45 protein-coding genes and 2 pseudogenes (1 of these 47 running past the window's edge) are annotated in these 57,671 nt (G+C 63.2%); 18 read left to right on the forward strand and 29 right to left on the reverse strand.

All coding sequences use genetic code 11. The features are described from left to right. Window positions 1–133: pseudogene (gene prpB, locus MMB74_RS15355) on the reverse strand (methylisocitrate lyase); the annotation flags it as partial. A 183-nt stretch (window positions 134–316) separates the two neighbouring features. Between prpB and prpR the strand changes: the two are divergent. Continuing rightward, window positions 317–2,347, forward strand: coding sequence for a propionate catabolism operon regulatory protein PrpR (gene prpR, locus MMB74_RS15360; protein WP_277429513.1), 2,031 nt, complete (start codon window positions 317–319; stop codon window positions 2,345–2,347). A gap of 29 nt (window positions 2,348–2,376) precedes the next feature. Continuing rightward, window positions 2,377–2,808: a CopD family protein gene (locus tag MMB74_RS15365; protein WP_277429514.1), complete on the forward strand. Its 432-nt coding sequence runs from the start codon at window positions 2,377–2,379 to the stop codon at window positions 2,806–2,808. 145 nt (window positions 2,809–2,953) lie between these two features. On the opposite strand, the gene MMB74_RS15370 is transcribed toward MMB74_RS15365, so the two are convergent. The 3 genes from MMB74_RS15370 to MMB74_RS15380 all read right to left on the reverse strand — a co-directional run bounded on the left by MMB74_RS15370 (window position 2,954) and on the right by MMB74_RS15380 (window position 5,460). After that, window positions 2,954–3,658, reverse strand: a complete 705-nt coding sequence (locus tag MMB74_RS15370; protein ID WP_277429515.1) for a glutathione S-transferase N-terminal domain-containing protein — start codon at window positions 3,656–3,658, stop codon at window positions 2,954–2,956. Window positions 3,659–3,916: 258 nt separating this feature from the next. Beyond that, on the reverse strand, window positions 3,917–4,276 hold the full coding sequence (locus MMB74_RS15375; protein WP_277429516.1) for an antibiotic biosynthesis monooxygenase: 360 nt from the start codon (window positions 4,274–4,276) through the stop codon (window positions 3,917–3,919). Next, complete coding sequence (locus tag MMB74_RS15380; protein ID WP_277429517.1) at window positions 4,273–5,460, reverse strand: cytochrome P450; 1,188 nt, start codon at window positions 5,458–5,460, stop codon at window positions 4,273–4,275. The genes MMB74_RS15375 and MMB74_RS15380 overlap by 4 nt, the downstream gene beginning before the upstream one ends. A 73-nt stretch (window positions 5,461–5,533) precedes the next feature. Here MMB74_RS15380 and MMB74_RS15385 point away from each other — a divergent pair, with 73 nt between their 5' ends. The 4 genes from MMB74_RS15385 to MMB74_RS15400 all read left to right on the forward strand — a co-directional run bounded on the left by MMB74_RS15385 (window position 5,534) and on the right by MMB74_RS15400 (window position 14,915). After that, window positions 5,534–5,746: a hypothetical protein gene (locus MMB74_RS15385; protein WP_277429518.1), complete on the forward strand. Its 213-nt coding sequence runs from the start codon at window positions 5,534–5,536 to the stop codon at window positions 5,744–5,746. Between the two features lie 175 nt (window positions 5,747–5,921). Then, window positions 5,922–11,993, forward strand: a complete 6,072-nt coding sequence (locus MMB74_RS15390; protein ID WP_277429519.1) for an MG2 domain-containing protein — start codon at window positions 5,922–5,924, stop codon at window positions 11,991–11,993. A gap of 11 nt (window positions 11,994–12,004) precedes the next feature. Then, the gene (pbpC, locus tag MMB74_RS15395) at window positions 12,005–14,281 is read left to right on the forward strand and encodes a penicillin-binding protein 1C (RefSeq protein WP_277429520.1); all 2,277 of its coding nucleotides are present in this window, start codon (window positions 12,005–12,007) and stop codon (window positions 14,279–14,281) included. 205 nt (window positions 14,282–14,486) lie between these two features. Further along, complete coding sequence (locus MMB74_RS15400; protein WP_277429521.1) at window positions 14,487–14,915, forward strand: VOC family protein; 429 nt, start codon at window positions 14,487–14,489, stop codon at window positions 14,913–14,915. A 65-nt stretch (window positions 14,916–14,980) separates the two neighbouring features. Here MMB74_RS15400 and MMB74_RS15405 read toward each other — a convergent pair whose 3' ends face one another. The 4 genes from MMB74_RS15405 to MMB74_RS15420 form a co-directional block, all read right to left on the reverse strand. After that, the gene (locus MMB74_RS15405; RefSeq protein WP_277429522.1) at window positions 14,981–17,161 is read right to left on the reverse strand and encodes an ATP-binding cassette domain-containing protein; all 2,181 of its coding nucleotides are present in this window, start codon (window positions 17,159–17,161) and stop codon (window positions 14,981–14,983) included. Beyond that, complete coding sequence (locus tag MMB74_RS15410) at window positions 17,139–18,368, reverse strand: substrate-binding domain-containing protein (RefSeq protein WP_277429523.1); 1,230 nt, start codon at window positions 18,366–18,368, stop codon at window positions 17,139–17,141. Before MMB74_RS15410 ends, MMB74_RS15405 begins: the two co-directional genes overlap by 23 nt. A gap of 203 nt (window positions 18,369–18,571) precedes the next feature. Further along, window positions 18,572–19,756 (reverse strand): hypothetical protein, encoded by a 1,185-nt coding sequence (locus tag MMB74_RS15415; RefSeq protein ID WP_277429524.1) that lies wholly within the window; start codon window positions 19,754–19,756, stop codon window positions 18,572–18,574. Between the two features lie 421 nt (window positions 19,757–20,177). Continuing rightward, on the reverse strand, window positions 20,178–21,455 hold the full coding sequence (locus MMB74_RS15420; RefSeq protein WP_277429525.1) for a DUF445 domain-containing protein: 1,278 nt from the start codon (window positions 21,453–21,455) through the stop codon (window positions 20,178–20,180). Between the two features lie 300 nt (window positions 21,456–21,755). On the opposite strand from MMB74_RS15420, the gene MMB74_RS15425 reads away from it, so the two are divergent. Continuing rightward, window positions 21,756–23,315, forward strand: a complete 1,560-nt coding sequence (locus tag MMB74_RS15425; RefSeq protein ID WP_277429526.1) for a methyl-accepting chemotaxis protein — start codon at window positions 21,756–21,758, stop codon at window positions 23,313–23,315. Between the two features lie 39 nt (window positions 23,316–23,354). On the opposite strand, the gene mnmH is transcribed toward MMB74_RS15425, so the two are convergent. Further along, the gene (mnmH, locus tag MMB74_RS15430; RefSeq protein WP_277429527.1) at window positions 23,355–24,416 is read right to left on the reverse strand and encodes a tRNA 2-selenouridine(34) synthase MnmH; all 1,062 of its coding nucleotides are present in this window, start codon (window positions 24,414–24,416) and stop codon (window positions 23,355–23,357) included. A 149-nt stretch (window positions 24,417–24,565) separates the two neighbouring features. On the opposite strand from mnmH, the gene MMB74_RS15435 reads away from it, so the two are divergent. After that, a complete protein-coding gene (locus MMB74_RS15435; RefSeq protein WP_277429528.1) occupies window positions 24,566–24,985 on the forward strand; it encodes a secondary thiamine-phosphate synthase enzyme YjbQ in 420 nt (139 codons plus the stop codon). 76 nt (window positions 24,986–25,061) lie between these two features. On the opposite strand, the gene MMB74_RS15440 is transcribed toward MMB74_RS15435, so the two are convergent. Beyond that, complete coding sequence (locus MMB74_RS15440) at window positions 25,062–26,774, reverse strand: acid phosphatase (RefSeq protein WP_277429529.1); 1,713 nt, start codon at window positions 26,772–26,774, stop codon at window positions 25,062–25,064. 249 nt (window positions 26,775–27,023) lie between these two features. On the opposite strand from MMB74_RS15440, the gene MMB74_RS15445 reads away from it, so the two are divergent. Both MMB74_RS15445 and MMB74_RS15450 read left to right on the forward strand, forming a co-directional pair. Then, the gene (locus MMB74_RS15445) at window positions 27,024–27,611 is read left to right on the forward strand and encodes a DUF1697 domain-containing protein (protein WP_277429530.1); all 588 of its coding nucleotides are present in this window, start codon (window positions 27,024–27,026) and stop codon (window positions 27,609–27,611) included. A 192-nt stretch (window positions 27,612–27,803) separates the two neighbouring features. Next, on the forward strand, window positions 27,804–28,610 hold the full coding sequence (locus MMB74_RS15450) for a hypothetical protein (RefSeq protein ID WP_277429531.1): 807 nt from the start codon (window positions 27,804–27,806) through the stop codon (window positions 28,608–28,610). Between the two features lie 84 nt (window positions 28,611–28,694). On the opposite strand, the gene MMB74_RS15455 is transcribed toward MMB74_RS15450, so the two are convergent. Then, a complete protein-coding gene (locus MMB74_RS15455) occupies window positions 28,695–29,450 on the reverse strand; it encodes a cupin domain-containing protein (protein WP_277429532.1) in 756 nt (251 codons plus the stop codon). A 258-nt stretch (window positions 29,451–29,708) separates the two neighbouring features. Between MMB74_RS15455 and MMB74_RS15460 the strand changes: the two genes are divergently transcribed. Then, window positions 29,709–31,559, forward strand: a complete 1,851-nt coding sequence (locus MMB74_RS15460; RefSeq protein ID WP_277429533.1) for a M24 family metallopeptidase — start codon at window positions 29,709–29,711, stop codon at window positions 31,557–31,559. Between the two features lie 89 nt (window positions 31,560–31,648). Here MMB74_RS15460 and MMB74_RS15465 read toward each other — a convergent pair whose 3' ends face one another. Then, on the reverse strand, window positions 31,649–32,533 hold the full coding sequence (locus MMB74_RS15465; RefSeq protein WP_277429534.1) for an alpha/beta hydrolase: 885 nt from the start codon (window positions 32,531–32,533) through the stop codon (window positions 31,649–31,651). Window positions 32,534–32,542: 9 nt separating this feature from the next. Beyond that, window positions 32,543–33,772 (reverse strand): MFS transporter, encoded by a 1,230-nt coding sequence (locus MMB74_RS15470; RefSeq protein WP_277429535.1) that lies wholly within the window; start codon window positions 33,770–33,772, stop codon window positions 32,543–32,545. Between the two features lie 113 nt (window positions 33,773–33,885). Between MMB74_RS15470 and MMB74_RS15475 the strand changes: the two genes are divergently transcribed. The 5 genes from MMB74_RS15475 to MMB74_RS15495 all read left to right on the forward strand — a co-directional run bounded on the left by MMB74_RS15475 (window position 33,886) and on the right by MMB74_RS15495 (window position 38,832). Further along, the gene (locus MMB74_RS15475; RefSeq protein ID WP_277429536.1) at window positions 33,886–34,782 is read left to right on the forward strand and encodes a LysR family transcriptional regulator; all 897 of its coding nucleotides are present in this window, start codon (window positions 33,886–33,888) and stop codon (window positions 34,780–34,782) included. Between the two features lie 115 nt (window positions 34,783–34,897). Continuing rightward, on the forward strand, window positions 34,898–35,800 hold the full coding sequence (locus MMB74_RS15480) for an NAD-dependent protein deacetylase (protein ID WP_277429537.1): 903 nt from the start codon (window positions 34,898–34,900) through the stop codon (window positions 35,798–35,800). Window positions 35,801–35,861: 61 nt separating this feature from the next. Next, a complete protein-coding gene (gene gndA / locus MMB74_RS15485) occupies window positions 35,862–37,271 on the forward strand; it encodes an NADP-dependent phosphogluconate dehydrogenase (RefSeq protein WP_277429538.1) in 1,410 nt (469 codons plus the stop codon). Window positions 37,272–37,468: 197 nt separating this feature from the next. Continuing rightward, window positions 37,469–37,810: a DUF4148 domain-containing protein gene (locus tag MMB74_RS15490; protein ID WP_277429539.1), complete on the forward strand. Its 342-nt coding sequence runs from the start codon at window positions 37,469–37,471 to the stop codon at window positions 37,808–37,810. A 299-nt stretch (window positions 37,811–38,109) separates the two neighbouring features. Continuing rightward, window positions 38,110–38,832 (forward strand): peptidoglycan DD-metalloendopeptidase family protein, encoded by a 723-nt coding sequence (locus tag MMB74_RS15495; RefSeq protein ID WP_277429540.1) that lies wholly within the window; start codon window positions 38,110–38,112, stop codon window positions 38,830–38,832. A 49-nt stretch (window positions 38,833–38,881) separates the two neighbouring features. Here the strand turns inward: MMB74_RS15495 and MMB74_RS15500 are convergent, their stop codons facing one another. Next, the gene (locus tag MMB74_RS15500; RefSeq protein WP_277429541.1) at window positions 38,882–39,121 is read right to left on the reverse strand and encodes a hypothetical protein; all 240 of its coding nucleotides are present in this window, start codon (window positions 39,119–39,121) and stop codon (window positions 38,882–38,884) included. 225 nt (window positions 39,122–39,346) lie between these two features. Between MMB74_RS15500 and MMB74_RS15505 the strand changes: the two genes are divergently transcribed. Beyond that, a complete protein-coding gene (locus tag MMB74_RS15505) occupies window positions 39,347–41,824 on the forward strand; it encodes a glycogen/starch/alpha-glucan phosphorylase (RefSeq protein ID WP_277429542.1) in 2,478 nt (825 codons plus the stop codon). Window positions 41,825–41,852: 28 nt separating this feature from the next. Here the strand turns inward: MMB74_RS15505 and MMB74_RS15510 are convergent, their stop codons facing one another. The 15 genes and pseudogenes from MMB74_RS15510 to MMB74_RS15580 all read right to left on the reverse strand — a co-directional run bounded on the left by MMB74_RS15510 (window position 41,853) and on the right by MMB74_RS15580 (window position 56,562). Continuing rightward, window positions 41,853–42,254 carry a DUF6232 family protein gene (locus MMB74_RS15510; protein ID WP_277429543.1) on the reverse strand — a complete coding sequence of 134 codons (402 nt, stop codon included), beginning with the start codon at window positions 42,252–42,254 and terminating at the stop codon, window positions 41,853–41,855. Window positions 42,255–42,390: 136 nt separating this feature from the next. Continuing rightward, entirely contained in the window at window positions 42,391–42,645 is a 255-nt protein-coding gene (locus MMB74_RS15515; RefSeq protein WP_277429544.1) for a DUF2866 domain-containing protein, read from the reverse strand. Window positions 42,646–42,855: 210 nt separating this feature from the next. Beyond that, window positions 42,856–43,875, reverse strand: coding sequence for a tellurite resistance/C4-dicarboxylate transporter family protein (locus MMB74_RS15520; RefSeq protein WP_277429755.1), 1,020 nt, complete (start codon window positions 43,873–43,875; stop codon window positions 42,856–42,858). A gap of 380 nt (window positions 43,876–44,255) precedes the next feature. Continuing rightward, window positions 44,256–44,537 (reverse strand): DUF6566 family protein, encoded by a 282-nt coding sequence (locus MMB74_RS15525; RefSeq protein ID WP_277429545.1) that lies wholly within the window; start codon window positions 44,535–44,537, stop codon window positions 44,256–44,258. Between the two features lie 185 nt (window positions 44,538–44,722). Next, on the reverse strand, window positions 44,723–45,073 hold the full coding sequence (locus MMB74_RS15530; protein WP_277429756.1) for a DUF59 domain-containing protein: 351 nt from the start codon (window positions 45,071–45,073) through the stop codon (window positions 44,723–44,725). Between the two features lie 24 nt (window positions 45,074–45,097). Further along, a pseudogene (gene sufU / locus MMB74_RS15535) lies at window positions 45,098–45,541 on the reverse strand (Fe-S cluster assembly sulfur transfer protein SufU); the annotation flags it as partial. Beyond that, complete coding sequence (locus MMB74_RS15540) at window positions 45,538–46,800, reverse strand: cysteine desulfurase (protein ID WP_277429757.1); 1,263 nt, start codon at window positions 46,798–46,800, stop codon at window positions 45,538–45,540. The pseudogene sufU and the gene MMB74_RS15540, both read right to left, overlap by 4 nt. Before the next feature lie 17 nt (window positions 46,801–46,817). Then, entirely contained in the window at window positions 46,818–48,125 is a 1,308-nt protein-coding gene (gene sufD / locus MMB74_RS15545) for a Fe-S cluster assembly protein SufD (protein WP_277429546.1), read from the reverse strand. After that, window positions 48,122–48,904, reverse strand: coding sequence for a Fe-S cluster assembly ATPase SufC (gene sufC / locus MMB74_RS15550; RefSeq protein WP_277429547.1), 783 nt, complete (start codon window positions 48,902–48,904; stop codon window positions 48,122–48,124). The genes sufD and sufC overlap by 4 nt, the downstream gene beginning before the upstream one ends. Window positions 48,905–48,922: 18 nt before the next feature. Continuing rightward, complete coding sequence (sufB, locus tag MMB74_RS15555; protein ID WP_277429548.1) at window positions 48,923–50,371, reverse strand: Fe-S cluster assembly protein SufB; 1,449 nt, start codon at window positions 50,369–50,371, stop codon at window positions 48,923–48,925. A gap of 4 nt (window positions 50,372–50,375) precedes the next feature. Continuing rightward, a complete protein-coding gene (locus tag MMB74_RS15560) occupies window positions 50,376–50,840 on the reverse strand; it encodes an SUF system Fe-S cluster assembly regulator (protein WP_277429549.1) in 465 nt (154 codons plus the stop codon). Between the two features lie 466 nt (window positions 50,841–51,306). After that, window positions 51,307–52,422: a succinylglutamate desuccinylase/aspartoacylase family protein gene (locus tag MMB74_RS15565; RefSeq protein WP_277429550.1), complete on the reverse strand. Its 1,116-nt coding sequence runs from the start codon at window positions 52,420–52,422 to the stop codon at window positions 51,307–51,309. Window positions 52,423–52,625: 203 nt separating this feature from the next. After that, a complete protein-coding gene (locus MMB74_RS15570; protein ID WP_277429551.1) occupies window positions 52,626–53,396 on the reverse strand; it encodes an ABC transporter substrate-binding protein in 771 nt (256 codons plus the stop codon). Window positions 53,397–53,760: 364 nt separating this feature from the next. Further along, a complete protein-coding gene (locus MMB74_RS15575) occupies window positions 53,761–55,230 on the reverse strand; it encodes an NAD-dependent succinate-semialdehyde dehydrogenase (protein ID WP_277429552.1) in 1,470 nt (489 codons plus the stop codon). Window positions 55,231–55,278: 48 nt separating this feature from the next. Further along, window positions 55,279–56,562, reverse strand: coding sequence for a 4-aminobutyrate--2-oxoglutarate transaminase (locus MMB74_RS15580; RefSeq protein WP_277429553.1), 1,284 nt, complete (start codon window positions 56,560–56,562; stop codon window positions 55,279–55,281). Between the two features lie 407 nt (window positions 56,563–56,969). Here MMB74_RS15580 and MMB74_RS15585 point away from each other — a divergent pair, with 407 nt between their 5' ends. Continuing rightward, a protein-coding gene (locus tag MMB74_RS15585) for a M14 family zinc carboxypeptidase (protein WP_277429554.1) crosses the window boundary here: on the forward strand, window positions 56,970–57,671 show its 5' portion. 339 nt of this gene lie beyond the right edge of the window; only the first 702 of its 1,041 coding nucleotides appear in the window; the start codon lies at window positions 56,970–56,972; the stop codon falls past the right edge of the window.

Here is a 57,671-nt window from a genome sequence, read left to right on the forward strand (position 1 = left end):
CGCCGCCGGAGAGGTAGACGGCTTTGAAGCCGGTGGCCTGCGCCATCTTGGCCGCATAAGCGGTGATCGTGCCGACGACTTGCAAGGGCTGCTCTTGCGCTACGGCGGCGCGGAACGCCGCGCCGGCTCGCATGGGTTGCTGATGTTCGGTGTTCACGTTAGCTCCCAGAAAGGTGCTCCCTTAGAGCAAAGTGCGGGCCACCCTGTCTTGCGTGAGGTAACGCATTGATTCTTAACAAAGTCGGGAAAGGCGTATGGGACGGTGGATTTCACTAGTGAAATATTCGTTTTCGAAATTGGAACGAGTGCGCGCATAATGCGGACTCCGCCCGCCGTGCGGCGTTGTCCCCGAGGTTGCTCCGTGAGCCGTCTTTCTTCCGACCTATCGTTTCCCGTTCCCGCCCGCCCTCGCATCTGGGCGTTCGGCATCAGCCGATTGCGCGATCTGCTGTTCGACATCGCGGGCGAATACGAAGAGCGCGCCGATTTACGGGTGATCGCGCGCGCTTACGACGATGCGGTCCGCGAAATCGAGGCTGCGGGCGAGCGGCGTCCCGATGTCGTCGTCGCAGGCGGCTCCAATGCCGCCTATCTGAAGACGCGCTTGCCGGTGCCCGTGGTCCAGATCAATCCGACTGGCTTCGACGTGATGCATTCGCTCGCGCGTGCGCGGCGCCAAGGCCAGCGGCAGGTTGCGCTCGTCAGTCCCGGCGAGACGCCGCAAGAGGTGCGCGATTTCGTGGTGGCGTATGGGCTAGACATCGTCTTCGAGTCGTATCGCTCGGCCGAAGACGCTAGCGCGTGCGTGCAGGCGCTGCGCGAGCGCGGCGTGGGCGCCGTGGTGGGGCCTGGGCTGATCGCCGATTTGGCTGCCGCGGCTGGGATCGATGCCGTGTTCCTTTATTCGCATGCCTCGATTCGTCAGGGCTTCGAGACCGCACTCGAATTGGCGGAAGCGACGCGCGCCGAAGCCAAGCGTCGGCGCCACATCGACAACCTGCTTCAACATCTGCGCGATGGCGTCGTCGCGCTCGATGCCGCCGGTCGTGTCGAGGCGATCAATCGGCGTTTGGCGCAGGCGCTCGACATCGACGCGGCGCGTGCAGTGGGGCGCTCGCTCGCCGATCTCGCTCCCGACCTCGCACGCAAGCTGCCCGATGCCGATGGCGATGTGCTCGTCACGATTCGCGGCGTCAGCTATCTCGCGCATCGCGGACCGCTTGCGGGCGATAGCGGCGAGGACGGCGCCGTCTTGACGTTTCAGGAATCGCGCGCCGTGGAGCGGCTCGATCGCACGTTGCGCTCGAAACAACTGACGCATCAATTCGCCGCGCGCTACCGGCTCGACGATTTGATCGGCGACAGTGCGCCGATGCAGCGGGTCAAGACCCTCGTTCAGCGCTACGCCAAATCGGATGCGACGGTCCTCGTGCTAGGAGAGAGCGGCACCGGCAAGGAGATGGTGGCGCAAAGCATTCACCGGTTGAGCGCGCGGCACGAATTTCCCTTCGTCGCGATCAATTGCGGTGCGTTTCCCGAGGCGTTGCTCGAAAGCGAATTGTTCGGCTATGAAGAAGGGGCGTTCACCGGGGCGCGCAAGGGCGGCAAGTCCGGTTTGATCGAAGCGGCTCACCGCGGCACGCTGTTCCTCGATGAAATCGGCGAAATGCCGATGCCGCTGCAAAGCCGTCTTTTGCGTGTGCTTCAGGAGCGCGAGGTCGTGCGGCTCGGTTCGACCGAACCCATGCGTGTCGATATCCGCGTCATCGCCGCCACCCATGGCATGCTGACCGAGCGTATTGCGGGCGGGACCTTTCGGGCGGATCTGTACTATCGCCTCAACATTTTGAGCATGGCGCTGCCGCCTCTGCGCGAGCGAGCCGGCGACATCATGCCGCTCGCCGTGTCGCTATTCATGCAGGCGGTGCAACGCGAGTCGCGGCTCGTCTTTCACGTGCGCGACAGTGAGGCAGGGATGCGCTTGTTGACGGGCGTGGAGGGTGTGCTGTGCGCGTATGCGTGGCCGGGCAACGTACGCGAGCTGCAAAACGTCATCGAACGAATCGCGGTGGATATGGCCGACAGTGCGGGATCGGCGGGAGAGGTCGTGCCGCTCGATGTGGAGGCCATGCGTACGATCGCGCCTGAGTTGTTTGCGCGCCGGGCGCCGGAGCGCGATGAGGGCGCCGACGCCAAGACGACGTTGCGTGAACGGAGCCGGCACGTCGAAGCAGAAGAAGTGCGGGCAGTATTGGCCGCGTGCAACGGCGATCGCGATGCGGCCTGTCATACGCTCGGGATAAGCAAGACCACGTTGTGGCGCAAGCTCAACAGTAAACGCAGCTAAGTCGAACCCATTGAAACGAGAGGCGATCAATGCTTTATCTTTGGCTCAAAGCTTTGCATGTCGGCGCGGTGCTGGTGTTTATGGGCGGGATCCTAGCGATGTCCGTGGTGGCGGTCATTCTCACGCGGGCGACCGATAGTGCGAATCCACAGGAACGAAGCGATTTGATCGATGCGGTCATTCGCTGGGATCGCCGCCTGTCTTCGCCCGCGCTGGGGCTCGTATGGGTGTTGGGAATCGCGCTCGGCGCGATGGGCGGATGGTTCAGCTCGCCCTGGCTGATCGTCAAGCTTTGCTTTGCAGTGTTCTTGTCGGCGTTGCATGGCATGCTCTCGGGCACGCTGCGTCGAATGGCGCGCGATAAGGGGCGCGTGGCGCCGCGCAGGCTTCGCGTGTTTCCGGCTGCGATTGTGGTCAGTGCGATCGCGATCGCCATCCTAGTGGTGGTCAAGCCTTTCTAACGATGTCACGGATATGCCGCCGATCGGCGGCGGGAAATCCCAACCGGGGGTAATCGCACAAGTGCAGTGACGTCGCAGGCGCAGCGCTTGCGTGGCATCCATCGGTGGCGGGGAGCCTGCAAGCGCTGCGTGTCGCTGGCGGCGATCAGTCGCGGCTCGGAATATTCAGGCCTTTGATTACGGCCGGCCGCGCGAGAAAGACGTCGAGCGCGCGTTGCACGTGCGGGAAATCGGCGAAACCGACGAGTTCGCCCGCTTCGTAGAAGCCGATGAGATTGCGCACCCAAGGGAACGTGGCGATATCGGCGATCGTGTAGGTTTCGCCCATGATCCACTGACGCTCGCGCAACCGGTCGTTCAACACGTTGAGCAAACGGCGCGATTCGGCCACGTAGCGATCGCGCGGCCGCTTGTCTTCGTATTCTTTTCCGGCGAATTTGTTGAAGAAGCCAACCTGGCCGAACATTGGGCCGATGCCACCCATTTGGAACATCAGCCACTGAATGGTTTCATAGCGGCCTGCTTCGTCGGCGGGAATGAATTTGCCGCTCTTGTCGGCCAAGCAAATCAAAATCGCGCCCGATTCGAATAGCGCCAGCGGTTTTCCGCCCGGGCCGTTAGGATCGATGATCGCTGGAATCTTATTGTTCGGGTTCAACGAGAGGAATTCAGGCGACGTCTGCTCGTTTGCGTCGAAACGCACGAGATGCGGCTCGTAGGGCAGTCCCGTCTCTTCCAGCATGATCGATACCTTCACGCCATTCGGCGTTGGCAGCGAATAGAGCTGGATGCGGTCGGGATGCCGGGCCGGCCATTTGCGGGTAATGGGGAAATCGGAGAGAGCGGTCATTCAGTGTCCTCGAAAATGACGGCGACGTTCGATGGCGGTCTCGATGCGAGTGAGACCGCTCGGAGAAAAAGCTGAGCGCAGCAGGGATTCTAAACGCGCAGCGATGCGTTTGCTGAGCGACGTCTCGGGCGAGGGGCGAGCATTGTCGAGACGGCGCCATGGAATCGGCCGCCGCACGCGCCCTCCCTGCACACGCTCCTGATCGATCAGTGAGGATAGCCGCCCAGCAGACGGATGCGACCGCTCGGGCTTACCGGTTCACTGGGGCGCTGCTCGATCGTGAACGTGGCGGCTGTCGGCGGGCGCTTGCTCGCGCTCGGTCATGCCATAGTCGCGCACGACCCCTGCGATTCTGAGCCGATAGTCGGCGAACACCGACGCGCGTCCTTTCGCTTGGGCATGGCGATGCGCCTCGATGTTGCGCCACTGTGCCACGGCGTCCTCATCGGCCCAGAACGACAGCGAGAGCAGCTTGTCCGGATCGCTCAAGCTTTGGAAGCGCTCGATCGAGATGAAGCCGGGGATATCGGCGAGCAGCGGCTTTAGCTGCGCCGCAATCTCCAAATATTCGTCACGATGGCCAGGCTTGGGGATGACTTCGAAGATGACGGCAATCATGATGGGCTCCTGTCGAAGAAGTTGAAGCTCGGTATCCGGGCGTTGAGCGAAGGCCGGTAAGTCCAGCTCAGCGCAGGGTTGGCGTGATCGTATCCGCTCCGGAGTAGGGCCGACACGACGCCGGCCGCGATAGCTTTTGCGATTGCCTCGCCCGGGCAGGCGTGGCGTCCAGCCCCGAAACCCGGCAGCGGTGCGCGCTGACGGTCGGCGATGAAGCAGTCGGCGTTTTCGTAGGCGTCGTCGTCGCGGCTGGCGGCAGCCAATACGACCAGTACGGCATCGCCCGGTTCCAACCTCACGCCTTCGATCTCGACGGTATCGCGCACGAAGCGGCGCGTATTGTGAACCGCGGGATCGAAACGGGCCACTTCATGAACGAATGCGTGAATGTCGATCCGTCCGGCACGCAGTTGCGCGGCCACGTCGCGATATTGGACGAGGGTGACGACGCTATTGCCGATCAAGCCGGCCGTCGCGTCGAACGTTTGCGAGAACAGGCCGAGCAGATTGGAGACGAGTGCGTTGGGTAGATCGGCGCTTCTTGCGAGTCCCCCCGCTACGATGCGCTCGATCAACGGGGATGCGGCGATGCCGTCCAGCGTCAGTGCATGCAGTGCCGATTGCAACCGCAAAGCTGCGCCATGCGCTTCGCTCAATGCCTCCGTGCTCGATGCCGGAGAGAGACACGCTACGAAGCGACGTACCGTCGCTTCGAGTGCGTCGTCGGCCGGTAATCCCAGCAACTCGGCGACGATACGCACGGGCAGCGCAAACGCCAATGCGTCGAGCAGCGCCGCGCCGCCCGCATCGAAACTCCTGATCAGGGTTGCCGCTCGACCGCTGGCCGACTGAAAGACCGCACGCATATCGACCGAACCGAGTCCGTTGACGAGTGCCTGCCGGGCGAGGCGATGGTTGTCGCCCTCGTTCATGCGGGCAAGCCGCGCGAATACCTCGCCCGCCGGTTGTCCGGCGATGGCGCGCGGTACGGGCTCGCTCGCTGGGCGCACGGTCAATCGCTCGTCCCCGAGCACGCGGTTGACCGTCTGTGCGCTGGTGGCCACCCACAGGTTCGATGCTTCGTCGCGTACGAGCGGTGCGCGGTGGCGAAGCGCCGCGTAGTACGGATACGGGTTGGGGTGCGTGACGGCTTGCAGCGGATCGGTCGGGTGCGTCTGCGTCATGGGAGGCTCGGTGATAAATCGGTGAAAGCAGTGTATGTGGCGGGCCATCCTCCATGTTTCAGCGGGAGCCGAAATGTGCCGCGCCACGGCCGTCACGTTGCACGGACTCGTAATTGCCCATGCGCTGCGCGAGATCATCGACGCGACGACGCACGATATGGCCGAGCTGGACTCGAGCCTCTCGGCGAAGCTGGCCGAGATGAAGGCGGACTTGATTAAGTGGTACCTTGGCTGGACCTTCGCCATGACGGCCTTGATCTTCGGGCTCGTGAAGTTCATCCGCTAAGTTAATCCGTCAGTAAAAAAGTAGAAAAAGTCGAGACCGCGCTCGACGGCCGTTCGCATCGACGAACCGCATCCCACTATTCGCGACCCCTTGCCTGGTCGAACCGAAATCGCCATACAACTCAGTTAGAATCGCTCCCAATTCCGAAGAACGAACAAACCTGGGAGCGCGCTTCATGCGACGCGGCACGATAAAACGACAATGCAAATGGGTTGCCGCGGCGGTCGCGGCGTTGGGGGTGCTCTCGGCCACGACGTGGCAAGCCGAAGCGGCGCGCATCACACGGGTGTCGCCGCAAGGCACGGTGGCGAAGGTGCGTCAGGTGCTGGTCAAGTTCGACGAGTCGATGGTGGCGTTCGGCGCGGCGGATTTACCCGCGCCCGCTTCCATCAAGTGCAACGACGCCAAAGCGAGCGCGGGCCAATCGCGCTGGATCGACGATAAAACCTGGGCTTGGGATTTCACCGACGATCTGCCGCCCGGCGTCGCCTGCTCGGTCGAGTTGAAAGACGGCCTGAAGTCGGCGGCGGGCGCCGCATTGACTGGCCCGACGCATTACGCATTCCAAACCGGCGGCCCGTTCGTCCAAAGCATGCGGCCCTCGGGTGGGCAAATCGAGGAGAACCAGGCCTTTGTTCTCACGTTGAACGGGCCAAGCACGGACGCGTCCGTGAGAGAACACATTTGGTGCGAATCGAGCGCGCTGGGCAACCGCATCCCTGTCAAGAGCGTCGATCCTGCGACGCGCACGGCGCTACTCAAACGCTTCGACCTGCAAAAGCAAGCGTCGCGGGTGCTGACGCTGCAATGTCAGCAAGCCTTGCCGTCGGGTACGAAGGCGCAGCTCGTGTACGGCAAAGGCGTCGCGAGCCCGAGTGGCATTGCCAATGACGTCGAGCGCCGCTTCAATTTCAGCGTGCGCGATCCGTTCGCCGCGAGCTTTAGCTGCGAGCGCGAAAACGCCAAGGCGCCTTGCACGCCGTTGCGGCCGCTGCGGCTCTCGTTCAACGCGCCCATCGCGCGGGCCGACGCGGAAAAAATCCGCGTGAAGGGGCCGGACGGAGAAATCAAGCCCAAGTTCTCCGACGAAGACAACGATCCGCAAACCGAGGCGGTGGAGTTTGCCGCCCCGTTGCCCGAGCGCAGCGACCTGACCATCGTCCTGCCTCCGAATCTGAAGGACGTCAGCGGCCGGGCGCTATCGAACGCGGATTTGTTCCCGCTGAAGACCGCCACGGCGCCGCTGCCACCGCTGGCGAAATTTTCGTCGGGCGCATTCGGCATCATCGAACGCTTTGCGGAACCGGGCATGCCTGCGCTGGTCCCCGTTACGCTGCGCAACGTCGAAGCCGATCTGCATATTTCCGGTCTGAATGCGGGCACTGCGCAGTTCACGAAGCTTCGCGTCGATGCGGATTCCGATATTCGCCGATGGATGCGCAACGTCGACCGGTTCGACGGCTTCACGATGTCGCGTAGCGAGATCGACCGGCAGATGCCGCAATTGCTCGCGCACAACCCGCACCCCGTGATCGTGCGGCCGGATAGCCAATCGCCCGACAGCGCCCGCGAGGCCAAGGATCCGACCATCGACGTGCGTTCCTTGTCGCTGCTCGCCGGTGAGCACGGCGTCCAGCGGCTTACGTTGCCCAAGGCCGATCCGAAGACGCTGCGTCCGTTCGAAGTCGTGGGCGTGCCGGTCGACAAACCGGGCTTCTACGTGATCGAGCTTTCCTCTCCGGCGCTTGGCGCGTCGCTGCTAGGCAAGCAGGCGCCGATGTACGTGCGCACGGCGGTGCTGGTAACCAATCTCGGCGTCCATCTCAAGGTGGGACGCGAAAATAGCGTCGTCTGGGTCACTACGCTCGACAAAGGGCAAAGCGTGGCGAACGCCGAGGTCCACGTCAGCGATTGCAATGGCGACGAGCTTGCATCGGGTAAAACCGACGCGCAGGGCGTATTGACGATCTCCGGTCAACTGAGTCCGCGGGTAGCGTGCGAAGACGACAGCTTCGATGGGCTGTTCGTCTCGGCCCGGATCGACGATCCGAAGACCGGGCCCGACATGGCGTTCGTGCGCTCCGATTGGGATCGCGGCATCGAAGCATGGCGCTTCAACGTGCCGACCGATACGAGCCTCGAGCGCACGGTCCGTGCGCACACGGTATTCGACCGGACCCTGCTGCGCGCGGGGGAAACCGTGTCGATGAAACACTTCATTCGTGTGGAGACGATGCGCGGCCTGGGTTTGCCGAAGACTTATCCGACGCGCTTGACGATTCGCCATCTGGGCAGCGGCCAAACATGGCATTTCCCGCTGACATGGGGGGCCGATCACACGGCCGATTCGACGTTTGCGATTCCCGCGGCGGCAAAGCTGGGGGAGTACGACGTCTCGCTGGATGACGGCAATGCGAATGCGGCTTCGGGCGACGCCAACGATAAAAACGACGCCGACGCCGACACGGCAAACGAATCGCCGGACCATAGCTACGATTCGGGCAGCTTCCGTGTCGAGGAGTTTCGTTTGCCGGTGTTCAAAGGCTCGATTGGCGTGCGCGACGAGAAAGCGCATCCGCTCGTGGCCGCCAAGCAAGCACCGTTGACATTGCAGATCGAGTACACCTCCGGTGGCGGGGCCGCGGGCTTGCCGGTGCAAGTCTCGGCGTTGATGAGGACGACGTCCCCTTCGTTTGCCGACACGTTTCCCGACTTTAGCTTCACCCCCTACGTGAAGCCGAAGGAAGCTGCAGCCGGTTCGCCTGTGGACGACGCGCAAACGGAACAACAAGCCGACGATGACACCGCGAAGCTGATCGCCGACAAGGAGCCCGTCACGCTCGATCGCAACGGATCGGGAGCGTTCATGCTGAAGAATCTGCCGCAGGTCGATGCACCGAAGGCGCTGGCGCTCGAGGCGACCTTCGCCGATCCGAACGGCGAGGTGCAGACGATCAGCGGCAACGCGACGCTGTGGCCGTCCGCCGTCGTCGCGGGCGTGAAGTCTGGGCAATGGGTGTCGGTGGGCAACACGGTGCCGGTCAAAGCGCTCGCCGTCGATTTGCAAGGCAAGCCGCGCGCGGGTGTGCCGCTCGAGGTGCGCGGCATCGCACGCATCACGATCTCGACGCGCAAGCGGATGGTCGGCGGTTTCTATGCCTACGACAATCGCACGGAAACGAAGGACCTCGGCACGCTGTGCAGCGGAAAGAGCGACGACCACGGCCTCATGACCTGCGACGCCAAGCTGAAGGAAGCGGGCAACGTCGATCTCGTGGTGACGGCCAAGGACGGCGACGGCAACGCATCGACGGCGACCACCTCGGTCTGGGTCACGCGAGAAGAAGATCTTTGGTTCGGCAACGAAAACACCGACCGGATCGACGTGCTGCCGGAGAAAACGTCCTACGAACCCGGCGAGACGGCGCGCTTTCAGGTGCGCATGCCGTTCCGGTTCGCGACGGCGCTCGTTGCGGTCGAGCGCGAGGGCGTCATCGAGACGCATGTGGTCAAGCTCGACGGGAAGGACCCGACGGTTTCGCTCAAGGTGGGCGAGGGCTGGGGGCCGAACGTCTATGTATCGGTGCTGGCGTTGCGCGGCCGCATCCACGAAGTGCCGTGGTATTCGTTCTTCACCTGGGGCTGGAAAGCGCCGCTCGAATGGGTGCATGCGTTCTGGTATGAAGGCCGCCGGTACGAACCGCCGACGCCGCTCGTCGACCTGTCCAAGCCCGCGTACCGGTACGGCTTGGCCGAAATCAAGGTGGGTGCGGCGGCGCATAAGCTTGCCGTGACCGTCACCCCCGATGCCAAAACGTACACCGTGCGTGGCAAGGCGCATGTCAAAGTGCGGGTGCAAATGCCCGGGGGTAAGCCTGCGCCGGCGGGCACACAAGTGGCGATTGCCGCAGTCGACGAAGCGTTGCTCGAATTGATGCCAAACGATAGCTGGGATGTGCTCGATGCGATGCTGCAGCGGCGCGCGTACGGCGTGGAGACGGCCACGGCGCAAATGGAAATCGTCGGGCGCAGGCACTTCGGGCGCAAGGCAGTCCCTGCGGGCGGGGGCGGCGGACACGGCGCGACGCGGGAATTGTTCGATACGCTGTTGCTGTGGAATCCTCGCGTGACGCTGGATGCGAATGGTGAAGCGGCCGTCGATGTGCCGCTCAACGATGCGCTGACGAGTTTTCGCATCGTCGCGATCGCCGCGGTGGGCGATGGCGCGTTCGGCACCGGTAGTACGTCGATTCGCAGCACCCAGGATCTACAGTTGATCTCGGGATTGCCGCCGCTCGTGCGCGAAGGCGATCGATTCCGCGCGCAATTCACGGTCCGCAATACGACTGCGCGTGCGATGAAGGTCGTCGTCACGCCGCTTGTTCCCGGCTTGTCGTTGCAGCCCCAAACGGTGGATCTGGCGGCTGGATCGGCGCGCGAAGTCGCGTGGACGGTCACGCCGCCCGAGGGCCTGTCGGACGCCGCGCTGCCGGCATTGACCTGGAACGTCGGCGCGGCCGAGCAGGGCGGGCCGCACGCCGCCGATGCGCTGAAGGTGTCGCAGCGCGTGGCCGCGGCGATCCCGGTCACCGTGCAGCAGGCCACGCTCACGCAAGTGGACGGAAGCTTCACTTTGCCTGTCGCCGCGCCGGCAAACGCGACCGCCACCGCAGCGGGGGCGCTGCGCGGCGGCATTGCGGTCTCGCTGCAGCCGAAGCTTTCCGAGGGCTTGCCGGGCGTGCGCCGATGGTTCGAGCGCTATCCCTACGGCTGCTTGGAACAGCAAAGCTCGCGCGCGTTGGGGCTGGGCGATGTCGCACAGTGGCAGGCCGTCATCGCCAGGATGCCCGTGTATCTCGACCGCGACGGCTTGGCCAATTACTTCCCGCCGGGCGATGACAGCGGCGCGACCGGCAGCACGACGCTCAGTGCCTATCTGCTGGCGGTGACCGACGAAGCGGCCAAGCTCGACCGGCGCTTTGCTATGCCGGACGATTTGCGGGCCAAGCTCGAAGCCGGACTCGTCAATTTCGTCGAAGGCAAGATCACTCGCAACGTTTGGGCGCCGCGCAAGGATTTGGATCTGCGCAAGCTCGAAGCGATCGAGGCGCTGTCGCGTTTCGGCGATGCACAGGCAAGCATGCTGGATTCGCTCGAGATCGCGCCGAATCAGTGGCCGACATCGGCGGTCATCGACTACTACGCCATTCTCACGCGGGTAAAGGACATCGCTCAACGCGATGAAAAGCTCGCGCAAGCCGAGCAGATCATTCGCGCGCGGTTGACCTACCAAGGCACGCGCTTGACGTTCTCGACGGCCGACACCGACGAGCTTTGGTGGTTGATGACCGGTTCGGAAACGAACGCCGCGCGTACCGTGCTCACGTTCGTCAACGTGCCGGGGTGGAAGGAAGAAATGCCTCGCCTGGTGGCGGGCCTGCTGGCGCTGCAAAGTCACGGTGCGTGGTCGACGACGACTTCGAATCTTTGGGGCTCCTTGGCCGTGCAGGCGTTCTCGCGCGCATTCGAGAGCACGCCCGTGACGGGTCAGACGAAGCTGCAGTTGGGTGCCACGGCTAGAACGGTCGACTGGTCGCAAGCCGCGGCGCCCGCGGCATCGGCAGTGAACGCGGCATCGGCGACGGCCGTAACGAAGACGGCCAATACGCGCAGTCAGTGGCTGCCTTGGCCGGCCGATGCGCGTACCGCGCCTGCATCGCTGACGCTTACGCAGCAAGGCACGGGCAAGCCGTGGGCGACGATCGAAAGCCTCGCGGCAGTCGCATTGAAAGCGCCGTTCGCCGCTGGCTACCGAATCACGAAAACGGTGACCCCCGTCGATCCCGCCGTGAAGGGCGTGTACACGCGCGGCGATGTGTTGCGCGTGCATCTGGACATCGACGCGCAATCGGACATGACGTGGGTCGTCGTCAACGATCCCGTTCCGGCCGGTGCGACGATCCTCGGCTCTGGGCTCGGGCGCGACTCCGAGGCCGCGACCGCGGGCGAGAAATCGCAGGATGGCGTGTGGCCCGCGTTCGTCGAGCGCAGCTTCGACGGGTACCGCGCGTATTACGACTATCTTCCCAAAGGCAAATTGTCGATCGAGTACACCGTGCGGTTGAACAATGCGGGCACCTTCGGGTTGCCGCCGACGCGCGTCGAAGCGCTGTATGCGCCGTCGACCTATGGCGTGCTGCCCAATGCGAACGTCGCGGTCCGCATGCCCGCAGCGGCTCAGCCATAGTGAGGGAGCCGATGCATCCGATGCCAGGCGCACGGCCGCTGCGCGCCGTGCTTTGCCTCTTGCTGCTGGCGGCGGCGCCGTGCGCGCACGCGGTGCCGACATTCGATCAGGTGCGCAGCGGGTGGCGCAGCTCCGATTGGCTTTTGCTCGCGCACGACGGCACGCCGCTGCAACGAACGCGTGTCGATATGAAAGAGCGGCGAGGCGATTGGGTATCGCTGGCCGACGTTTCGCCGGCGCTGCGCGAGGCGATCGTCGTATCGGAGGACAAACGGTTCTACGAGCATAGCGGCGTCGATTGGCGCGGCGCGGCCGCGGCGGCGTGGGCGAATCTGTGGAATACGCGCACCCGCGGCGCGTCCACGGTCACGATGCAATTGACAGGGCTCCTAAGCGAGGACCCTCAGCACTCGGGGCAACGGTCGGTCGTCCAGAAGGCGGGGCAGGCAATCAGCGCCCTTTGGCTCGAACGGTCGTGGCGCAAGGATCAAATTCTCGAAGCCTATTTGAACCTCGTGCCGTTTCGCGGCGAAACGATCGGCTTGTCGGCGTTGTCGCTCACGCTGTTCGGCAAGGCCCCGTCGGGCCTCGACGAGCGGGAGGCCGCCGTCGCCGCTGCGTTGATCCGCGCGCCCAATGCGTCCTATACGGTGGTGAGCGCAAGGGCCTGCCGAATCCTGCGCGACATGAAAGCGCCGTCGCGGTGCGACAATCTCGTGAGTTACGTTCAGTTGGCCTTCGCGCGCCCGGCGCCTGCCGTGCTGTCGGTATCGGGCGAAGCGGACATGCTTGCACCGCATTTCGCGCGACGCATTGGGAGCGAGGCGCATCCCGCCGCGGGAGCGCGCATCGTCACCACGCTCGATGCGAAGTTGCAACGCTTCGCCACCGATACGCTGAAGCGAACGCTGGCCGAATTGAATGCACCGGCGCACGCGCGCAATGTGCATGACGGTGCGATCGTCGTGCTCGATAACGCGACGGGCGACGTGCTCGCGTGGGTCGGATCGTCGGGCGGGCTGTCCGGGGCGCGCGACGTCGATGCGGTACTGGCGAGCCGTCAGCCCGGATCGACGTTGAAACCCTTTCTCTATGCACAGGCGATCGACGAACATCGGCTGACGACGGCGTCATTGCTCGACGACGCACCGCTCGACTTGGCCGCGGGCGGCGGCCTATATATTCCGCAGAACTACGACAAGGATTTCAAGGGGTGGGTCAGCGCGCGCACGGCGCTCGGTTCTTCGTTGAACGTCCCGGCCGTGCGCACGCTCGTGATGGTGACGCCTCACCGCTTCGCCGTGACGTTGCGCTCGTTGGGCTTGCCGCTGACCGAAAGCGGCGACTACTACGGCTATTCGCTCGCGCTCGGCAGCGCGGACATTACTTTGCTGTCGTTGACCAACGCGTATCGCGCGCTGGCCAATGGCGGTGTTGCCAGCGCCACGCACGATATGCCCGGGGCCGCGCTGCGAAGGGCAGGGAGCGCTTCCGGCTCGAACCGGCCGCATCGGGTATTCAGCGCGGATGCCGCGTACATCATCACGACGGTGCTCTCCGACAACAACGCGAGAACGCGTACCTTCGGGTTCGATAGCCCTCTGGCGACGCGTTTCTTCTCGGCGGTGAAGACCGGTACGAGCAAGGACATGCGCGATAACTGGACGATCGGCTTCACGTCGCGTTACACGGTGGGCGTCTGGGTGGGCAATGCGGACGGCAGCGCGATGTGGGACGTATCGGGCGTGACCGGCGCGTCGCCTATATGGGCGGCCGTGGCGGGCTACTTGCATCGGCGCGTGCCTAGCACGCCGCCGGCGATGCCGGCCGGCGTCGTCAAAACGCGTATTGCATTCGAACGAAACATCGAGCCGTCGCGTGACGAGTGGTTTCTGAAAGGCTCGGAGATCAAGACGGTCGGGCTCGCCGCCGACGCCGGCAACACCGCGCCTCGCGGCTCGACGTTGGATGCGCAAAGCGGCGCCCCGCGCATCGGATCGCCGACGGACGGAACCTTGTTCGCGCTGGATCCCGACATCCCGGCGGCCAAACAGCGTATCGTGTTCGAGCGCGTGAGCGGTTCGTCCACGCGCAGCGTTTGGCGTTTGGACGGCAAGCCACTGGGCCATGGAGAGCGTGTGTTTTGGCCACCCTGGCCCGGCCGTCATGTGCTCGAGCTCGTGAATGCTCGAGGTGCGAGCGTCGATACGGTTCACTTCGAAGTGCGCGGCGCGACGGCGCGCGCCGCGACGAACGCCGCGGCCAAACCCGATGCGAAGCCACGATAGTGCGCCGATGACGGTCCCGATCGCCAGCCGCTGAGACAACGCGCCGTATGGGAGTGCGCCGCCGTGAAACACATCGACGGCCATCGCCGCAATCGAGATCGGGAAATCTAAGGTATCTTCGGATCGCGAGCCCTCGGCTGTGCCCGATGGCGATAATGTGCGGGGCCTTAGCGTCCAGCTCGGCCTTCAATCCAGGAGTATTCGAATGAGCCTTTCCCCGTTCCACTTGGCGATTCCTGTCTACGATCTGCCCGCCGCACGCGATTTCTATGGACGCGTGTTCGGTCTCGAGGAGGGGCGATCGAGCGCGAAATGGGTCGATTTCAATTTCTTCGGGCACCAGCTCGTGATTCACGAGCATCCGCGAACGGCGTCGCAGGAGCGGGCGCATACCAATCCCGTCGACGGTCACGATGTGCCCGTGCCGCACTTCGGCGTCGTGCTGGGCTGGGGCGACTGGGAGGCTTTGGCAGCGCGCCTGAAATCGTTCGGGGTTCGGTTCGTGATCGAGCCGTACGTCCGCTTCGAAGGGCAAGTGGGGGAGCAAGCGACGATGTTTTTTCTCGATCCGTGCGGCAACGCGCTCGAATTCAAGGCGTTCAAGGATATCGGGCAGCTGTTTGCGAAGGACTGAGTCGATGCGCTGACTTCGGCGCCGTTCGCCGTGCCGGCGCGCGGCGCCCGGCGCCATATGCAGCGTTACCGCGCCGTCTGCCCCCTGCGCCGAACCACGACGTCGACGAAAATCGAGGCGAGCAGGACGACCGCCGTTGCCATCAATTGGATTGCAGCGGGCAGTCCGAGCAACGCCATTCCATTCACGATCGCCGCGATCACGACGCCGCCGAGCACGGCATGCAGTGGCTTACCTCGCCCGCCGAATAGACTCGTGCCCCCGATGACGGCAGTCGCCACGACATACAGCACGATCGTTCCTCCATCGAAGCTCGTCGAAATCGAGCGCAGCCGCGACGCATAGACGATGCCGCCGACCCCCGCCGTCAGCGCGCCGAACACGAAGGCGAGCGTGCGCAGGCGCGCAAGATCGATTCCGGCTCGCCGGGCAGCCTCGGCGTTGCCGCCGATCGCATACACATAACGGCCGAAGCGCGTGCGCGCCAGCAGGAGCGACCAAGCGACGAGGACGGCGAAGACGATAGGAACGACCCAGGGCATACCGCGCAGCGGAAACGCGGGCACGCCCCGATCGACATTCGTGATCACACCGAGCACACCACCGGCCGCCGCTGCACCGGCAATCTTCAGCGCCGTGATGGCGCGCGGCGCGACGACGAGTCCCTCGCGCCGACATCGACGATCGCGTAGGAGGGTCACCGCGGCGTAGATCCCGACGGCGGCTGCGATCAACGACCAGCCGCCCGCGGGGCTCAACGTTCCGTTGGCGAGATCGTTGATGGTCTCGTCGGGAATGGGGATCGTGCCGCCTGTTCCGAGCAGTTGGATCATCACGCCCTGGAAGCCGAGCAGGCCGGCGAGGGTGACGACGAAGGAGGGCAGACGCAAGCGCGTAACGAGGGCGCCTTCAAATGCGCCTAGTGCTGCCGCAGCGAGTAGGGCGGCGGCGATCGCGGCCCACCAAGGCCATGCGAACGACGGTTGGACTAGCTGAGTGACGACCGTCGCGGCGATCCCGGCCACATAGCCCAGCGAAAGATCCATTTCCCCAAGGAGTAGGACGAACACAGCCCCCATACCGATCAGCATGAAGACGGCCCCCTGAACCAGCAGGTTGACGAGATTCCCGGCCGAAAGGAACCGATCGTTCTCGAATTGAAAAATGGCCGCAATCAGTGCGACGCCGAGCAGAACAGGCAGCACACCGCTCTCTCCGGCCAGCAAGCGCGATCGCCAGGCGCGCGCGTAATCGATCAGTTCTTGCGTTTCGCCTTCGGGCGTCTCGGCGGAGCCGCTTGCGTCATCGGCGCCGCTGCCCAGGAGTGCAGCCGGTGGTTCTGGCGCGATGCCGGGGACCGCTTTGCGCTCGGCGACGTCTTGCTCGCGAGCGGCTCCGATCGATTCCGCAACGCGCTGCTCGCTTACCTTGGGGGCTGATACCACATTGCCGAGCGTCATCAGTTCGACGACGCGCTGCGGGTCGAGCGTGGACGAATCGCCCACGCGCACGAGCTTGCCGAGCCGCAGGACCGCCAATCGATCGGCGACCTCGAAGACATTGCCGAGGTTGTGCGAAATCATGACGACGGCGAGGCCCTGATCGGCCAGACGCCGCACGAGCTCGAGCACTTGCCGCGTCTGCGCGACGCCGAGCGCGGCTGTCGGCTCGTCCAGAATGACCAGTTTGGAATTCCACATGACGGCTTTCGCGACGGCGACGGCCTGTCGTTGCCCGCCCGATAGGGAGCCGACCGCTTGACGCACCGAGCGCAACGTCGTCACGCGCAAGCTCGACAGCGTCTCGACTGCGGCTCGCTCCATGGCGTCTTCGTCCAGCAGGTGATGGCGCAGTCGTTCGCGCCCCAGGAACATGTTCTGGACAACGTCGAGGTTGTCGCATAGCGCGAGGTCTTGGTAGACCACTTCGATGCCGAGCTCTCCAGCATCGCGCGGGTTGCGGATATGAACCGGGCGCCCTTCCCACCGAATCTCGCCGGCGTCCGGCGTATGGATGCCGGCGATGCACTTGATCAGCACCGATTTGCCGGCTCCGTTGTCGCCGACGATCGCCGTCACTTGTCCGGCGGGGAGATCGAGATCGATACCGGCGACGGCTTGCACCGGGCCGAAGTGTTTTTCGATGCCTCGTAGCTGGAGCAGCGGGACGGAGCGTGGCGCGCCGAGGCTCGACTCGTCGATGACGGGCGCGTTCGCTTCGGCGTCAATGGGCGATGTTGGTTGCATCGCACGCTGCCGCCAAAGCGCCTGCGCATAGCTTTTTGGTATCGACGAACCGATCCTTCACGACGGTCGCGGCCATGTTGCGCGGCGTGACCCAAACGGGCGTGAGCAGCACCGACGGCACAGAGCTGTTTTGCGTGCTATCGGCTGTCGCGCCGTTGACGAGCGCGGCGGGTGGCTGCATGCCCGCACGCAGATAAATGGCGAGCGTCGCGGCCGCTTGCGCTTCCAGATAGATCGGCTTGTAGACGGTGCCGCACTGATAGTCGGCAAGGACATTCTGCAGTCCGGTCAACGTGGCGTCTTGCCCTGTCGTCGGGAACGTGTGCGGCGGTACGTGCAGCGTCTTCAGGTACGAGATGATGGCATTCGCGTTATCGTCGTTGGGCGTGACCACGGCATTGATGTTCGAATGCGCCGTGTACTGCTGCTCGAAAGTGGTGCGTGCTGTCGCCGGGTCCCACGTCCCCGCCGGTTCGCCCACCTTCACGTATCGCCCCGAGTCGAAGGAGGGTTGCAGGACTGCGTTGTATCCCTGGGCGAACAGCGTCGCGTTGTTGTCCGTGGGCGCGCCGCGCATGACGAGAATCTGCGGTTTCGACACATTCCACGACGACAGGCATGCGTTCATGCCTTCGCCGATCAGACGCCCAACTGCGACGTTGTCGAAGCTCACGTAATAGTTTCGCGCGCCGCCGAGCGTTAGCCGGTCGTAGTCGATGACGGGAACGCCGCGCGATTTAGCATACGATTCGATCGATGCGCCGACGCCGGAGGAGATCGGGTCGACGAGCAGCACCGTCGCGCCTTGTGCGATAGCCGACTGCGCTTGTGTGAGTTCGTTGGACTCGCTGCCTTGAGCGTTCATGACGACGTATTGATTCCGCGTCAAACCGGCGGCTTCGAAAGCGCGTTGCAGGTATGGCGCGTCGAACGACGTGTAGCGTGCGGAGGTGGTGGTTTCGGGTAGCAGCACGCCGATCTTGCCTTTGCCTTGGGCGACCAGACGCTTGAGCTGCGCCATCGCGGAGAAATCGGCGGTGAAGGAGCTTGCAGATAGCTCGGGCGTTTGCGCCGATGCGGGGGGCGTCGACACCGCGCCCGCGGCGCTGAGGAGGCAAAACAAGGCGCGCACCGCATTCTTTTGCTGAGCACGCACTATCGCACGCCCACTACTGCGCACGCGGTTGGGGTTCTGCATCGAGGTCATGTCTCGCTCCCATTTTCGATTCGTCGCACAGGCGCCCGACGTGTGCTGGGAATATCGTGCAACGAAGCGAAGACGGGAGGTTGACCTGCGTCAACGATGAGAGCGAGACACGCATCCTCGATACGTCGAAGCAATGAGTATGGTGCGTCGCACCATGCGCCGAGCATCTTCCGGCGAAGATGCTCGGTCGCGAGCGGCGCTATTTACTGCGGCTCATACCACGAGTAAGTCGCGAGCGTGCTCACGGCGGGCGTGCCGATCTGCAACGTGACGTCGCGATGCGAGGTCAACGTGATCGCGCGCAAATCGCCCATGTAGCGGCGTGCTTCGCCGTTGTCGTTGATGTAGGCAACGACATCGCCCGTGATGCCGGCAACGTTCGTGCTCGTCAACGGCTGGCCCCAAATGTCGAAGAAGGCGCCGAGCGTGAAGTTCTTCACGCTCGGCGCTTCGATATGGATGATGCCGGTCTGGTCGTGCGTATGCATCTCGTAGTCGCACGAGGACAGGATCCCGATGTTCTTGGGCAGCGCCAGCCACTTGCCGTTGTTGATGATCGCAAGATGCGCATGCACGTGGTAGTTGACCGACATGCCCGGTGCGCAGGTCAGCCCGTCGACATCAGCGCCGGTGCCGCCAGAGGACGTATTGCCGTCGGGCCAGAAAGCCGTCCCCACCACGCCGCCGTAGCTGAGCGTGATCGGGTTCGGGTCGAACGCAGGCGGGTCGCTCCACGTGTAGGTGGGAATTTGCGCGAGCGGCGTGCCGAGCACGATCGTCACTTCGCCGTGCGGCGGCAGCACCAGGCTAGAGAGGTCGCCCGTGTACTTGGTAAGCGTGCCGCCGTCGTTGACGTACACCGTGACCGAAGACGCCTGCAGCCCCGCCACGTTGGTGGTCGTGAGCGGCTCGCCCCAGACCGAGAAGAACTGCCCCAGCGTGTACGACGCGCCGCTCGTCGTATCCATGCGGATCTTGCCCGTTTCGTCTACCGTATTGAGCGGATACACGCAGCCTTTAGGCGCAGCGATCGTTGGCGTTACGGTGCCGATGTTCGCGGGCACGGCAACTTGCGTCCCGTTCATGAAGATCGACAGATGGGTGTAGCTATAGCTGTTGCCGGCCGTCGCGCAATTGAGCGTGCCGACGGCTTGGCCTTGTCCGCCCGTCGTCGTCGAGCCCGCTTGCCAGTTCTCTTTGCCAAGCGTGGCGCCGTCGACGACGGCGGTCGCGGCCGCCAGCGTCGGCGAAGAAGAACCGCCGGACGTGCTACTGCCCGCGCTGCTGCCCGCGCCCGGGGAGCCACCGTCACCGCCGCCTCCGCCGCAGCCTGCGAGCGCCAGCACGGCGCCCATCGCAATCAAACGTGAACTGAAGTTGTGCAACATGTCGCCTCTGCCTTTGATAGTCGATGTTGAATTGAATGCAGGCATGCCTTCGATGCAGACATTCTTCGCCGGCCGTGAAGACGCAAAGGCGCCACGGACCGAAGCCAATGAGTGTGTCTGCCTAGATGGCTGCGTTGCGCGGCATGTGAAGCCATGAGGTGCATGGCGGAACACGCCGGCGCTCGATGGCTCGCACGAATGCTCGCGCATGAGCCGCATTGCTTGCGTTCCCGGTCTTAGGCCGGGACGATTGGTCTCGCCGCACGAATACGCGGTAGATGAGGGTCGGAGCTTGTTTCTATCTATGCGAGACAAGCGTAGCCGCGTGGTTTTTATGCGGCAAGGAAAAAAAGTCGAGCGTGGGGCAGCCGCAAGCGAGGGTGGCTCGAGACGTGACGTTAAAAAAATCGAAAAAAATTCGTTAAAACATCAGGACGTCCATTGCATGGAGCACGAGCCCCACGATGCCGCCAATGAGCGTGCCGTTGATGCGAACGAATTGCAGATCGCGCCCGACTTCGATTTCTATCTTGTGCGTGACCGTTTCGGCATCCCAATGCCTGACCGTGTCCGAGATCAGGCGGGCAATCGCATGGCGCTGAGCGCCGACGATCGCGAGCGTCGTTTCGCGCAACCATGCGTTCAGGCGCTCGCGCATGGGGACGTCTTCCTCCAAACCGGCAGCGATGCCCGCGACGGCCTTTTCGATGCGGGTCCCAATGTGCGAACCGGGCGATGCGATGTCGTGCTCGATGCTCGCTTTGATGTCGCGCCAGATCGTTTTCAGATAGTCCTTCAGGGCCGGGTGATCGAGCATGCGCTCTTTCAGCGCCTCCCATTTCGCGAGGTAATCGGGCGAGGTCTTCAACTCGGTCACGAACTGACGGATTGCATCGTCGAAGCCCCGCCGCCACGCGTGATCGGGATTTTCGCTGAGGTTTTTCAGCGTCTCGTCGACGACCGCGATCAAGTTGTCGGAGACCTTTTCGTCGATCGACAGCTTCTTCCACAGCCATGCCGTGCTTTCGCGCACGCGCTGCCGAATCAGCGGCTTGTGCTCCTCGAACAGCAGCGTCAATTGCCGCAGCAGTTCTGTCACCACGGCCTGATGGCGATTGTCTTGCAGCAGCGTCTCCGCAATCGTGCCGACCACGAGCGGCGTGTCGACCTCGCGCACGCGCCGCGACAGGTTCGCGTGAATGAAGCGCCGAACCTCCTCGTCGTCGACCGTTGCGAGCAGGCGCGGAAGCACATCGAGCGTCCATTGGGCGATTTGGCGCTGACGCGCCGGCTCCGACAACCACCGGGCGAATTGCGCGGCGAAGTCGATCCGTTCGAGCTTGGCGGCGATGAGTTCGGGTGCGAGGAAGTTCGTCTCGACGAACTTCGCCAGGTTTTCGCCGATGCGATCCTTGTTGCGCGGGATGATGGCCGTATGCGGTAGCGGCAGCCGCAACGGATGCCGAAACAACGCCGTGACGGCGAACCAATCGGCGATGCCGCCTACCATGGCCGCTTCCGCCAGTGCCCGCACGTAGCCGAGCACGGGGTGGGCAGGCTCGTAGGCCCGGGCTAGCAGGTACACGCAGGCCATCGCGCCCAACAGGGCGGTAGCCAGGCGCTTCATGCGCGCATAAGCCTGGGTTTTATCGCTCGCATTCGTTGCGCCATACCCCGGCGACGGCGGTGTCTGTTCCATCGGCTGATCCTCGGCATTTCCTCTGAGCAAACGGCGCTCTCGCCCGAAACTGCAAGGCTACCCGATCTCGCGCGCCGGCCGCGCCGGGGCGCGGCTGCTCTGCGAGCAGTCACCCTTGCAACATTCTCAATCGTCAGATTTTTCAGGGTTATCCCCGCGCGGTCGACAAAAATACTGCATTAGGAGCAACCCCCCCTCCAGAACCGCGGCGTCGCGCCGTTAAACAATCGGGAACCATATCTGGTTGAGATGCTGGCCGCTCGCCCAACGAGCATGCGGCCGATTGCTTGAGAGGGAAGTGTGGATCGGTTAACGCTCGGTAAAAAATTGGGATTGGCTTTGCTCGTGATGTGGCTCGGCCTGTTGTTTTTCGCCGCGTTCGCGGCATTTCAAACGCGTGAAACGATGCTGGCCGGGCGCCAAGCGGCCGTGCGCAATATCGTGGAAGCCGGAGCCGGGGTGGTCGCGCAGTTTCAGCAAATGGCCGAACGCCACGAAATCTCGGAGGACGAAGCCAAGCACCGCGCGATGGCGCGGCTTGCCGGGATGCGCTACCCCGGTAATGGCTACCTCTTCATCACCGACGCAAACTGCGTCGTGATCATGCATCCGGTTCTGCCCGATCTCGTGAACAAGGACCAGAGCAAGTACAAGGACGTGAACGGCAAGTACCTGTTCGTCGAATTGGTGAAGGTTGCGCGGGAGAACGGACAGGGCTTTGTCGACTACATGGCGCGGCTGCCGGGCAAATCGACCGAAGTGCCGAAGATTTCCTATGTCAAGCGTTTCGAGCCATGGGATTGGTACATTGCTTCGGGTGTCTATATCGACGATATCAATGCCGCGTTTCGCGTTCGTTTGCTCGGATACCTGCTGACGACGCTCGTCATCGGCATTGTCAGCTCGTTCGCGCTCTTCATCATCATCCGCAACGTCCAACGCAGCCTGGGCGGTGAGCCGGCCTACGCAGCGGCGGTGGCCGAATCGATCGCGACCGGCGATCTGACGCATGAAGTCGAAGTGCGCGAAGGCGATCGCGGCAGCATGGTGCTCGCGATGCAGCGCATGCAGCATCGTTTGGCGGAAACCATGCAACGCATCCACGTGGGCGCGGAGACCATCAAGGACGCCGCGCAGCAAATCGCGGCCGGCAACATGGATCTGTCCTCGCGAACCGAGGAGCAGGCGTCGTCGCTTGGCGAAACGGCGGCGAGCATGGAACAGCTCACCGCGACGGTCAAGCAGAATGCGGACAACGCGCGCCAGGCCAATCAGATGGCGGCCGACACCTCGCGGATCGCGGGCGAGGGCGGCGAAGCCGTGCAGCAAGTGGTGACGACGATGCAAAGCATCGCTGCCAGCTCGGTGCGCGTGGTCGACATCATCTCCGTCATCGAAGGCATCGCGTTTCAAACCAACATTCTCGCGTTGAACGCGGCCGTGGAAGCGGCGCGCGCGGGCGAGCAGGGCCGGGGCTTTGCCGTCGTGGCTGGCGAAGTGCGCAATTTGGCGCGGCGCAGCTCGGATGCGGCCAAGGAAATCAAGGCGCTCATCGAGGAATCGGTCGGCAGCGTCGAGAACGGCAAGACACTGGTCGAAACCGCCGGTAGCAAGATGGATTCGCTCGTGCATTCGGTCAAGCGCGTGACCGACATCATCAGCGAAATCTCGGCGGCATCTGAAGAGCAAAGCCGCGGCATCGAGCAAGTGAACGTCGCGATCGCACAGATGGATCAAACCACGCAGCAGAACGCGGCGATGGTCGAGCAAGCCGCTGGCGCGGCGCAATCGATGCAGGAGCAAGCGAGCTTGCTTGCCGATGTCGTCAGCACCTTCCGCGTGCGCGGTACGGGGCACTGAGACGCGCGCAAGGCGCATGCGCTGCTTCGGGGCGCTTGGTCAAGCGTGGCGGGGCAGTCGTAGCAGATCGAGCAGCGCGCGCGCCTGTTCGTCGATGTCGGCGTCGTTGGGCCGCAGCACGAATTGCGTGGCCCGCGGCAGCTCGGAGAAATGCCCGGTGCTGCTGCGAGCATAAGCCGGGTCGTAATGAAGCTCGATCAGCTCGCCGAACAGGGGGGCGCGCTCGCCTTCGTCGACGAGACGGCACCAGCGCTCCACGCGCTCTCGGCTATGCAAGCCGATCAACTTTCTCAGCTGCCCCTTGAAGGCGTCGGGCGTGTCGAACAGATGCGCGTAATCGTCGAGCAAGAACGCGATGCGCTCGTCCCGATGCGCCTGCACGGCCACGCAGGGCGAACGGTGCATTGCCGCGAGCAAGGCGTCGGGCAGCTTCACGCGGCCGATCGCGCGGCTTTCCGCTTCGACGAAGACGGGCCGTTCGGGCGAGAAGCTGCGTAGCGCCGCGGCCAGCGCCGTGTCGAACGCTTTTTGCGAAGGTTGCGCTTCGCCTTTGAGCGCGCCGAGCAGCGAGCCCCGGTGCGCGGCCAATCGTTCTAGATCCAGCGCCTGTGCGCCCGCGCCTTCGAGCGCGCCGAGCAGGCGCGTCTTACCGCTGCCTGTCGCGCCCGTCAGCACGATGTATTGGAATTGCTGCGGCAACGTCGCCAATTCGTCGATCACGGCGCGACGATACGTCTTGTAGCCGCCGTCGAGCCGGCGTGCTTGCCAGCCCATCAGATTGAGCCAGACAGCCAACGACTCGGAGCGTTTTCCGCCGCGCCAACAATAGACGAGCGGCCGCCACCCGCGCGGACGATCGGCGAATGTCGTTTCCAGATGGCGTGCAATGTTGCGCGCGACCATAGCCGCGCCGATACGTGTGGCTTCGAATGCCGACGACTGGACGTAAAGCGTGCCGACCACGACGCGTTCTTCATTGGTCAGCACTGGCGCATTGATGGCGCCGGGGATGTGGTCTTCCGCAAATTCCAGCGGGGTGCGCACGTCGACGACTTCGGTGAAATCGGCCAGGCGATCGAGGGTGACGCTGAGGTCTTTCAAGGGCGGAAAAATCGAGAGAGAATCTGGCGCCGATTATGACATGCCGCGCTGGCGGGCCGGCGAACGCCCGAGCGCGCAGCTTGCATGGCCTATGCTTATCGCTTTCGGGGCCCCCAACCGGCGCCCCTCGTTCGAGAGAGGAAGACACGATGCGCCAGGCGTTGGAACATCTGCGAATCGACGTGCGCGGACGCGGGCTCGTCGAAATCACCGCACAAGTGCGCGACTACGTTGCGCGCCAATCGATCGAGACGGGCTTGCTGACGCTGTTTTGCCGCCATACGTCCGCCTCGCTACTGATTCAGGAAAACGCGGATCCTTCGGTGCGACGCGATCTGGAGCGCTACTTCGCGACGATCGCGCCCGAGGACCCGCAACGTTACGAACACGATACGGAGGGCCCGGACGATATGCCCGCGCACCTGCGCACGGCATTGACGCAAGTGCAGTTGTCGATCCCGATCGAGCACGCTGCGCTGGTACTGGGCACGTGGCAGGGCATCTATCTGTTCGAGCATCGTCATCAAGCCCACCGGCGCGACATCGTGATGCACGTGGTCGGCGAATAGGTCGCGCAAGCGTCTGGCGCGATCGCGCCTCCCGGGGGCGGGCCGCCGGCGCGCGTTGCGACGGCTCCGTTTGCGCTCAGCCCAGGTCTAGGGCTTGCGTCAGGTCGCCCGGCGGGTTATCGCCTCTTGCGGCGAAGGCCCGATTGCGGCTCGCCACGCCGTCGAGCGGCGCGAGGCCGTGGACGCGATCGATGAAGCGCAGGATCGAGTTCGTGTCGTAGAAGGTGTGGTCGACGACGCCCTTCTTCGCGAACGGCGCGATGACGAGCGCGGGAACGCGCGATCCGGGCCCCCAGCGATCGCCCTTGGGCGGCGCGACCGGGTCCCACCAGCCGCCATTCTCGTCGTGCGTCATGATGATGACCGTCTCGGCCCATTGCGGGCCCATGCGAATACGGTCGATAACGTGCGCGATGTGCCGGTCGCCCGATTCGATGTCCGCATAGCCCGCGTGCATGTTCAGATCGCCTTGGGGCTTATAGAACGTCACCGCGGGCAGCCGTCCAGCATCGATGTCGGCGATGAACCGGTTCGTCGCTGCGTCGTTGCCGATGCCGGCGTCGCGTAGATGCCGTTCGCGCTTGGCCGTGCCCGGCGCATAGTTTGCGAAGTAATTGAACGGTTGATGGTGGTATTGGAAGTCGGGCGACATGCCCGTATCGCGGTGCTCGAGCGCGTATTGCCAACCGCCGCTGTACCACGCCCAGTCGATGCCTTTCGCCGAGAGGCGGTCGCCGATCGTCGCGTACGTTTGCGGCGGCATCACGCGCGGGTTGGTGGGGTCGGCGAGCGCCGCATCCCCGCCGGGCGCCGGGGCGACGTAGCTCGGCTGATACGGCGGCGCCATGGTGTTGACGGCATAACCATCCGGCGTGAACGCGCCATCGCGCACGAACTTGGGCGGGCCGCCGAGCGCCGACGCTTCGCTCTCTGGCGCAAGCTTGAGCCGTGTGCCGAGCGCATCGTTCCCTTCGAGCACCGACACCAAATGCTTGGCGGGGCTCGCCGCGATGTTCGGATAGAACGGCGCCTGCGCGGAAATCAAGAAGATATGGTTCAGCCACGAGCCGCCGAATGCCGCCATGAAGAAGTTGTCGCATAGTGTGTATTGCTGTGCGAGATTCCAAAGCCGAAGCGACTGTGCCGAATTGCGGTAATGCCCCATGACGAGCGCGCCCGCATCGGCCCACGCAACGAATTGATCGTTGCGGCCGCCGTTGATTTGCATTTGGTTTTGATAGAAGCGGTGCCACAAGTCGCGCGTGATGACGCCGTTGGGCAGCGGGCGGCCGCGTGCGTCCGACACTAGGAAAGGCCGGTTCGGCAACCCCGTGATGTCGTCCTCGCCGATCAGATAACGGCTCGTGCCGACTTGTTGCGCCTGAGGCACGAGGCCACCCCAAATCTTCGGCAGGTAGGGCAGTGCGGTTTTGCCGTCGCGGTCCAACTGCACCGGCGCGCCGGTCGCCGCGGCGGCGAGCGGGTGTTGCACGCCCGGGAAGTCGCCGTAAAGGTTCGCGAAGCTACGGTTTTCCGCATAGATCACGACGATGTGACGCACGTGCGCGCGCAAGGCTTGGTCGAGTTGCGCATCGGCGGCGGGATGAGCGATCGCTCGGTCGTGCGGCGGCACGCCGCCGGTCGAGGTAGCGCAGGCGGGAAGCGCGAGCCCCATGCCCACGGCGGCTAGACCGCCGAGCACGCGGCGCCGTTCGGGGTTTTCCGGTTGATCCGAATTACGATCTTGCGGGGCTTCGGTTGAAGTGACGTTCGGCGTTTCGTTCTTCATCGGCAGATCTCCGTCGGGTGCCGTGAGTTGGCGCGCGAGCGGGTGCATTCGCGCAGGCGGTTTGCCGCCGAGCGGGCCAAGCGCGGCGGCTACGTCGATACGCGCGACATGGTACCCCGGCTTCGGCGTTGGGCGATGGCTTTCGATCCTATGCAGCTTGAGGGGCGGCGGCGGGAGGATCGGGCGCAACGGGCGGTCGCGATGCGACGCGTGGCGATCGTCGTTCGACGCGCAACGGCGCAGTGATCGATGCGTTTGCGCTATGCTGTGCCGCTTCCCAGTTTCCCTTCCTCAAAAGGACCTCGCACCGTGCGTCGATACGTAGCTTTTCTCCGCGGCGTCAGCCCCATGAACGCGAAGATGGCCGAATTGAAACTGGCGTTCGAAGGCGCGGGTTTCGATGCGGTGAGAACGGTGCTCTCGAGCGGCAACGTCGTGTTCCAGGCGCGCGCGGCTTCGATCGGGTCGATCGAACGCAAAGCGGAAGTGGCGATGCAGTCTCACTTGCCGCGCAGCTTTTTGACGATCGTACGCAGTACCGACGAGTTGCAAGCGATGCTCGATGCCGATCCTTACGCGCAGTTCGATGTGCCAGCCGGCGCAAAGCGCATCGTGACGTTCTTTCGCGACGCTGCGCGGCACGAGGTGTCGTTGCCGCTTTCGCTCAATGACGTCAACGTCTTTGCCGCGGGTGAATATCACGCGTTGGCCGCTTACGTGCCGAGTCCCACCTCGCCGACATCGCTCGGGCTGCTCGAGAAAACGTTCGGCAAGAACGTCACGACCCGCACGTGGGACACGATTCGCAAGTGCGTCGCAGCTTCGATGCGCGAGTGACCGCAGGCTGAGAAGACGCCATGCGCGCGAGCCCGTGCGTTTCGGGCCGAGGCGGGCTCCGGCGCGCGCGATGCTAGGGATCTAGGGATATCGGCAAGCTCGACAAGGTCGATAAGCATCCCTTAAGGCGATCCCGGGATAATGCGACGCATTCGCATATAGCCGCCCTCTACCGAGTTAGGAGAACATCGCATGACCGTCCGCACAGCAATTACCGGCCAGCAGGACAGCGCCGCGTGGCTCAGCAAAGTGCCAGAAGCGACCGCCGTGTTTTGGCTCGTGAAGATCTTGGCGACGACAGTTGGAGAAACCGGGGGTGATGCGCTTTCGATGTCCTTTCACCTCGGCTACGCCGTGGCGACACTCGTCTTTCTCGTGTACTTCGCCGTGACGCTGACCGTTCAGGTCCGGGCGCGCCGCTATCATCCGGCCGCTTATTGGGCGGTCGTGATTGCAACGACGACCGTGGGCACGACGACGTCGGACTTCCTCGATCGAACGGCGGGCCTGGGGTACGTGTTGTCCTCGGCGCTGCTCTTTGCCGCCGTGTTGATCGTGCTCGCGCTCTGGCGCGCCGTAGCAGGGCGCATCGAATACGACCGCATCGTGCGGCCGCGCGACGAGGTGTTCTATTGGGTCACGATCCTGGTGTCGAATACGCTCGGCACCGCGCTCGGCGATTTCGCCGCCGATAGCGCTGGACTTGGCTTCGAGCGCGGCTCGCTTGCATTCGCTGCGTTGCTGCTTGTCGTCGCGCTGGCGTGGCGCTTCGCCAAACGCGTGCCGGTAGGTGTGCTGTTTTGGGCCGCTTATGTGTTGACGCGGCCGCTCGGCGCGACGGTGGGCGACACGTTGACGAAGCCTCTCGCCGAAGGCGGGCTCAACCTGAATCGCGTCTCGGCATCGCTCACGATCTTGGCCGCCATGGCCGTCGTGGTCGCATTGCAGCACTGGAAGTCGGGCGAAAGGGGCCGCGCGGCGGCTCCGTCCGCCGATTGAGTCAGGCAGGCGGCAAGGCGCCAGGTCGAGGTCGAGCCAAACGTCGTGCGTGACCGCGGGGCCAACGCTGCGCATGCGGGAAGGTCAGCGTTTCTTCGTTACGGACTTCGTCGTTTGTTTCGGCGAAAGGGCTTTTGCTTTGGCCCGCGGCTCTGCTTTCGCTGCGAACTGCTTGTCCTGCGCGACTTTAGCGCTTGCGGCGCGTGGCGTGGCCGCCTTTTTCTTGGCCGCGTTCGTGCGCGGCGCGCTGCGTTCGCCGTCGCCAGGCGCGGGCTCCGACTGATCGTCATCGAAGAATGGCAGCGTGCCGACGACGATCATTTCCGCCGCCCCCTGTCCCACGTTGACCACGCGATGCCGCTCGTGCGCATCGAAATGCAGCGAATCGCCCGCCGACAACAGGTAGTCTTTCTTGCGCAGCGTATAACGCACTTGGCCCGCGAGCACGTAGACGAACTCGTCGCCGCCGTGCGCAACCCATTCTGAGCTATAGCCCTGCAGCATTTGCACCTTGACGGCATTCAATTGACTGCCGTCGAAAGTAGTGGACAGCCGCTCGTAGCGCTGGCGCATCGGGCCGACGCGATACGATTCGCGGCGCCCCTCGTGCGAGTCGGGTTGCGCTTGACGCGGCTGTTCGAGCAGCGCGCCAAGCGGCACGCCTAGCGCTTTTGCGACGTTCACGAGCGACGAGATCGAAATGCCCGTGAGATTGCGCTCGACTTGCGACAAGAAGCCCACGGATAGGCTCGAGGCCGTCGCGACTTCCAGCAACGTCATTTTCGAGTCGCGCCGTAGACGCCGAATGCGCTGGCCGATATGGTTGATATCCGAATCCATGAATCCTCTTGGAGGCGTTCGCGGGCGGCTGCACCGCCGACTTATCGCACCGGCGCAACACTGTGACGCCGCGGGCCGCGCCGCCGGAAGCGCGCATTGTACCGCGCTCCCCGTCCCCTCGCCGTTCGGCGCATTGGGCTCGTTTTTTTAGTGCCACCTAAATTTTAGCTTGACGTAAATTGGCGCCGACGGTAGTTTTTGCAATCGATATAAGGGGGCATTGCGAACATGCCGGTATGGACAGAACGAGCTGATGCGATGATCGATCGACTTCAATACAACTTTTCCGATCTTGCGGCCTACGAACCTTCGGTGGCCCAAACGCATGAGCGTCTGAGCGCGTGGCTCGATCGAATAGAACTTGACGCGCTCGTCGTCACGTCGCAAGACGAGTTCATCAGCGAATACGTACCGCGCCGCAATAGTCAGCGTTTCGCGCTGACCGGATTCGACGGGTCGGCGGGATCGGGCGTTTTCCTGAGCGCGGCGGCAGCGGCGAAGATAGGCAGCCCCCGTTTCATTTTGTTCGTCGACGGTCGCTACCATTTGCAAGCCGAGTCGCAGTGCGACCCAGCGCACGTGCGGCTGGAAAAGCTGGAGCTAGGCGTACCGATCTGGACGGCGCTGGTCGATTGGGTGTCCGAGCATGCCAGCGTATTGCGTTCGCTAGGGTACGACGCGCTGCGCGTGAGCGTCGCGCAGCGCGACCGGCTATACGAGGGGACGCGCGAGGCGGCGCAACGGTGGACGGCCCTTGCGGCGCGCGAAATCGATCGCGCCATCGCGCTGCCCGGATGGCAGGTCGAGCGGCCGATATTCGAGTTGCCCGAGTCCCTGACGGGCGTGAGCGTAACGGCCAACATCAAGACGTTGAACGATCGTTTGCGCGCCGAGTTGCGGGCGCCGAAAGAGCGCATTTGCTGGCTCACTTGCGCGGCGGACGACATCGGCTATCTGTTGAACACCCGCGGCCACCATATGCCGAATGCGTCGTCGCACTTGGGCTACCTGTTCGTCATCGGCGATCAAGCGGCGCTGTTTTTGCCCGAAGGCTGCGAGCGGTGCCCGGTCGAGCTCGAAGCTTATCCGAAGCTGCAGGTGTTCCGAAACGACCTGGCTGCGCTCGGCCGTTTCCTTGCCCTGTTCGACGTCGATCAGGTTTGCTATAGCGCCGACGCCGTCAATTGCGCGGTGCCCGATGCGTTGCGCCGGATCTGGCCCGTCGCGCGCCATACGAATTTCAGCCCGGTCGAGGCGATGCGCGCATCCAAGACGCCGCAGGCGCTCGATCGATTTCGCGACGCGTTTGCCCGCAGCAGCGCCGCGATTGCGCAGACGATGCGCTGGGCCAAATACGGCGAGCCGGGGGCGCGTCATTCGGAATACGATCTCGCGCGGCGGATCAACGACGCTTACGGCGCGCGCGGCGCAGTTGGCTTGACGTTTACGACGATCGCCGCGCATGGCCCGAACAGCGCGTTGGCGCACTACGCGGCCGCGAGTCCGGACGTCATGCTCGAGGACGGTCAACTCGTGCTGCTCGATAGCGGGGCTTACTACGAGAGCGGCTTCGCGACGGACTGCACACGGGTAGTGCTGCGCAAAACCGAATCTTCGACGACCGCGCAGCCGTGGCAGCGCGAAATCTATACGATCGCGCTCAAGGCTTGCATCAAGGGTCTCGTCACGCGCTTTCCCGCCAATTACAAAGGCGAAGACGTCGATAAAGCGGTGCGCGATGTCTGCCGCGCGCACGGCTACGATTTCAATCACGGCACGGGGCATGGGATCGGCATTCACGTCCATGAGGGCGGGGTGCGTTTTGCGCCCGGCTCGCGCTATGGCCTCGTGCCGAACGCCGTCGTTTCGGTGGAGCCGGGGATCTACGTGGCGGGCCAAGGCGGCGTGCGCATCGAAAACGTCGTGGTGATCCATCCCAGTTCGCGCGAGCGGGGCAAGGTGGAGTTCGAGAACCTTGTCACGGTGGGCTACGATTGGGACCTTATCGATATCGACATGCTCGATGAAGACGAGCGCGCGTACTTGCGCGAATACGAGCAGCGGTGCGCCGAACTTGGCAATAGCATCACCGCATGTCCGCTGCTGTAGGGCGTTAGCGATTGTGCGCGGCTAGGGCGAGGGCGCCGTGCAGCGCGTGCCGCGCGAGGGCCGATCCGCAAAGCCGCGGCGTTGTTTCTTCATTGCGCTGGGTCGTCGAGCGAAGCCAAGAAACGCCGCGTGTGCGCTGCCACTTCATCGCATGCTTCGTCGAGCGCGAAATGACCGGCTTCGAGCAAATGAACTTGCGCATCGCGCACGTCGCGCTGGTATGCGTGCGCCCCCGCCACCGTGAACGAAGGATCGTATTTGCCCCAGAGAACGAGCATGGGCGGTCGATATTCGCGCATGTAGTGTTGCCACTGCGGATAGCGCTCGACATTCGTCCGATAGTCGTAAAAAAGTTCGGTTTGGATGTCGATTTGCCCGGGGCTCGACAAGAACGCGAACTCGTCGTGCCATGCATCCGGATCGTAGCGTTCGGGATGTGGCGTGTGGCCGATATGCCGCTGCCGAGTCGCATCGAACGAAAGGAGATTGGCGCGCAATGCGGCTTCATGCCTTGCGCGGTCGGCCCAAAACGCTTTGCGCGTTTCCCAAAGGGGGCCGAGGCCCTCTTCGTGCGCGACGGCATTTTGCACGACGATTGCGCGAATCCGGTCAGGTTGCGCTTGCGCTAGGCGGAAGCCGACCGGCCCGCCATAGTCCTGCACGAACAAGGCGAAGCGATCGAGTCCTAGTCGATCGACGAAGCGTTGCATCGCTTCTGCCAGATGATCGAATGTGTAGACGAATTCGCTCGGCGGCAACGCGGTGCTATGGCCGAACCCCGGATAGTCGGGGGCGATGAGCCGGTACCGATCCGCAAGCGGCGGCAACAGCGTCTCGTACATCCGAGACGACGAGGGAAAGCCGTGCAGCAAGAGCAGGACCGGCGCATTCTCGGGGCCGGCTTCGCGGTAAAAAATCTCAAGGCCGTCGATGTCGACGGATCGATATCTGACGCTTGCACGAGTCCAATTCATTGGATTCTCCTATTCGAACCTGGGTTGGTTGGAACAACGTTCACTGCGATGCATCCGATGAATTGCGGCCGCCGCGGTGAATGCGGCGCATGCGACGGCTGCGATGCCGCGCCATCCCGCCTGAGCCAGCACCGGCCCGGAGAGCGCCGCGCCTAGCGCGCTCCCTACGAAGAATAGACCGGTGAAGAGACCGTTGACACGCCCGCGCGATTCGGCGGGTAGCAAATTGATCGCTCGCCGGCCCAGCGTTTGATCTGCGATGACGCCGGCGTCGAGCGTAAAGGCCGAGACGGCGGCGATCGTCAGCGCTGTCGTGCGTGGCAGGTTAGCCGTCAGCGCCCATGCGGCGGCGAGCACGGCAGCGATCGCAATCAAGTGCGCCGCATATCTCGCTTGCCTCGGATAGCCGCGGTCGGCGGCGAAGCCCGCGAGTGGCGCAGCTACGACGCCGCCCGCACCTGCAAACGCGAATGCGGAAATTTGCGCCGCGCTGCAATGGAACGGTGCACGCGAAAGCACAACGGCGATGCTAGTCCAAAACGCGTTGAAGCCGATCATCAAAAGCGCTTGATACAGCGCGTGGCGACGCAGTACTTGCGTCGTCACGACAAGCCGTCCGAGCGAGGCGATCAGCGAGCGGTAAGAGGGCCGTCCGAGGGGCGCGAGAACCGGCAGGCGTGGCGCCGCGCACGCGGTGGCCGCTGCGAGGATCGCCGCGTCTGCGAGAAAAAAGCCGCGCCATCCCAAGTATCGCGTAACGAGGCTCGCGAGCGGGCGGGATAAGAGGATGCCGAGCATGAGGCCGCTCATGACATTGCCCACGACAGCGCCGCGCGCTTGCGGCGGCGCCAAGGAGGCGGCGGCCGGGACCAGCATCTGAATCGCGCTCGCCGTGACGCCGATCGCGAACGATGCGGCGAGAAAGACGAGCGGCGCGGGCGCGCTGGCCGCGACGGCGAGACAAACAACCTGGGCCGCCAGCGTCGCGATGATCAGCGGGCGGTTCGGTAGCCGATCGACGAGCGGGACGAGCGCGACGAGGCCCGCCGCATAGCCGAGCATCGTCAGCGCGGTGACGAGGGCGGTCCATGCGTGCAAGTGCAGCGACGCATCGAGCGCTTCGAGCATGACTTGCGATGCGTACAGCGGAAGCACGGCGATACCGACGAGCGCGCCGAACAACAGCGTCGGGACGCCGCGCGCAGCAGCCTGAGTTGCCGCCTGCGGACAGGAATTCATGTCTATGCCTTGCATCGATGTTGGGAGATGAACGCTGCCGATGCTACTCTCCCGATCAATGCATGTAATTGGCCAAAGCATTGAGACATAATCCATAAAATCGGGAGAATTGGATGCAGTCGTTACGCGAACTCGAGACTTTCGTCGCCATTGCGGAGGAGGGCAGCTTGACGGCGGCGGCACGGCGGCTCGGCCGCTCGTTGCAAGCCGTGAGCCGCGGCTTGCAGACGCTAGAGAGCGCGGTGGGCGCAACCCTCGTCGTGCGTACGACGCGCACGTCGCAATTGAGCGAGGCGGGGCAGCGATTCTATGCACGCGTCAAGGCGGCGCTCGCGGATCTCGAGATCGCTCGAACGGAATTGGCCGAAGATGCGAAGCGGTTGGCGGGCAAGCTGCGCGTGAACGCGCCCACGTTGTTCGGCCCCGCTTACGTCGTGCCGCTGCTGGCCGAATTCCTGCAACGGCACCCGGGTTTGAGCGCCACGGTCGAGCTCGAAGACGGCTTCAGCGATCCCGCGACGAGCGGCGCCGACGTGACGCTGCGCATTGGCGCGACGCCCGATTCGCGACTGGTGGCGCGCAAGCTTGCCGAGGTCAGGCGCGTGGCCTTCGCGTCCACGCCCTATCTCGCCGCGCACGGTCATCCACAAGCGCCCGAGGACCTCGCGTCGCACGCGTGCGTGGTGCGCACCGGTGTGGCGCACCCCTACCGATGGGCGTTCAGCGCGCGCACGGGCGAGGAGCGAGTCGTCACGGTGTCAGGCCGCTTCGAAAGCGAACACGTGGCGGCCGTCAATGCGGCGGTGGCAGGCGGCCTCGGCATTGGGCTCGCTACGTTTTGGCAAATCCGCGATGCCGTCGAAGCGGACCGCGTGCGCATCGTGCTGCCCGAGTACGAACCGGCGCCGTTGCCGCTATTCGCACTCTGGCCGCGCACGCGTCGCATGCCCGCGCGCACACGCTTGCTGATCGACTTTCTCGCCGCGCGGCTGACGGGCGAAAGGCTGTAAGCTTGGGCTACCGGCGGCCCGTGCGCGTTGCAACGACGCGGCGGCGCCGAACGGCGTAAAATCCGCGTCGTTGTGCCCCGCGGGCCGTAAGCCGTGAAAGGAGTTGCCGCCCATCATGACCGAGTCGCCCCCGTCGATTCGACTGGCCGTGCCTTCGTCTTCCGAAGAGACGTCGAGCGCCGTCGCATTGGACGCGCTTCGCGCGTTCATGGCGCGGCACGAGCGCTTGTTCGTGCTGACCGGCGCGGGTGTCAGCGTCGCGTCCGGCATTCCGGGTTATCGCGACATGAACGGCGATTGGATGCGTGCGCAACCAATCCAATGGCAGGCGTTTCGCGATTCAGAGCACGCGCGGCGTCGTTATTGGGCGCGCAGCATGGTGGGTTGGCCGATGCTCGCCTGCGCCGAGCCCAACGCCGCGCATCGTGCGCTGGCGCAGTTGGGCGCCGCGGGCCGTATCGCGCGGCTCGTGACGCAAAACGTGGATGGCCTTCATCAACGCGCGGGCAGCGCCGAGGTGATCGAGCTGCACGGCAGCATCGACGCGGTGATCTGTCTGGACTGCGGCGCGCGTCATCGCCGGGCCGCGATTCAAACTTTGCTGCTTCGGGACAATCCCGCCCTCGCTGGCGTGAATGCAGCGGTTTCGGCCGATGGCGATGCTCATCTGGAATGGGATGCGCTCGATCGCTTTCGCGTGCCGGATTGCCCCGATTGCGGCGGCATGCTCAAGCCCGATGTCGTGTTCTTCGGCGAAAACGTGCCGCGTGAACGGGTGGCCGCGGCAACGCAGGCACTCGAAGCGGCCGATGCCATGCTCGTCGTCGGCTCCTCGTTGATGGTCTTTTCCGGTTATCGCTTTTGCCACTGGGCGGCGCAGTCGGGCACGCCGATTGCCGCGATCAACATAGGGCGCACGCGCGCCGATGCGCTGTTTTCGCTGAAGATCGAGGCGCCGTGCGGCGACGCGTTGAGCGCGGTGGCTGCGCAACTCGCTGCCTCGGCTTTTAATCGTTGACGGTCCAGCCGTCGTGGCGGGGCGCCGCGCGCCCTCGTCTCTTTCTTGGAGAATTCGACAAATGACCAAACCCGCCATCGGCGTCATCGGTCTCGCAGTGATGGGCCGCAATTTAGCGCTCAATATCGAAAGCCGCGGCTATGCGGTGGCGGTCTACAATCGCAGCCGCGCGAAGACTGATGAACTGGTTGGACAATTTCCCGATCGCAAGCTCGTGCCGGCGTACTCGCTGGAGCAGTTCGTCGATTCGCTGGAGAAGCCGCGGCGCATCCTAATGATGGTCAAGGCCGGCGAGCCGACCGATGCGACGATCGCGGCGCTCAAGCCGCTGCTCGATCGAGGCGACGTCCTGATCGATGGCGGCAATACGCATTTCACCGATACCGTGCGGCGCAATCAGGAACTCGCGCAAGCCGGGCTGCATTTCATCGGCACGGGCGTATCGGGCGGAGAAGAGGGCGCGCTGAAGGGGCCTGCCATCATGCCGGGCGGCCCGCGCGACGCCTACGATTTGGTCGCGCCGATCTTGACTCAGATTGCCGCAAAGGCGCCGGACGGCGAGCCGTGCGTTGCCTACATCGGGCCCGACGGCGCCGGCCATTTCGTGAAGATGGTGCACAACGGGATCGAGTACGGCGACATGCAGTTGATTGCCGAAAGCTACGCGGTGCTGCAACACGTGGTTGGGCTGACCAACGCGGAATTGGCGAAGGTCTACACGGAATGGAACGCAGGCGAACTCGATAGTTATCTGATCGAGATCACAGCCAAGATATTCGGTAAGCGCGACGACGAGACGGGGCGCGACCTCGTCGACATGATTCTCGATCGCGCCGCGCAAAAGGGCACCGGCAAATGGACCAGCCAAAACGCCTTGGACCTCGGCGTGCCGTTGCCGCTCATCACCGAGTCGGTGTTCGCTCGAGTGCTCTCGTCGCTCAAGACCCAGCGAGTCGCCGCGAGCAAGGTGTTGCCCGGCCCGGCCCGCAAGCCGTTCGATGGCGACCGGGCTGCCTTGGTGGAAGCGGTGCGCCGTGCGCTATATCTGAGCAAGGTGATTTCGTACGCACAAGGCTTCGCGCAGTTGCGCGCGGCATCGCAGGAGTATGGCTGGGACCTCGACTTCGGCGGTATAGCCAAGATCTTTCGAGCGGGATGCATCATCCGCGCTCGGTTCCTCCAGAAGATCACGGACGCCTACGCGCACGACCCCGCACTCGAAAATCTATTGCTCGACCCGTATTTCCGTCAGGTTTCGGAAAGCTACCAAGCGGCGTTGCGCGAGATCGTGGCGGCTGCCGTGACGGCTGGCGTGCCTGTGCCGGCGTTTGCGTCGGCTATCGCTTACTTCGACGGCTACCGGTCGGAGCGTCTGCCCGCGAATCTAGTGCAGGCGCAACGCGATTTCTTCGGCGCCCACACGTTCGAGCGAATCGACCGCGAGGGGAGCTTTCACGCGGATTGGACGTAAATCAAATCGGTACCGATGCCGGAAATCGATTACAGCGGTTTTGTGCAGTAAACCTTGGTAACTGTTTGTGATTGTTGCTCCGAATGAAATTCTATTTGATCGAACGAGGGGTTTTCCCTAGGTGATTTGCTGACTAGACTGTGATTAATCGCTGCGGCGTCCCGCATGCGGCGAACCACAGTTTTCGGAGGTTCATCATGAAATCACTCGCATATGCAATGGTTGCGGCTTCCGCGTTGTCGATCCCCCTCGCCTCGTTCGCTCAATCGAATAACGGCCCGGTGACGCGCGCGCAAGTGCGCCAAGAATTGATCCAACTGGAGCAAGCCGGGTATAACCCCGCGATACATGACCCGAATTACCCGGAGAACATCCAAGCGGCGGAGCAACGCGTCCATCAGCAACAAGGCTTGGCTGTCGCGACGGGCGAAACGAGCGGCTACGGCGGTGTGGCAGCCGGTTCCGCGCAGTCCGGCTCGCGCATGCAGATGCAGCCGGCTAGCCCTGACGGCGCGCAACCGCTGTATTTCGGCCGCTAAACGTCTTGGTCTAGACGGCGATCTGGCGGCGCACGGCTCTCGCCGAGCGTAGCGACCGGTCCCGAACTCACTGGCCCGTCGCTCCCGCAAGGGGGCGCGGGCCAGTTTCGTTTTGCTTTTTTCCGCCAGGGTATGCGATCCTCGCCGAACACGACTGCGGCAGGCCGTGATTGCAATACGGCCGATAGTCCTTTAACGGGCCGCGAAAGTCGGAGATTCGGGCGAACGCCGCAAGCTGCTCGTAGGCTAGCGGCGCTCGCGAGTTCGCAGTGCAACATTGCATCGATCGAGGGCCGAGGGTGAACACGGTGACCATTTCCGCACGACCACGCCTGGCATGGGCGCAGCTCACGCTGGCGCTGGCTGGCGTGACTTTTTTGGGCGGCTGTGCAACGAGCGACTGGTTCGGGCAGTCGTCTTTCCCACCGCAATCCGCGCAGCCGCAGCGCGCCGGCGTGCCGGCAGGCTTCTATCGCGTCAATCCCGGCGATACCCTGCCGGGCATCGCCATGGCGTTTGGCCAGCATGTCGACGACCTGGCCGCATGGAACAACCTGCCCAGCACCGCTAGACTTACGCCCGGTCAAGTGCTGCGCGTGGCGCCGCAGCCGGGCGCCAATGTCAATGCCGGTGCCGTTGCAAATCCGGCTGATGCAGCGATCGTCCGACCGGGCTGGCCTGCCTATGGCCAAGTCGTGCGGCTGACCGATGCCGGCAACGTCAAAGGCATCGTCATTACGGGGCGGCCAGGCGAGCCCGTCAAGGCGTCTGCCGACGGCAACGTCATTTATGTCGGCACGGGCGTCGATCAATACAAGTCCCTCATCGTGGTCAAGCACGGCGGCGACATCGTTACGGGTTACGCCGTGAACGGCGAGGTCCTCGTCAAAGAGGGCGATACGGTCAAGAAAGGCCAGCAGATCGCCGAGATGGGCGCCGATACGTCGGGGCGCGGCACGGTCGAATTCGAAATCCGCCGCGCGGGCAAGCCCGTCGACCCCTTGGCTTATCTGCCCCGCTGACTCCTGCCTGCCCGGGCACCAGTCGTGCTCGCATTCGCGTGCGGATGATTCACGCCACCGAAGCGAGCAAGATCGACAGCCGCCGCACATTGGCGCGAAACGCTTCGAGCGTGTCTCGTTCACCGGGTGCGTTGGGTTGAGGCTGGGCGGCCAGTTCGGCGTGAACCTTCAACTCATCGGCGATTTTGCATCGCGTATCGGGAGGCAGTGCACGGATGATCGACAGCGTCAGGAGTTCCTGCGCGTGCAGCATGCCCATGACCGAATGGATGTTCGCGTGCGTTGTCATAACGATCTCCGACGAGGGGCGCATGGGTTCCATACTAGGCCGTCGGGATCGATGCGCCAACGTCGGTCGAAAGTTGCGGGAGGCACGCGAGATACATGGAGCATCGGTGGAAGCATCGGCTTCGCAACCGCTCAAAAGAGCGTAACCTGAACATTCACGCGGTAGGCGCGACGCGCCGCTCGTCAGCAAAGCGCATGCCGCTGTTTGCCCACGAGGAGGAGTTCGATGACAGCCGTCGATCTGGAGTTCGACCAGCTCAACAGTACCGTCGATGCGCTTCGGCGCTCTATCTCCAATCGGTTGATGTATGGCGTCGGCAAAGACGCCGTGGCCGCGAGGCCACAAGATTGGCTCAATGCGGCGGCGCTCGCCGTCCGCGACCGGCTCGTCGCCCGTTGGATGAAAACCACGCGGCAGCAATACGAGCAAGACGTCAAACGCGTGTATTACCTGTCGATGGAGTTTCTGATCGGTCGCACGTTTACCAACGCGCTGCTCGCGCTCGGCATCTACGACCCAATGAAAGAAGCGCTGGCGAGCCTAGGCGTGGACATGCAGGCGCTGGTCGACCTCGAGCCGGACGCGGCGCTCGGTAACGGCGGTCTGGGCCGACTCGCCGCTTGCTTTCTCGATTCGATGGCGACGCTCGCGATTCCCGGATTCGGCTATGGGATTCGTTACGAGTACGGCATGTTCCGTCAGCAAATCGTCGGCGGGGAGCAGATCGAGACGCCTGACTACTGGCTGCGCGCCGGCAATCCCTGGGAGTTTCCGCGTCCCGAGGTGCAGTACATCGTCCACTACGGCGGACGCACGATCGTGCGCGACGGACGCAGCGAGTGGATCGACACCGAGCATGTGAATGCAATGGCGTTCGATACGGTCATTCCGGGCTTCGGCACGAGTGCGACCAATACCCTGCGGCTTTGGTCCGCACGGGCCACCGAGGAACTCGATCTATCCGCGTTCAATCAAGGCGACTATCGTCGCGCGGTCGAAGCGAAGGAACATTCGGAGAACGTGTCGCGGTTGCTTTATCCGGACGACTCGACGCCCGCCGGACGCGAGCTGCGATTGCGTCAGGAGTACTTCTTCGTCTCGGCCACGATGCAAGACCTGATTCGCCGCTATCAGCGCACGCACAGCACGTTCGGCCGGTTCGCGGAAAAGGTGGCGATCCATCTGAACGACACACATCCGGTGCTCGCGATTCCCGAGCTCATGCGTCTGCTCGTCGATATTCATCACGTGCCGTGGGAACGCGCCTGGAAGATGGTGCATCAGGTGTTCTCTTATACGAACCACACGTTGATGCCGGAGGCGCTCGAGACTTGGGACGTCGATCTGCTCGCGCGCTTGTTGCCGCGCCATCTCGAGATCATCTTCGAAATCAATGCCGGTTTCTTGAAGGAAGCGAGCGAGCATTTCGGGCATGACATCGAGGTGATTCGGCGCGTGTCGCTCGTCGACGAATACGGCCAGCGGCGCGTGCGGATGGCTCATCTTGCGATCGTAGCTAGCCAGAAAGTGAACGGCGTATCGAAGCTGCACTCGCAATTGATGGAGCGCGAGTTCTTCAGCGAGTTCGCGCGGTTCTTCCCCGAGCGCTTCACCAATGTGACGAACGGCATCACGCCGCGGCGTTGGCTTTCGCAAGCAAACCGTCCGTTGTCGGCGCTCATCGACGCGCATATCGGCGCTCACTGGCGCACCGATTTGTTCGAGCTCGGCAAGCTGCGCGCGCTCAGGGACGACCCGGCGTTCACGTCGGAGTTTCGGGCGGCCAAACGGCGCAACAAGATCCGCCTCGCTCAGCATCTGCTCGAGGAAATGGGCTGCACCATTCACCCGGATGCGCTGTTCGATTTGCAAGTGAAGCGCATCCACGAGTACAAACGGCAACTCTTGAACGTGCTGCATGTGATCGTCCGCTATAACCGCATCCGCGCGCGGCCGAACGAGGACTGGGTGCCGCGCGTCGTGATCTTCGCAGGTAAGGCGGCCTCGGCCTACAAGATGGCGAAGACGATCATCCGGCTCATCGGCGACGTGGGCGAAAAGGTCAATCGCGACCCGATCATCGGCGATCGCTTGAAGGTCGTGTTCGTGCCGAACTACGGCGTGAGCGTGGCGGAAATGTTGATACCCGCTGCCGATTTGTCGGAGCAGATCTCGATGGCCGGTACCGAGGCCTCAGGCACGGGCAACATGAAACTCGCGCTCAACGGCGCGCTGACGATCGGCACCATGGACGGCGCGAACATCGAAATCTGCGAGGCAGTGGGGCGCGAAAACATGTTCATCTTCGGGAACACGGCCGATAGCGTGAGCGAACTGCGCGCATCGGGCTACCGGCCGCGCGAGATCTACGAGCGCGATCCCGAGTTGCGCTTGGCCTTGGATCAAATCCGCACCGGCTACTTCTCCGACGGCGATCCGCACCGCTTCTCCGACATCTTTCACACGCTGGTGGATTGGGGCGACCACTACATGGTGCTGGCCGATTTCGCCGCGTTCGCGCAAGCTCAAGACGCGGTGGACGCGCGCTTTCGCGACCCGCGGGCATGGACGGCGAGCGCCGTCGAGAACGTGGCCGCGATGGGGCGTTTTTCATCGGATAGGACGATCGCCGAATACGCGCGCAACATTTGGCGCGTCAAGTCTTTGCTCGTGGATCAGGACGAGGCGGGGCGCGCTGCCTAACCGGGGAGCCGCCGCCCCGGGCGCGCTGCTAGGCTGACTGCTGTGTGGGGGCTTGGCGCAACGCTTCGAGTGCGCCTCGCAGTGCTTGCTCGACGCGTTTGACGAAAGCGAGGTCGGGGCTCGACAGCGCTTCTCGATCGCCGGAGGGCGTCACGACCATGAGCCGATGTGTGATGTCTTGCGTCGACCAGGCAAGCATCCCGACGACGACCAGCATGACGCCGAGCGTCAAGCCGGCGCCGGAACCGAGCACGCCGCCCGTGACCGCGGCAATGGCGCCGATCAGCGAAAGCGAGAGCGGCACGATTTTGTTCTTTTGGATCGTCTCCGTGCGTGCATCCTGGATTTCGCGCAACGAGAAGATTTGACCGCCCGCGCTCAGCCCGTTGCGCGTGATCATGACGCCACGCTCGTTGAAGGTATTGTCCATCGAGAAACGTTGGGATGTAGGTGTGAATCCGCCAGCCTAGCAGAGAACGAAGCCGTGCGTCATCGAGCGTGCGGCCATACCGCCCCGAGGGCGGCTTAGGCGAAGCTGCGGACGAGGCGGACGACGCGGCGGGAATTCAGCACACTTCGCTGACGTAGAGCCGCCCGGGGATATGCGATGCGACGAGGCGTGCGATGTCGGTATCGGTGTACTCGGCCGGAACGACGCAGCGGTGCGAAGGCGCGTCTTTGTACATCGTCCATTCGACCAATCGATAGGTGCGCCCCCACGGGCGTTGCACCGGCGTGGACACACGACAGCTTTGGACCGGCAACGCATGCTCGCGTTTGAGCATCGTGCGCAGATGCTTGAACACCGTATCTTCGATCATTGCCGTTTCCGTTTCCGCTTTACGGCGCCGCAAGGGCCGTGCGGCCGCCGCGCGAAGGAGTCTAAAAAAACGCCGCCGATGCTCCGGCGGCTCAACAGGGGTGGTATGGAGTGCATAGTCGCAGCCCAGAATTAAGCCAAACTTAAGAGGGGTGTTTCAGCATGTTTCGGTGCGTGACAAAAAGCGGGTTTGCGAAGTGATCGATCCGGATCAGCCCCAGTGTGCGCAGCGTGCCGCAATACGCCCCGCTAGTTGGTGCGCCAGCCCGAGAAAAGTCGCCAACCAAGCGATCAGCGAGATCCAGAAGAACGTGCGCGGCAGAAACCACAGGAAGTCGAAGCTCATGGCCCGCAGCATTTGGTGCGTGCTGGCCGAGTACATACCTAGCGGAAACACCGCTCCCCAGTAAAGAGGGTCGTAGCGCAGCGGGAAGCGCCGATAGATGTGGCGCCACACGCCAAGCAATAACAGCATCGGGATCCACCACGTACCGGTGGCCCAGTAGAAGATGGTGAAACCCTTGATGAACGGCTCCAGCGAGCGCAAGTACCACGCGTCCGGGACGTTGAGAATCAGCATCGAGCCCGCCATCGTGGAGATAGCCATCGCGCCCATGTTGATCCAGTACGGCGGCGACAGGTCGGCGGGGGAAAACCGAAACATCGTGTAGCGATAAAAGATCAGAGACATCATCCAGATGTAGAGCATGCCACCCAGCAGCCACATCGACAGCGCGAGGAAGTTGATTTCCAGTCGGCTGGGCTGCTGGATGTGGGCCGCCACAAGCGCACCGAGCACCGCCAGCGATTGAGACGCCACCACTGCCAGTAGCCAGGCGCCGTTGATGCCGTTGTCGAGCGTGGGTTTGCTCTCCTTGACGGTCAAGCCGGTGAAGATCGTATAAATCAACAGTATCCACAATCCGATGGCGACGCCGAACAGAATCGTGCCGGCCGCGAAGTTGCCGTCGAGCAAGATGGCCTGGCTGCCGAGGAGGCTGGTGGCGGCGACCATCGTGAAAAAGCCCGGCCCGCGCAGATGGTCGATCATGTCGCCAAAGAACTGGCGTGGATAACGCACCGCACGCAGCACCGTCAGCACCCACAACACCGCGTAAAAGACGATGTTTGCGTAGAACAGCGCCTGCGCCAAGCCAAGGATACCCTCGCGGTAGGCAGCCAGCGAGACGATACCGGTGGCCATGACCATGCCGAAGTAGGCCGCGGACATGCCGGCCAAGCCGCTATCGCCGGCCGTTTGAGCTGTTGTTGGGGATAAATTCACCGGAAAGATGTTCCCAGGGTAAAGAGGCGAAATGGCATCCGACTAAAGAAGGAACCGCTGTCATTTTCAACCAGGCTCGGCGCGTGTATTTCATGGTCGCGATACTTTCGTGTCGGCGCCTCCCAGACGAACGTGAAACCCCGTGCCGATCCAGCGTTGCGACCGAGGAAGATAGAAAGTGAAATCGAGGATCGAATGAGCCGCAACGTCGGTGTCGCCCAAACGAACGCTGTGCGTGGAGAACGCGCGTATCTCCGAAGGCCTGTCAGCCGCGTCGTGCTATCCATCGAAGCCGTAGTGCAGCTGGAAGGGCTCCAGATTTTCGATCAGCGGTGCCCGACCGACGGCTCTTGCGGTGTGTCCAGCACGCCGCTATCGATCAGCTTGACAGCATACTCCAGCGCATCCCGTCGGGCTTCGCCCTCCGATAACCAGCGTTCGCTGAAGAACGGCAGATGCCAGTCGGCCATCACTTTTTCACCGCGTTCAATCTTGACGGTTGCAATGTAAGCATCGGGCAACGCATCGCGCGTAGAGATTCGGAGAACGGGAAAGGTCTGGATGCGGATCGTCCGTTCATGCCAAGAGTCATGAGTCATCGTTCCCATCTGAACGCTCCTTCGCTAGCCTGTCGGCTGCATTGCCACCGTTTCCTCACGATATCTCGACACAACGGGAGCAACTTGCGGTAGATCAAAATATCGATGTTATGTCACGATGTGACGTATTTCCAACCTCGCCTCACGGGCCCGCATCGAAGGTATCGATCTCAGCGCAGCGGACTCGGAAGTTCTTAAAGCAGACCGAGTTCTAGCTTCACTTCATCCGTCATGGAATCGATGCTCCACGGTGGTTCCCACACCAGCTCTACATGCACCGATTTCACGCCCGGCACTTCGGCCACGCGCTCTTCGACCACGCTGGGGAAGGTGCCGGCCACAGGGCATGCTGGCGCGGTCAACGTCATCTCGATCTGCACGGCCCCTTCCGGGCCGATGTCGAGCAAGTAGATCAACCCGAGGTCATAAATGTTGACGGAAATTTCGGGATCGTAGATCGTGCGCAGCACGGCGATGATGTCGTTGCGCAACGCCTCTTCGTCGATGGTCGCTTCTTGCCCCGCGTTTGCATTCTCCAGGTCCATGGTGGAATCTCGTATCGATAACTGCTCGGTGGTGATGGACCCGGCGCGGTCCTTCAAGGCGGCCTGGAGGGTATGCCAGGCCAGCGTCGCGCACTTCACGCGCGCCGGGAATTCGCGCACTCCGGCCAGCACTTCCAGCTTCCCCAGATCGGGCGCCGGCTCGGCATCGTCATGCGTGAGCAAGTGGTGGAATTGCTCGAACAGATGCTCGGCCTCTTCCACCGTCCTGTTCTTGAGTGCGTCGGTCATGAGCGATGCCGACGCTGTGGAAATCGCGCAACCGGCGCCTTCGAAGCTAACGTCCTCGATCACGTCGCCGTTCACGTGCAGATAGATCGTCAGCTCGTCGCCGCACAGCCGGTTGTGACCGTGTGCCACATGGTTGGCATGGGTCATCGCGTGGAAATTGCGCGGCTTCTTGTAGTGGTCGAAGATCACATCCTGATAGAGGTCTCGCAAATCGCTCATCGCTGAAACATCTCCTGTACCTTCGCAATTCCCGCCATCAAAGCATCGACCTCGGCGCGCGTGTTGTACAGCGAAAAGGACGCGCGCGCCGTGCTGGCCAGGCCGAAGCGCTGCATGATCGGCATGGCGCAATGATGGCCGGCGCGGATGGCGATGCCATCATGGTCGAGTATGGTGCCGACATCATGCGGGTGCACGCCTTCGAGCGTGAACGACAGAATGCTCGCCTTCTCGCGCGCGGTGCCGATGATTTTCAGGCCTCTGATGCCGTTCGCCAGGCCGGTTGCATACGCCAGCAAGTCGCGCTCGTGAGTCGCGATGGCGGCGATGCCTATCGATGTCAGGTAATCCAGTGCATGTCCCAGCCCAATGGCGCCGGCGATGTTCGGCGTGCCTGCCTCGAACTTGTATGGCAGGTCGTTGTACAGCGTCTCGCCGAAGGTGACCGAACTGATCATGTCGCCGCCGCCCTGGTAGGGCGGCATCGCATCGAGCCAAGCTTGCTTCCCGTACAGTACGCCGATGCCGGTCGGCGCGTAGATCTTGTGCCCGGAGAACGCGTAGAAATCGCAACCGAGCGCATTCACATCCACTTCGAGGTGCGCGATGGCCTGTGCGCCGTCCAGCAGCACGGGCACCTGGTGCGCATGCGCTATCTCGACGATGTCCTTGACCGGTGTGATGCTGCCGAGCGCGTTGGACAGATGTGTGATCGCGACCAGCTTGGTCCTCGGCCCGATCAGGCGTCCCAGCATCTCGATGTCCAGTTCGCCGGCGTCGTTCACTGGCGCCACGCGCAGTTCCGCCCCGGTCTGGCCGCACACCATCTGCCACGGCACGATGTTGGAATGGTGCTCCATCGCGCTGACGATGATGTTGTCCAGCTCGGTCAAACGCGGCCGGCCGAAGCATTGCGCGACTAGGTTGATCGCCTCCGTCGCGCCACGCACAAAAACGATCTCCTTCGCGCTGGCAGCATTGATGAAGCGCCGCACCTTCTCGCGCGCTTCTTCATACTGGTCGGTAGCGCGCAGGCTCAACGTGTGCACGCCACGATGCACGTTGGAATTGGCGTGGCGGTAGAAGGCTGCTTCAGCCTCGATCACCGATACCGGCTTGTGCGTGGTGGCGGCGTTGTCGAGATAGATCAGGGGTTTGCCGCGCACGGTCTCGCGCAGCACTGGAAAGTCTCCCCGCCAGCGCGCAACATCGCCATCGACATGATGAGGACTACTAAGCAATTCGGTTTCCATTTTCATCACCATTCTTCGACCCGTTATTTCTGCGGCAAGCGGGCCAACAGGATCTCTTGAAGACGGGTACGCAGCGATGCGATGCGGATGCGCTCGATCACGTCGAGCGCGAACGCATGCACCAGAAGCCCGTGAGCCACGGCCTTGTCGATCCCGCGCGAGCGCAGATAGAACAATTGCGCTTCGTCCAGTTGGCCGACGGTCGCGCCATGATTGCATTTCACATCGTCGGCATAGATTTTCAACTCCGGCTTGGTATCCACTTCCGCGTCGCACGACAACAACAGATTATGGTTAGTCTGGTAGGCGTTAGACTTTTGCGCGCCGGGCTGCACGATGACCTTGCCGTCGAATACGGCATGCGACTGGCCCTCCAGCACGCCGCGATAATGCTCGCGGCTGGTGCCGTTCGGCTGGCGATGATCGACGCAGGTATGGTGGTCGACATGCTGCGTGCCGCCCACCAGATACAGTCCGTTCAGCGTGGCTTCGCAGCCGTTTCCATGGAATGCGATCGTGATGTCGTTACGGGCTAGTGCCGCGCCGAACGAGATCGAATGCGACTCCAGCCGGCTGTCGCGCTGCTGTAGGGCATGGATGCCTCCCACGTGATAGGCCGCGGAACCGTCTTGCTGCAGCTTGTGATGCGCGATTGCGGCATTGCCGTCGGCGAAGATGCTCGTCACCACGTTGTTGAAATACGTTATGCCGTCGATCCCGGCATAGTGCTCGATCACGGTGGCCTGCGCGCCGTCTTCGGCGACGATCACATTCCGCATGTGGTGAGCGGCGGCCGATTCGGTCGAGAGGAACAGCAGGTGCACCGGCGCTTCCAGCACAATGCCGCGCTGCAGCCGCAGGAAGGCGCCATCGGCCATGAAGGCGGTACTGAGCGCACCGAACACCGTCTGCCGCTCGTCGTTGGTGAGGTATGATTCGAGCAAATCCGGCGCCGACTTCAGCGCATCGGCAAGGCTGCAGAGGCGGGCGCCGGTCGGCAGAGCACCGAGGTCGGACAGCCACGGCGCATAATGACCGTCGAGAAACACGAGCACGTGACCCACATCGGCGGCAAGCGCATGGCGAGTCATCAAGGGATGGGGACCGGCATGCGTGCGAGCGCTCGTCGTAGCGTGAAAGCGTTGCTTTTCGAGCGCTGCCACGCTGGTGTATTTCCAGTCTTCATCGCTCCGAGTAGGAAAGCCGCGTAGCGCGAACTGGTCTAGCGCGTCCTTGCGCAACCGGTCGAGCCACGGCACGCCGCGACCCGGCAACGTGCCGGCCACACGGGCGAAGTCGGCCAGATAATGGCCCCGTGCGTCCGTATTCATCGTGCCCCCGCCCGTACGGGTGTCTTTTTCCCGGCCGCAGTTTCATCGAGCCAGCCATAGCCGCGCTCCTCGAGTTCGAGCGCCAGCTCCTTGCCGCCGCTCCGGACGATGCGTCCCTTCGACAACACATGGACGTAATCCGGCACCACGTAGTCCAGCAGACGCTGGTAGTGCGTCACGACGATCATCGAACGCTCGGCGCTGCGCAAGGCATTGATGCCCTTGGCCACGAGTTGCAGCGCGTCGATGTCGAGGCCCGAGTCGGTTTCGTCGAGGATCGCCAGCTTCGGCTCCAAAAGCGCCATCTGCAACACTTCATTGCGCTTCTTCTCTCCGCCGGAAAAACCTTCGTTGACCGAGCGGTACAGCAGATCTTGACCCATCTCCATCTGCTTCATCTTTTCCTTGATGAGCTTGAGGAACTCCATGGCGTCGAGTTCCGGCAGACCGCGGTGCTTGCGTACATTGTTGACGGCTGCCTTCAGCAGGTGAACGTTGCTCACGCCGGGAATTTCCACCGGATACTGAAACGCGAGGAAGACGCCTTCGTGCGCACGCTCCTCCGGCGCCAGCGGCAGCAAATCTCGCCCCTGGAACAGCACTTCGCCGCCGGTGACTTCGTAGCTCTCGCGTCCGGCGAGCACCTGCGCCAGTGTGCTCTTGCCCGAGCCGTTCGGCCCCATGATCGCGTGCACCTCGCCCGGGTTCACGGTCAGGTTCAGCCCGTGAAGGATGGGCGTCTTGTCGACGGACGCTTGCAGATTGGTGATTTTCAACATGCTTGTCTTTTCCTTTGCTTAACCCACGCTGCCTTCCAGGCTCACGCTCAACAGCTTTTGCGCTTCCACGGCAAATTCCATCGGAAGTTCCTTGAACACTTCCTTGCAGAAGCCGTTCACGATCATGGACACGGCGTCTTCCGCCGACAGGCCGCGCTGACGGCAATAGAAGAGCTGGTCCTCGCCGATGCGCGACGTGGTGGCTTCGTGCTCGACTCGCGCCGTCGGATTGCGCACTTCGATGTAAGGGAAGGTGTGTGCGCCGCACAGGTCGCCCAGCAGCAACGAGTCGCATTGCGTGTGGTTGCGCGCACCGGCGGCATTCTTCATGATCTTCACCAGCCCGCGATAGGCGTTTTGTCCTTTGCCGGCGGAGATACCCTTCGAGACGATGGTGCTGCGCGTGTTGCGCCCGAGGTGAATCATCTTGGTGCCGGTGTCGGCCTGCTGGTGGTTGTTGGTCAACGCGACTGAATAGAACTCGCCGGTCGAGTTGTCACCGCGCAGCAGCACACTCGGGTACTTCCAGGTGATGGCCGAGCCGGTCTCGACTTGGGTCCAGGAAATATGCGAGTTCGCACCGCGGCAATCGCCGCGCTTGGTGACGAAGTTGTAGATGCCACCCTGGCCATTCCTGTCCCCCGGGTACCAATTTTGCACCGTCGAGTACTTGATCCTGGCATCCTCCAGCGCCACGAGTTCTACCACCGCGGCATGCAACTGGTTCTCATCGCGCATCGGCGCGGTGCAGCCTTCTAGATAGCTGACAGAGGCGCCCTTGTCGGCGATGATCAGCGTCCGTTCGAACTGGCCGGTATCCTTGGCGTTCATGCGGAAGTAGGTGGACAACTCCATCGGGCAGCGCACGCCGGGCGGGATGTAGCAGAAAGAGCCGTCGGAGAACACGGCCGAATTGAGCGCGGCAAAGAAGTTGTCGGAAGCGGGCACGACCGAACCGAGATACTGCCGGATCAGGTCCGGGTGCTTCTGCACCGCTTCGGAGAACGAACAGAAGATGATGCCGAGTTCAGCCAGCTTGTCCTTGTAGGTGGTGCCGACCGATACGCTGTCGAACACCGCGTCCACCGCCACGCCCGCTAGGCGCTCGCGCTCGTGCAGCGGCACGCCGAGCTTTTCATAGGTGCGCAACAGCTCCGGGTCGACTTCGTCCAGACTCTTTGGTCGGTCCTTGAGCGACTTCGGCGCGGAATAATAGATGATGTCCTGGTAATCGATCTTCGGATAAGAGACCGTCGCCCATGCCGGCTCCTTCATCGTCAGCCAGTGGCGGAACGCCTTCAGGCGCCACTCCAGCATGAATGCCGGCTCGTTCTTGCGCGCTGAGATAAGGCGGATCGTATCCTCGCTTAAGCCGCGCGGCACCGTATCGGTTTCCAATTCGGTGATGAACCCGTGCCGGTATTCGCTGCCAATGAGGGTGTCGAGCGTCATCGCTGCATCTGCCATGATGTCATTTCCTTGTCGTTGCCGGGGCGCGTTGGCGGGTGAGCGCGCTAGTGTCGACGGGTTGCGGTATGGGCGTGCTCAATTGGTCGAGCGTGATCTCGTTCAGCACGCCAAACACGGCGCGGTTGATGCGCAGCCAGTTCGCACGCACCGCGCACGACGATTCCTGGCTGCACAAGCCGGGCGTAACACTGCATTCGGTCATGCCGATCGGCCCGTCCATGGCAAGGATGATCTCGGCCAGCGTAATCTGGCTGGCTGGCCGCGTTAGCAGGTAGCCGCCGCGCGCGCCGCGCTGCGAAGCCACCAGGCCCCCGCGTCCCAGTATCTTGAGAATTTTGCTGACCGTGGGCACCGGGACTCGAATCGAATCGGCGATTTCCGATGCGCTCCGGCTGCGTTGCGGCTCGTCAACCATCGCGGCCAGAATCACCGTGCCATAGTCGGCCATCTTGCTGAGTCTTAACATCGTCCATTGCGAGTCATTGAAAACAGTACCAAATTAGTCCTATTAAGGAAATTTTTCAAGCCCCGTGTGGAATGTGGAGGCCAGGGCTGAGCGCTGGAACGACCGCAAGGCGCTCGCCGCAGAACTCGGGGATGTGTGGAGGGCGTCGTCGGCGAGAGCCGCGACGCACGCGCTACCTAAGAGGGGGATGTCCGCGTGTTGCGGGCCGCTTCATCGAGTCTTGAAGACGTGGAGTAACCCGCTGAGAGGTGGGATTTTTCGAGCGCCGCTCGCGCGGGCGTGTGACGCGGTGTCACACGTTTGGTTGGTCGCAGGACCACATTTCGAGTGCCGGCAGCAACGTGTGCCGATGTCGCGAAAGCTCGCTATTCGCGATTCGTCTTGCGCCGGTTGATTCGGGCGTGCATTCGCCCAGTGAAGGCAAGGGAAGGCGTCCAAAAACGTGAACGCCCATCCCAAACTGCACTCAAGCCGAAAGCAAGCTCCCGGTGCGGATGGGCTTGGCGCCGGCGATGCGCGCCACCTCCATGCCGGCCGTCGCAAAGCGCGTGCGATGTCGCGCATAAAGCACGCCGGCCGTGCCCGCGCAGACGGTTTCGACGCGGTCGGTCAGCGGGTCGACGATATCGGCGATTTCCTGGCCGGGCTCGATCCAAATGCCGGCCGGCGTGCGAAAGACGAGCACGCCAGAAATCGGCGCGATCAGCGGCTCGGTGCCGGAGAGCGGGGTGGCCGGAAACGCGAGCGGCGGCAGATGCGCCGGCGTAGCGTCGATCAGCCCGCGCTGCGTCAAGTATTCGACGATCGCCTGCGAATCGTGTTCGGCATGGCCGTAGGAGACGTCGGCTTGGCCGCGCAACTCGATCGTCACGGAGATGGAGCCGTTCGGAATCGGGAAGCGGCTGCCGAAGCGCGCACGCAGTTCCGACCAGCAGAAGCTATGGATTTCGTCGAACGGATTGCCGATCGAATTGAGCGCGAGCAGCGACGCTTTTGCATCGAGATAGCGGGCGAGCGGTTCGACGTCGTGCCACAACTCCGGATTCGTATACAGATGCATCGCGCCTTCGAAATCGCAGTGCAGATCGAGGACGATATCGGCGTCGAACGATAGCCGCTGCAATGCCAGTCGTTGCGATTCGAGTTCGGTGCGTGGGATTTGCGCATCGAGCGCTTCGCGCATCGCTTGACGCACCGCGCGCAGGTTGGCGTCGGCATCCCCGCTCAAACGGCCTTCGATGCGGGGCGATACCAAGGCCGCCAAATTGTAGAAGTTGCGGTTGAAGTTCGTCGCCGTATTCGTTTCGAACCGGCCGATCAATTGCCCAAGCACGTGTTGATTGAGACCGATCGGATTGGGCACCGGCACGACGACGAATTCGGCTTTCAACTTGCCCGCCGCTTCGAGCGCGGCGAGTTTGCGGCGCAATTCCCAGGCGACGAGCATGCCCGGCAATTCGTCGGCGTGCAGAGACGATTGCACGTACACTTTTTGCCCGCCTTCGGGGCCGTAGTGAAAGCTCGTCAACGTGCGCTCGGTACCGAGCGAAGGGGCAATCAGCGGATGGATCTTCTTTTGCATAGCGATTTTTTGGCGCGCGCGTGCACGCCGCACATCGAATGGATAGTGTTCGATTGTACGTCGGCCGCGCCACGGTAGACAAAAGCGGGCCGAATCGCCATGCAAAAAGGCTCCGGTTCGACGCGGAGCCTCTTGCTTGGTACGGCTTGATGCGACTCGATGTCGCCTGCGGGCCGGCGCGCGTGCGGCCGGCCCGGGATTCGTCAGCTCTTGGGCGCGACGTCGAAGTCGAAGTACTTCTTCTCGATCTTCTTGTACGTGCCATCCTTCATCATGCCGTCGATGGCTTTGTCGACCAATGCCTTCAAGTCCGCGTCATCCTTGCGCAAGCCCATGGCGGCCGCGCCGCTCTGGATTTCGTCGCCGGCTTGTTGGAACTGCGCGCCGCGCGGTTGCTTCAGGAAGCCGATTTCGGCCTGAACCTTGTCTTGCAAGGCTGCGTCCAGGCGGCCCGAGATCAGGTCTTGATAGACCTGGTCTTGGTTCTGGTATGCGACGACGTTGACGCCTTTGGCGGCCCAGTTGTCTTTGGCGTACTTTTCTTGCGTGGTGCCTTGCTCGACGCCGACCGACTTGCCCTTGAGCGATTCAGCCGTCGGCGTCAGGCCCGAGCCCTTCTTTGCAACGAGCGCGGTGGGGGTCTCGAACAGCGGCTTGGAAAATGCGATTTCCTTCTCGCGCTCCGGGGTGACCGTCATCGACGACAACACGCCGTCGAACTTCTTGGCCTTCAGGCCGGGAATCATGCCGTCGAAGTCGTTTTCGACCCACACGCACTTGGCATGCACCCGCTTGCAGATTTCGTTGCCCAGGTCGATGTCGAAGCCGACGAGCTTGCCGTCGGCGCTTTTCGATTCGAACGGGGCATAGCTCGCGTCCACACCGATACGGATTTGTTTCCAGTCTTTGGCCTGCGCTACGCCGGCAGAGACGGCGAGTACGGCGACGGTCACGGCGGTTAATAATTTCTTCACGTTGACTCCTCGAGTGGTTCGATCGACCTCGATGCTGCGCGAGCCGCATCGAGGCGCCGTCCTGCGCGGCAGGCGGCCCGATGGTTTTCCTGGCTGCCGAGTGCGGCAGCGCGGCGCAAAGCATACCAAGACAAATTGAGGCGCAGCTAGTAAAACACCGCTTGGCGCGCAAACGCAACATTTCGAAAGCCGTTGAAAGCTACCGAAAGCCCGTCCAAACCTGCCAATTGCGGCTCGAGTCGAAGACGCGGCATTGCGTCACCGGTCTTCGAATTGTTCCTCTAGTACGCGCTCGTTATGCCGCGCCATTTGCGCCTTGACCGGAATACACCTAAAGAATCAACGTATTGAATCGTGATGCGACTCAAATCCCCATGCACAGATATTTGACGACCACGTATTCGTCGATGCCGTAATGCGATCCTTCGCGCCCGAGCCCCGATTGTTTGACGCCGCCGAAAGGCGCCACTTCGTTCGAGATGATGCCCGTGTTGATTCCGACCATGCCGTATTCGAGCGCTTCGGCCACGCGCCAAACGCGGCCGATGTCGCGGCTGTAGAAGTAGGCGGCAAGGCCGAACTCGGTGTCGTTCGCGAGGCGCACGACTTCATCGTCGCTGGCGAACTTGAACAGGGGCGCGACGGGGCCGAACGTCTCTTCTTTCGCCACTTTCATCTCCGAGGTCACGCCCGCGAGGATCGTCGGCTCGAAGAAATTGTGGCCGAGCGCGTGGCGCTTGCCGCCCGTGACGACGCGCGCACCCTTGGCAAGGGCGTCGTCGATATGCGTTTCGACTTTCAGCAACGCCGCTTCGTTGATCAGGGGGCCTTGCGTGACGCCGGGCTCGGTGCCGCGGCCGACCTTCAACTGCTCCTGAACGGCCGCGCGCAGCTTGTCCGCGAACGCGTCGTAGACCTTTTCGTGAACGTAGAAGCGGTTCGCGCAAACGCAAGTCTGGCCGCTGTTGCGGTATTTGGAGGCGATGGCCCCGACGACGGCCGCGTCGAGATCGGCGTCGTCGAACACGATGAAGGGCGCATTGCCGCCCAATTCCAGCGACACCTTCTTGACCGTGGGGGCGCATTGCTGCATCAGCAAGCGTCCAACGCCGGTCGATCCGGTGAACGAAAGCTTGCGAACCAGCGCGTTGCTCGTCATTTCAGCGCCGATCGCCTTGGGCTCGCCCGTCACGACGCTCAGTACGCCGGCCGGCACGCCGGCACGCTCGGCCAGCACGGCGAGCGCTAGCGCCGAGAGCGGCGTGGCCTCGGCCGGTTTGACCACGATCGGGCAGCCGGCGGCGAGCGCGGGCCCGACCTTGCGCGTGATCATGGCAGCCGGAAAATTCCATGGCGTGATCGCGGCGCAGACGCCAACCGGTTCCTTCACGACGACGATGCGCTTGTCGGTCGTCGGGCTCGGAATCGTGTCGCCGTACACGCGCTTCGCTTCCTCGCCGAACCACTCGAAGAACGACGCCGCATAGCCGATCTCGCCTTTGGCCTCGGCCAGCGGCTTGCCTTGTTCGGCCGTCATGATGGCTGCGAGGTCGTCCGCGTTGGCGAGCATCAGGTCGCTCCACTTGCGCAGCACGGCCGCGCGCGCCTTCGCCGGTAGCGCGCGCCACGCGGCCCACGCTTGGTTTGCCGCTTCGATGGCACGGCGCGTCTCCGCGGCGCCCATCTTGGGCACGGTCGCGAGCACGCCGCCCGTGGCCGGGTTGCGTACCTCGAACGAGGCGCCGCTATCGGCGTCTTGCCAGCTTCCGGCGATGAATGCCTGGGTCTTGAGCAGCGACGGGTCTTTCAGATCGATCTGTTCCAGGTTCTGCATGTCAGCTCCACTCCAACGCGTGAATCGAGAAGGCGTAAAACGAAAAGCTTACGCCATCGTGCCGACGCTTTCCTTCAATGCTTCTTCCAGCAAGCCCAATGCTTCTTCGAATACCGATGTCTCGATGGTGAGCGGAAACAGGAAGCGGATGACGTTGCCATACGTGCCGCAGATGAGCAGCAGCAAACCGCGCTCGAGCGCGCGCGCCTGCACGCGCTTGGCGAACGCCGGGTCCGGCGTGCCGCTGCCGGGCTGCAGGAACTCGGCGGCGACCATAGCCCCCGGCCCGCGCACGTCGGCCAACTGCGGAACATCGGCGCGCAACGCTTCGAGGCGCGCTTTCAGCGTCTCGCCGAGTCGCGTTGCGCGTTCGCACAGGCCTTCTTCGTCGATGACATCGAGCACCGCATGGGCCGAGGCCAGTGCGAGCGGGTTGCCCGCGTACGTGCCGCCGAGCCCGCCCGGCGCGGCCGCGTCCATCAAGTCGGCCCGGCCGACGACGCCCGACAGCGGCATGCCGCCCGCCAAGCTCTTGGCCATCGTCGTCAGATCCGCCGTGACATCGTAGTGTTCCATGGCGAAGAGCTTGCCGGTGCGGGCGAAACCCGTCTGCACCTCGTCGGCGATGAGGACGATGCCGTGCTCGTCGCACAGGCGGCGCAGACCCTGCACGAACTCGGGCGGCGCGACATAAAAGCCGCCTTCGCCTTGCACGGGTTCGAAGATGATCGCGGCAACGCGCGTGGGCTCGATATCGGCTTTCAAAAGGGTCTCGACGGCGCGCAGCGAGTCGGCCGTCGACACGCCGTGAACGGCGTTCGGATAGGGGGCGTGATAAACATCGGACGGGAACGGGCCGAAGCCGATCTTGTACGGCGCGACTTTCCCCGTGAGGGCCATGCCCATCAGCGTACGCCCGTGAAATCCGCCCGCGAACGCGATCACGCCGGGCCGGCCCGTCGCTGCGCGAGCGATCTTCACGGCGTTCTCGACGGCTTCGGCGCCGGTCGTGAAGAAGGCGGTTTTCTTCGGGTAAGCGCCAGGTGCGCGCGCGTTGATCTTTTCGGCCAACTCGACGTACGATGCGTACGGCACGATTTGATACGCCGTGTGCGTGAAGCGGTCCAACTGCTCGCGAATGGCGGCCACGACGCGCGGATGGCGATGGCCCGTGTTGACCACGGCGATGCCCGCGGCGAAATCGATGAAGCGGCGGCCTTCGATGTCCCAAAGCTCGGCATTTTCGGCGCGTGCCGCGTAGAAATCGCACATGACGCCGACGCCGCGCGGCGTGGCGGCGTTCTTACGGGCTTGCAGATCGGAATTCTTCACGGTGTTCTCCTCGTCGTGCCTGATCGATGGTGGCTTGTCGACGGGCCAGCCGCCGACTCGGTACGGCGACTATAACGAGCTTTGGCTCTTAGCTTCAGAACCATTTTCGCTCGAACGATGGAACCACTTTTGCGCGGATCGATCGAGCGAGCCGCTTGGGCGGGAACTCGAGCGCCATCACGCGTTCGCGCACTACCGTGCGGCGGGCTGGACGGGCGTGTCCTGACGCGCCGGCGTTGCCCGGCCGGGCAACGCCCATATCGATGCGACGGCCGCGCGTGCCCGCTCGGCCGCAAAAAAAGGCGCGGCCTCGAACCGAAAAGCCGCGACAAACGGCCTATATTGAGTGAGTCGTGCGTGCCGACGGGCGCGCGCAGTCTTTTCGTTTCTCACTCGGGTTGCCAGCGATGACCGCCGTTCTTTCCTCGTTGCCCGAGACCACCTTCGCCGAATACGAAGCGCTCAAGCAAATTCTCGATGCGGGCAGCCGGCGCATGACGGTGCGCGTCGTGAGCGATGTCAGCGCGTGCGGGCTGAGATTTCCTATTTATGTCGCTACGATGGGCTCGCGCGATCCCAGCGCTCCGGCCATCGGTTTTTTCGCGGGCATTCACGGGCTCGAACGGATCGGCACCCTGCTCGTGCTCGACTACATGCGCGCGTTGATCGGGCGTCTCGAATGGGATGACCTGCTGCACGCCCAACTGAGCGCGATTCGGCTCGTCTTCATGCCGATCGTCAACCCCGGCGGCATGTGGGCGATGCGGCGCTCCAACCTCAATGGCGTCGACCTCATGCGTAACGCGCCGCAGAACGCGGAAGGGCGCGTGCCGTTTCTCGCGGGCGGCCAGCGCATCGGCCCGTGGCTGCCTTGGTACCGCGGGGCGAGGGGCGCGCCGATGGAGCTCGAAGCCGCGACGCTGTTGCGCGTGGTAGAGGAGGAACTCACCTCGCGCCCGCTCAGCATCGCGCTCGATTGCCACTCGGGTTACGGCTTTCATGACAGCATTTGGTTTCCCTACGCCAAATCGACGAAACACATCGAACATCTGCCTGAAATCTTCATGCTCAAGGCGATGTTCGAACAGGCCCACCCGCATCACGGTTAC

This window comes from Trinickia sp. Y13 (assembly GCF_029522115.1).
Lineage (GTDB): Bacteria > Pseudomonadota > Gammaproteobacteria > Burkholderiales > Burkholderiaceae > Trinickia.

Excerpts from the sequence above, each read along its gene's own strand:
- prpR (WP_277429513.1), top strand. The coding sequence starts at position 317 with ATGCGGACTCCGCCCGCCGTGCGGCGTTGTCCCCGAGGTTGCTCCGTG.
- MMB74_RS15365 (WP_277429514.1), top strand. The coding sequence starts at position 2,377 with ATGCTTTATCTTTGGCTCAAAGCTTTGCATGTCGGCGCGGTGCTGGTG.
- MMB74_RS15370 (WP_277429515.1), bottom strand. The coding sequence starts at position 3,658 with ATGACCGCTCTCTCCGATTTCCCCATTACCCGCAAATGGCCGGCCCGG.
- MMB74_RS15375 (WP_277429516.1), bottom strand. The coding sequence starts at position 4,276 with ATGATTGCCGTCATCTTCGAAGTCATCCCCAAGCCTGGCCATCGTGAC.
- MMB74_RS15380 (WP_277429517.1), bottom strand. The coding sequence starts at position 5,460 with ATGACGCAGACGCACCCGACCGATCCGCTGCAAGCCGTCACGCACCCC.
- MMB74_RS15385 (WP_277429518.1), top strand. The coding sequence starts at position 5,534 with ATGTGCCGCGCCACGGCCGTCACGTTGCACGGACTCGTAATTGCCCAT.
- MMB74_RS15390 (WP_277429519.1), top strand. The coding sequence starts at position 5,922 with ATGCGACGCGGCACGATAAAACGACAATGCAAATGGGTTGCCGCGGCG.
- pbpC (WP_277429520.1), top strand. The coding sequence starts at position 12,005 with ATGCATCCGATGCCAGGCGCACGGCCGCTGCGCGCCGTGCTTTGCCTC.
- MMB74_RS15400 (WP_277429521.1), top strand. The coding sequence starts at position 14,487 with ATGAGCCTTTCCCCGTTCCACTTGGCGATTCCTGTCTACGATCTGCCC.
- MMB74_RS15405 (WP_277429522.1), bottom strand. The coding sequence starts at position 17,161 with ATGCAACCAACATCGCCCATTGACGCCGAAGCGAACGCGCCCGTCATC.
- MMB74_RS15410 (WP_277429523.1), bottom strand. The coding sequence starts at position 18,368 with ATGACCTCGATGCAGAACCCCAACCGCGTGCGCAGTAGTGGGCGTGCG.
- MMB74_RS15415 (WP_277429524.1), bottom strand. The coding sequence starts at position 19,756 with ATGTTGCACAACTTCAGTTCACGTTTGATTGCGATGGGCGCCGTGCTG.
- MMB74_RS15420 (WP_277429525.1), bottom strand. The coding sequence starts at position 21,455 with ATGGAACAGACACCGCCGTCGCCGGGGTATGGCGCAACGAATGCGAGC.
- MMB74_RS15435 (WP_277429528.1), top strand. The coding sequence starts at position 24,566 with ATGCGCCAGGCGTTGGAACATCTGCGAATCGACGTGCGCGGACGCGGG.
- MMB74_RS15440 (WP_277429529.1), bottom strand. The coding sequence starts at position 26,774 with ATGAAGAACGAAACGCCGAACGTCACTTCAACCGAAGCCCCGCAAGAT.
- MMB74_RS15445 (WP_277429530.1), top strand. The coding sequence starts at position 27,024 with ATGCGTTTGCGCTATGCTGTGCCGCTTCCCAGTTTCCCTTCCTCAAAA.
- MMB74_RS15450 (WP_277429531.1), top strand. The coding sequence starts at position 27,804 with ATGACCGTCCGCACAGCAATTACCGGCCAGCAGGACAGCGCCGCGTGG.
- MMB74_RS15455 (WP_277429532.1), bottom strand. The coding sequence starts at position 29,450 with ATGGATTCGGATATCAACCATATCGGCCAGCGCATTCGGCGTCTACGG.
- MMB74_RS15460 (WP_277429533.1), top strand. The coding sequence starts at position 29,709 with ATGATCGATCGACTTCAATACAACTTTTCCGATCTTGCGGCCTACGAA.
- MMB74_RS15465 (WP_277429534.1), bottom strand. The coding sequence starts at position 32,533 with ATGAATTGGACTCGTGCAAGCGTCAGATATCGATCCGTCGACATCGAC.
- MMB74_RS15470 (WP_277429535.1), bottom strand. The coding sequence starts at position 33,772 with ATGAATTCCTGTCCGCAGGCGGCAACTCAGGCTGCTGCGCGCGGCGTC.
- MMB74_RS15475 (WP_277429536.1), top strand. The coding sequence starts at position 33,886 with ATGCAGTCGTTACGCGAACTCGAGACTTTCGTCGCCATTGCGGAGGAG.
- MMB74_RS15480 (WP_277429537.1), top strand. The coding sequence starts at position 34,898 with ATGACCGAGTCGCCCCCGTCGATTCGACTGGCCGTGCCTTCGTCTTCC.
- gndA (WP_277429538.1), top strand. The coding sequence starts at position 35,862 with ATGACCAAACCCGCCATCGGCGTCATCGGTCTCGCAGTGATGGGCCGC.
- MMB74_RS15490 (WP_277429539.1), top strand. The coding sequence starts at position 37,469 with ATGAAATCACTCGCATATGCAATGGTTGCGGCTTCCGCGTTGTCGATC.
- MMB74_RS15500 (WP_277429541.1), bottom strand. The coding sequence starts at position 39,121 with ATGACAACGCACGCGAACATCCATTCGGTCATGGGCATGCTGCACGCG.
- MMB74_RS15505 (WP_277429542.1), top strand. The coding sequence starts at position 39,347 with ATGACAGCCGTCGATCTGGAGTTCGACCAGCTCAACAGTACCGTCGAT.
- MMB74_RS15510 (WP_277429543.1), bottom strand. The coding sequence starts at position 42,254 with ATGGACAATACCTTCAACGAGCGTGGCGTCATGATCACGCGCAACGGG.
- MMB74_RS15515 (WP_277429544.1), bottom strand. The coding sequence starts at position 42,645 with ATGATCGAAGATACGGTGTTCAAGCATCTGCGCACGATGCTCAAACGC.
- MMB74_RS15520 (WP_277429755.1), bottom strand. The coding sequence starts at position 43,875 with ATGTCCGCGGCCTACTTCGGCATGGTCATGGCCACCGGTATCGTCTCG.
- MMB74_RS15525 (WP_277429545.1), bottom strand. The coding sequence starts at position 44,537 with ATGGGAACGATGACTCATGACTCTTGGCATGAACGGACGATCCGCATC.
- MMB74_RS15530 (WP_277429756.1), bottom strand. The coding sequence starts at position 45,073 with ATGGACCTGGAGAATGCAAACGCGGGGCAAGAAGCGACCATCGACGAA.
- MMB74_RS15540 (WP_277429757.1), bottom strand. The coding sequence starts at position 46,800 with ATGAAAATGGAAACCGAATTGCTTAGTAGTCCTCATCATGTCGATGGC.
- sufD (WP_277429546.1), bottom strand. The coding sequence starts at position 48,125 with ATGAATACGGACGCACGGGGCCATTATCTGGCCGACTTCGCCCGTGTG.
- sufC (WP_277429547.1), bottom strand. The coding sequence starts at position 48,904 with ATGTTGAAAATCACCAATCTGCAAGCGTCCGTCGACAAGACGCCCATC.
- sufB (WP_277429548.1), bottom strand. The coding sequence starts at position 50,371 with ATGGCAGATGCAGCGATGACGCTCGACACCCTCATTGGCAGCGAATAC.
- MMB74_RS15560 (WP_277429549.1), bottom strand. The coding sequence starts at position 50,840 with ATGTTAAGACTCAGCAAGATGGCCGACTATGGCACGGTGATTCTGGCC.
- MMB74_RS15565 (WP_277429550.1), bottom strand. The coding sequence starts at position 52,422 with ATGCAAAAGAAGATCCATCCGCTGATTGCCCCTTCGCTCGGTACCGAG.
- MMB74_RS15575 (WP_277429552.1), bottom strand. The coding sequence starts at position 55,230 with ATGCAGAACCTGGAACAGATCGATCTGAAAGACCCGTCGCTGCTCAAG.